The 56,166-nt window shown below is 66.3% G+C and carries 61 protein-coding genes and 2 pseudogenes (1 of these 63 only partly in view); 46 read left to right on the top strand and 17 right to left on the bottom strand.

Going from position 1 to position 56,166, the window contains the following annotated elements; genetic code table 11:
• Positions 1-24: 24 nt before the first annotated feature.
• Positions 25-387, bottom strand: coding sequence for an ArsR/SmtB family transcription factor (locus tag AMD30_RS13650; RefSeq protein WP_020173050.1), 363 nt, complete (start codon positions 385-387; stop codon positions 25-27).
• Positions 388-792: 405 nt separating this feature from the next.
• Between AMD30_RS13650 and AMD30_RS13655 the strand changes: the two genes are divergently transcribed.
• On the top strand, positions 793-1,719 hold the full coding sequence (locus AMD30_RS13655) for a DUF4192 family protein (protein ID WP_055475975.1): 927 nt from the start codon (positions 793-795) through the stop codon (positions 1,717-1,719).
• A 22-nt stretch (positions 1,720-1,741) separates the two neighbouring features.
• Here the strand turns inward: AMD30_RS13655 and AMD30_RS13660 are convergent, their stop codons facing one another.
• Complete coding sequence (locus tag AMD30_RS13660; protein ID WP_156354238.1) at positions 1,742-1,903, bottom strand: hypothetical protein; 162 nt, start codon at positions 1,901-1,903, stop codon at positions 1,742-1,744.
• A 334-nt stretch (positions 1,904-2,237) separates the two neighbouring features.
• Between AMD30_RS13660 and AMD30_RS25265 the strand changes: the two genes are divergently transcribed.
• The 11 genes from AMD30_RS25265 (at position 2,238) to AMD30_RS13710 (ending at position 10,837) form a co-directional block, all read left to right on the top strand.
• Positions 2,238-2,390, top strand: coding sequence for a hypothetical protein (locus tag AMD30_RS25265; RefSeq protein ID WP_197282780.1), 153 nt, complete (start codon positions 2,238-2,240; stop codon positions 2,388-2,390).
• Between the two features lie 34 nt (positions 2,391-2,424).
• Positions 2,425-2,616 carry a hypothetical protein gene (locus AMD30_RS25450; protein ID WP_231632718.1) on the top strand — a complete coding sequence of 64 codons (192 nt, stop codon included), beginning with the start codon at positions 2,425-2,427 and terminating at the stop codon, positions 2,614-2,616.
• Positions 2,613-2,858: a hypothetical protein gene (locus AMD30_RS25455; protein ID WP_231632719.1), complete on the top strand. Its 246-nt coding sequence runs from the start codon at positions 2,613-2,615 to the stop codon at positions 2,856-2,858. Before AMD30_RS25450 ends, AMD30_RS25455 begins: the two co-directional genes overlap by 4 nt.
• Positions 2,859-2,911: 53 nt before the next feature.
• Entirely contained in the window at positions 2,912-3,406 is a 495-nt protein-coding gene (locus AMD30_RS13675; protein ID WP_055475978.1) for a hypothetical protein, read from the top strand.
• A 43-nt stretch (positions 3,407-3,449) separates the two neighbouring features.
• Positions 3,450-4,460, top strand: coding sequence for a DUF3560 domain-containing protein (locus tag AMD30_RS13680; protein ID WP_055475979.1), 1,011 nt, complete (start codon positions 3,450-3,452; stop codon positions 4,458-4,460).
• Between the two features lie 506 nt (positions 4,461-4,966).
• The gene (locus AMD30_RS13685) at positions 4,967-5,239 is read left to right on the top strand and encodes a redoxin NrdH (RefSeq protein WP_055475980.1); all 273 of its coding nucleotides are present in this window, start codon (positions 4,967-4,969) and stop codon (positions 5,237-5,239) included.
• 148 nt (positions 5,240-5,387) lie between these two features.
• Positions 5,388-6,476 (top strand): tyrosine-type recombinase/integrase, encoded by a 1,089-nt coding sequence (locus tag AMD30_RS13690; RefSeq protein ID WP_197282784.1) that lies wholly within the window; start codon positions 5,388-5,390, stop codon positions 6,474-6,476.
• On the top strand, positions 6,473-6,799 hold the full coding sequence (locus tag AMD30_RS13695; protein WP_055475981.1) for a helix-turn-helix domain-containing protein: 327 nt from the start codon (positions 6,473-6,475) through the stop codon (positions 6,797-6,799). The genes AMD30_RS13690 and AMD30_RS13695 overlap by 4 nt, the downstream gene beginning before the upstream one ends.
• Before the next feature lie 701 nt (positions 6,800-7,500).
• Positions 7,501-8,667: a hypothetical protein gene (locus tag AMD30_RS25020; protein WP_156354240.1), complete on the top strand. Its 1,167-nt coding sequence runs from the start codon at positions 7,501-7,503 to the stop codon at positions 8,665-8,667.
• A 252-nt stretch (positions 8,668-8,919) separates the two neighbouring features.
• Positions 8,920-10,398, top strand: a complete 1,479-nt coding sequence (locus AMD30_RS13705; protein WP_156354242.1) for a SulP family inorganic anion transporter — start codon at positions 8,920-8,922, stop codon at positions 10,396-10,398.
• A gap of 25 nt (positions 10,399-10,423) precedes the next feature.
• On the top strand, positions 10,424-10,837 hold the full coding sequence (locus AMD30_RS13710; RefSeq protein WP_055475983.1) for a MerR family transcriptional regulator: 414 nt from the start codon (positions 10,424-10,426) through the stop codon (positions 10,835-10,837).
• A gap of 251 nt (positions 10,838-11,088) precedes the next feature.
• Here the strand turns inward: AMD30_RS13710 and AMD30_RS13715 are convergent, their stop codons facing one another.
• Complete coding sequence (locus tag AMD30_RS13715; protein ID WP_055475984.1) at positions 11,089-11,355, bottom strand: metal-sensitive transcriptional regulator; 267 nt, start codon at positions 11,353-11,355, stop codon at positions 11,089-11,091.
• Positions 11,356-11,517: 162 nt separating this feature from the next.
• Between AMD30_RS13715 and AMD30_RS13720 the strand changes: the two genes are divergently transcribed.
• The 10 genes from AMD30_RS13720 (at position 11,518) to AMD30_RS13760 (ending at position 19,354) form a co-directional block, all read left to right on the top strand.
• Positions 11,518-13,647: an MMPL family transporter gene (locus AMD30_RS13720; RefSeq protein WP_055475985.1), complete on the top strand. Its 2,130-nt coding sequence runs from the start codon at positions 11,518-11,520 to the stop codon at positions 13,645-13,647.
• A gap of 72 nt (positions 13,648-13,719) precedes the next feature.
• Positions 13,720-14,130, top strand: coding sequence for a DUF302 domain-containing protein (locus AMD30_RS13725; RefSeq protein ID WP_055475986.1), 411 nt, complete (start codon positions 13,720-13,722; stop codon positions 14,128-14,130).
• A 40-nt stretch (positions 14,131-14,170) separates the two neighbouring features.
• Positions 14,171-14,776 carry a DsbA family protein gene (locus AMD30_RS13730; RefSeq protein ID WP_055475987.1) on the top strand — a complete coding sequence of 202 codons (606 nt, stop codon included), beginning with the start codon at positions 14,171-14,173 and terminating at the stop codon, positions 14,774-14,776.
• A 115-nt stretch (positions 14,777-14,891) separates the two neighbouring features.
• Positions 14,892-15,455 (top strand): DUF2243 domain-containing protein, encoded by a 564-nt coding sequence (locus tag AMD30_RS13735; protein WP_055475988.1) that lies wholly within the window; start codon positions 14,892-14,894, stop codon positions 15,453-15,455.
• Positions 15,452-16,279 carry a cytochrome c oxidase assembly protein gene (locus tag AMD30_RS13740; protein ID WP_055475989.1) on the top strand — a complete coding sequence of 276 codons (828 nt, stop codon included), beginning with the start codon at positions 15,452-15,454 and terminating at the stop codon, positions 16,277-16,279. Before AMD30_RS13735 ends, AMD30_RS13740 begins: the two co-directional genes overlap by 4 nt.
• A gap of 769 nt (positions 16,280-17,048) precedes the next feature.
• Positions 17,049-17,216 carry a hypothetical protein gene (locus tag AMD30_RS25270; RefSeq protein ID WP_164905325.1) on the top strand — a complete coding sequence of 56 codons (168 nt, stop codon included), beginning with the start codon at positions 17,049-17,051 and terminating at the stop codon, positions 17,214-17,216.
• A gap of 28 nt (positions 17,217-17,244) precedes the next feature.
• Entirely contained in the window at positions 17,245-17,931 is a 687-nt protein-coding gene (locus AMD30_RS13745) for a hypothetical protein (protein WP_055475990.1), read from the top strand.
• A gap of 19 nt (positions 17,932-17,950) precedes the next feature.
• Positions 17,951-18,145, top strand: coding sequence for a hypothetical protein (locus tag AMD30_RS13750; protein ID WP_055475991.1), 195 nt, complete (start codon positions 17,951-17,953; stop codon positions 18,143-18,145).
• A gap of 98 nt (positions 18,146-18,243) precedes the next feature.
• Entirely contained in the window at positions 18,244-18,480 is a 237-nt protein-coding gene (locus AMD30_RS13755) for a hypothetical protein (protein ID WP_055475992.1), read from the top strand.
• Positions 18,481-18,562: 82 nt separating this feature from the next.
• On the top strand, positions 18,563-19,354 hold the full coding sequence (locus tag AMD30_RS13760) for a Fic/DOC family protein (RefSeq protein WP_084817259.1): 792 nt from the start codon (positions 18,563-18,565) through the stop codon (positions 19,352-19,354).
• Between the two features lie 14 nt (positions 19,355-19,368).
• Here the strand turns inward: AMD30_RS13760 and AMD30_RS13765 are convergent, their stop codons facing one another.
• Positions 19,369-21,363: an SIR2 family NAD-dependent protein deacylase gene (locus tag AMD30_RS13765; RefSeq protein WP_084817260.1), complete on the bottom strand. Its 1,995-nt coding sequence runs from the start codon at positions 21,361-21,363 to the stop codon at positions 19,369-19,371.
• Positions 21,364-22,015: 652 nt separating this feature from the next.
• Here AMD30_RS13765 and AMD30_RS13770 point away from each other — a divergent pair.
• On the top strand, positions 22,016-22,345 hold the full coding sequence (locus AMD30_RS13770) for a helix-turn-helix domain-containing protein (protein WP_231632720.1): 330 nt from the start codon (positions 22,016-22,018) through the stop codon (positions 22,343-22,345).
• Positions 22,346-22,637: 292 nt separating this feature from the next.
• A complete protein-coding gene (locus tag AMD30_RS13775; RefSeq protein ID WP_231632721.1) occupies positions 22,638-23,843 on the top strand; it encodes an amidase family protein in 1,206 nt (401 codons plus the stop codon).
• Positions 23,844-24,015: 172 nt separating this feature from the next.
• Here the strand turns inward: AMD30_RS13775 and AMD30_RS13780 are convergent, their stop codons facing one another.
• Positions 24,016-24,483 carry a hypothetical protein gene (locus tag AMD30_RS13780; protein ID WP_055475994.1) on the bottom strand — a complete coding sequence of 156 codons (468 nt, stop codon included), beginning with the start codon at positions 24,481-24,483 and terminating at the stop codon, positions 24,016-24,018.
• A 161-nt stretch (positions 24,484-24,644) separates the two neighbouring features.
• Here AMD30_RS13780 and AMD30_RS13785 point away from each other — a divergent pair, with 161 nt between their 5' ends.
• Positions 24,645-25,142 carry a hypothetical protein gene (locus AMD30_RS13785; RefSeq protein WP_055475995.1) on the top strand — a complete coding sequence of 166 codons (498 nt, stop codon included), beginning with the start codon at positions 24,645-24,647 and terminating at the stop codon, positions 25,140-25,142.
• 61 nt (positions 25,143-25,203) lie between these two features.
• Here AMD30_RS13785 and AMD30_RS13790 read toward each other — a convergent pair whose 3' ends face one another.
• Positions 25,204-26,148, bottom strand: a complete 945-nt coding sequence (locus tag AMD30_RS13790; RefSeq protein ID WP_055475996.1) for an NADP-dependent oxidoreductase — start codon at positions 26,146-26,148, stop codon at positions 25,204-25,206.
• Between the two features lie 237 nt (positions 26,149-26,385).
• Here AMD30_RS13790 and AMD30_RS13795 point away from each other — a divergent pair, with 237 nt between their 5' ends.
• A complete protein-coding gene (locus AMD30_RS13795; RefSeq protein ID WP_193748584.1) occupies positions 26,386-26,973 on the top strand; it encodes a hypothetical protein in 588 nt (195 codons plus the stop codon).
• Positions 26,974-27,001: 28 nt separating this feature from the next.
• On the opposite strand, the gene AMD30_RS13800 is transcribed toward AMD30_RS13795, so the two are convergent.
• Positions 27,002-27,370, bottom strand: coding sequence for a DUF1761 family protein (locus AMD30_RS13800; protein WP_055475998.1), 369 nt, complete (start codon positions 27,368-27,370; stop codon positions 27,002-27,004).
• 273 nt (positions 27,371-27,643) lie between these two features.
• Between AMD30_RS13800 and AMD30_RS13805 the strand changes: the two genes are divergently transcribed.
• Positions 27,644-29,443, top strand: a complete 1,800-nt coding sequence (locus AMD30_RS13805; protein WP_055475999.1) for an ABC transporter ATP-binding protein — start codon at positions 27,644-27,646, stop codon at positions 29,441-29,443.
• Between the two features lie 45 nt (positions 29,444-29,488).
• Here the strand turns inward: AMD30_RS13805 and AMD30_RS13810 are convergent, their stop codons facing one another.
• Together AMD30_RS13810 and AMD30_RS13815 are read right to left on the bottom strand one after the other, a co-directional pair.
• A complete protein-coding gene (locus tag AMD30_RS13810) occupies positions 29,489-30,013 on the bottom strand; it encodes a hypothetical protein (protein WP_044506721.1) in 525 nt (174 codons plus the stop codon).
• Positions 30,010-30,828 carry a class I SAM-dependent methyltransferase gene (locus AMD30_RS13815; RefSeq protein WP_055476000.1) on the bottom strand — a complete coding sequence of 273 codons (819 nt, stop codon included), beginning with the start codon at positions 30,826-30,828 and terminating at the stop codon, positions 30,010-30,012. The genes AMD30_RS13810 and AMD30_RS13815 overlap by 4 nt, the downstream gene beginning before the upstream one ends.
• 186 nt (positions 30,829-31,014) lie before the next feature.
• Between AMD30_RS13815 and AMD30_RS13820 the strand changes: the two genes are divergently transcribed.
• Positions 31,015-33,498 carry an ATP-binding protein gene (locus AMD30_RS13820; protein WP_231632722.1) on the top strand — a complete coding sequence of 828 codons (2,484 nt, stop codon included), beginning with the start codon at positions 31,015-31,017 and terminating at the stop codon, positions 33,496-33,498.
• A gap of 319 nt (positions 33,499-33,817) precedes the next feature.
• Positions 33,818-34,903, top strand: coding sequence for a ribosome small subunit-dependent GTPase A (gene rsgA / locus AMD30_RS13825; RefSeq protein WP_010842539.1), 1,086 nt, complete (start codon positions 33,818-33,820; stop codon positions 34,901-34,903).
• 21 nt (positions 34,904-34,924) lie between these two features.
• On the opposite strand, the gene AMD30_RS13830 is transcribed toward rsgA, so the two are convergent.
• Positions 34,925-35,674 carry a DUF6319 family protein gene (locus tag AMD30_RS13830; RefSeq protein WP_055476001.1) on the bottom strand — a complete coding sequence of 250 codons (750 nt, stop codon included), beginning with the start codon at positions 35,672-35,674 and terminating at the stop codon, positions 34,925-34,927.
• A 205-nt stretch (positions 35,675-35,879) separates the two neighbouring features.
• On the opposite strand from AMD30_RS13830, the gene AMD30_RS25030 reads away from it, so the two are divergent.
• Positions 35,880-36,020, top strand: a complete 141-nt coding sequence (locus AMD30_RS25030; protein ID WP_156354248.1) for a hypothetical protein — start codon at positions 35,880-35,882, stop codon at positions 36,018-36,020.
• Between the two features lie 131 nt (positions 36,021-36,151).
• Here the strand turns inward: AMD30_RS25030 and AMD30_RS13835 are convergent, their stop codons facing one another.
• Complete coding sequence (locus tag AMD30_RS13835) at positions 36,152-37,093, bottom strand: SDR family oxidoreductase (protein ID WP_055476002.1); 942 nt, start codon at positions 37,091-37,093, stop codon at positions 36,152-36,154.
• 120 nt (positions 37,094-37,213) lie between these two features.
• Between AMD30_RS13835 and AMD30_RS13845 the strand changes: the two genes are divergently transcribed.
• Positions 37,214-38,053 (top strand): helix-turn-helix transcriptional regulator, encoded by an 840-nt coding sequence (locus tag AMD30_RS13845; protein ID WP_084817261.1) that lies wholly within the window; start codon positions 37,214-37,216, stop codon positions 38,051-38,053.
• Between the two features lie 39 nt (positions 38,054-38,092).
• On the opposite strand, the gene AMD30_RS13850 is transcribed toward AMD30_RS13845, so the two are convergent.
• Complete coding sequence (locus tag AMD30_RS13850) at positions 38,093-38,884, bottom strand: hypothetical protein (protein WP_010842544.1); 792 nt, start codon at positions 38,882-38,884, stop codon at positions 38,093-38,095.
• On the opposite strand from AMD30_RS13850, the pseudogene AMD30_RS25035 reads away from it, so the two are divergent.
• From AMD30_RS25035 to AMD30_RS13885, 8 genes and pseudogenes are all read left to right on the top strand, one after another.
• Positions 38,883-39,410 (top strand): annotated as a pseudogene (locus AMD30_RS25035) (hypothetical protein); the annotation flags it as partial. The gene AMD30_RS13850 and the pseudogene AMD30_RS25035 sit on opposite strands and share 2 nt — an antisense overlap.
• Positions 39,411-39,514: 104 nt before the next feature.
• Positions 39,515-39,718, top strand: coding sequence for a zinc-ribbon domain-containing protein (locus AMD30_RS24570; protein ID WP_014926875.1), 204 nt, complete (start codon positions 39,515-39,517; stop codon positions 39,716-39,718).
• Between the two features lie 54 nt (positions 39,719-39,772).
• Positions 39,773-41,308: a protein adenylyltransferase SelO gene (locus AMD30_RS13860; RefSeq protein WP_055476006.1), complete on the top strand. Its 1,536-nt coding sequence runs from the start codon at positions 39,773-39,775 to the stop codon at positions 41,306-41,308.
• Positions 41,309-41,334: 26 nt separating this feature from the next.
• Complete coding sequence (locus AMD30_RS24575) at positions 41,335-41,706, top strand: TraR/DksA family transcriptional regulator (RefSeq protein WP_010842548.1); 372 nt, start codon at positions 41,335-41,337, stop codon at positions 41,704-41,706.
• Between the two features lie 115 nt (positions 41,707-41,821).
• Positions 41,822-42,865: an NAD(P)-dependent alcohol dehydrogenase gene (locus tag AMD30_RS13870; RefSeq protein WP_010842549.1), complete on the top strand. Its 1,044-nt coding sequence runs from the start codon at positions 41,822-41,824 to the stop codon at positions 42,863-42,865.
• 45 nt (positions 42,866-42,910) lie between these two features.
• Positions 42,911-43,636 carry a lysophospholipid acyltransferase family protein gene (locus AMD30_RS13875; RefSeq protein ID WP_055476008.1) on the top strand — a complete coding sequence of 242 codons (726 nt, stop codon included), beginning with the start codon at positions 42,911-42,913 and terminating at the stop codon, positions 43,634-43,636.
• Between the two features lie 72 nt (positions 43,637-43,708).
• Positions 43,709-44,800, top strand: a complete 1,092-nt coding sequence (locus AMD30_RS13880; RefSeq protein WP_035717335.1) for a YihY/virulence factor BrkB family protein — start codon at positions 43,709-43,711, stop codon at positions 44,798-44,800.
• A 79-nt stretch (positions 44,801-44,879) separates the two neighbouring features.
• On the top strand, positions 44,880-45,698 hold the full coding sequence (locus AMD30_RS13885) for a DUF1206 domain-containing protein (protein ID WP_014926870.1): 819 nt from the start codon (positions 44,880-44,882) through the stop codon (positions 45,696-45,698).
• A gap of 69 nt (positions 45,699-45,767) precedes the next feature.
• On the opposite strand, the pseudogene AMD30_RS13890 reads toward AMD30_RS13885, so the two are convergent.
• A pseudogene (locus AMD30_RS13890) lies at positions 45,768-46,079 on the bottom strand (isochorismatase family protein); the annotation flags it as partial.
• A gap of 5 nt (positions 46,080-46,084) precedes the next feature.
• Between AMD30_RS13890 and AMD30_RS13895 the strand changes: the two are divergent.
• Positions 46,085-47,026 (top strand): GlxA family transcriptional regulator, encoded by a 942-nt coding sequence (locus AMD30_RS13895; RefSeq protein ID WP_055476009.1) that lies wholly within the window; start codon positions 46,085-46,087, stop codon positions 47,024-47,026.
• Between the two features lie 16 nt (positions 47,027-47,042).
• On the opposite strand, the gene AMD30_RS13900 is transcribed toward AMD30_RS13895, so the two are convergent.
• From AMD30_RS13900 to AMD30_RS13915, 4 genes are all read right to left on the bottom strand, one after another.
• Positions 47,043-47,492: a DUF1622 domain-containing protein gene (locus tag AMD30_RS13900; RefSeq protein ID WP_055476010.1), complete on the bottom strand. Its 450-nt coding sequence runs from the start codon at positions 47,490-47,492 to the stop codon at positions 47,043-47,045.
• Positions 47,493-47,543: 51 nt separating this feature from the next.
• Positions 47,544-49,043, bottom strand: a complete 1,500-nt coding sequence (locus AMD30_RS13905; protein ID WP_055476011.1) for a flavin-containing monooxygenase — start codon at positions 49,041-49,043, stop codon at positions 47,544-47,546.
• A gap of 121 nt (positions 49,044-49,164) precedes the next feature.
• Positions 49,165-50,265 (bottom strand): NAD(P)/FAD-dependent oxidoreductase, encoded by a 1,101-nt coding sequence (locus tag AMD30_RS13910; protein ID WP_055476012.1) that lies wholly within the window; start codon positions 50,263-50,265, stop codon positions 49,165-49,167.
• A complete protein-coding gene (locus tag AMD30_RS13915; protein ID WP_055476047.1) occupies positions 50,265-51,059 on the bottom strand; it encodes a PfkB family carbohydrate kinase in 795 nt (264 codons plus the stop codon). The genes AMD30_RS13910 and AMD30_RS13915 overlap by 1 nt, the downstream gene beginning before the upstream one ends.
• A gap of 143 nt (positions 51,060-51,202) precedes the next feature.
• On the opposite strand from AMD30_RS13915, the gene AMD30_RS13920 reads away from it, so the two are divergent.
• The 6 genes from AMD30_RS13920 to AMD30_RS13945 form a co-directional block, all read left to right on the top strand.
• Positions 51,203-52,351 (top strand): zinc-dependent alcohol dehydrogenase, encoded by a 1,149-nt coding sequence (locus AMD30_RS13920; protein ID WP_010842559.1) that lies wholly within the window; start codon positions 51,203-51,205, stop codon positions 52,349-52,351.
• 9 nt (positions 52,352-52,360) lie between these two features.
• Positions 52,361-52,942, top strand: a complete 582-nt coding sequence (locus AMD30_RS13925; protein ID WP_010842560.1) for a hypothetical protein — start codon at positions 52,361-52,363, stop codon at positions 52,940-52,942.
• A gap of 18 nt (positions 52,943-52,960) precedes the next feature.
• On the top strand, positions 52,961-53,635 hold the full coding sequence (locus AMD30_RS13930; RefSeq protein WP_055476013.1) for a UdgX family uracil-DNA binding protein: 675 nt from the start codon (positions 52,961-52,963) through the stop codon (positions 53,633-53,635).
• Between the two features lie 122 nt (positions 53,636-53,757).
• The gene (locus tag AMD30_RS13935) at positions 53,758-54,222 is read left to right on the top strand and encodes a nuclear transport factor 2 family protein (RefSeq protein WP_055476014.1); all 465 of its coding nucleotides are present in this window, start codon (positions 53,758-53,760) and stop codon (positions 54,220-54,222) included.
• 145 nt (positions 54,223-54,367) lie between these two features.
• A complete protein-coding gene (locus tag AMD30_RS13940) occupies positions 54,368-55,702 on the top strand; it encodes an NAD(P)H-binding protein (protein WP_055476015.1) in 1,335 nt (444 codons plus the stop codon).
• A gap of 134 nt (positions 55,703-55,836) precedes the next feature.
• On the top strand, positions 55,837-56,166 hold the 5' end (the start) of the coding sequence (locus AMD30_RS13945) for a YihY/virulence factor BrkB family protein (protein ID WP_055476016.1). Its footprint extends 684 nt past the window's final position; only the first 330 of its 1,014 coding nucleotides appear in the window; the start codon lies at positions 55,837-55,839; its stop codon lies off the right edge, out of view.

The raw sequence follows: 56,166 nt of genomic DNA on the forward strand, positions 1-56,166 counted from the left end.
CCGCGACCGCGGTGTCGGTGGTGGTCACTGGTCGGCCTCGCACGAACGAGTTTCCCCCACAACCATGGCGAGATCGCCCAGCAGGACCGACAGTTGTTGCAGTGCTTCGGTGTTCACACGGTAGTACACCCAGGTCGCGCGGCGTTCGCTCGTCACCAGACCCGCCTGACGCAGCACCTTGAGATGATGCGAGATCGTCGGCTGCGACAGCTCGAACGGCCCGGAGATGTCGCACACGCACGCCTCACCTCCCGGATGCGCGGCGACCTCCGACAGCAACCGCAGCCGAACCGGATCCGCGAGCGCCTTCAGCAGCGGGGTAACCGCTCCGGTCTCGTCACCACTCAGGCCGCGGCCTGGCAAGAGAAGCAAGTTCTTATTCGACACCCGTCAATATTGACATACATCGATTCAACGGGACAAGGCCCTCCGATACCCGGGAGCGCACTTGCGTTCCCGCATTGAGATCCCCGACTGCGGGGTTGCGTCCGGTGTGGTTACGTCGAGCCTGACTGCTGGCAGTACGGCAGTACGGCACGAGACTGCCGGCTACGCCGACACCTGATCGGAAGCGGCTACGCCGCGCTGTGAAAAGCGTGGTCCCGGATCGCTTTGCACCTCCGAGCCTATGGCTTCCAGCCCCCGCCACCAAGGCGCGAGATTCTTTTCGCCGCAAGCGGTTCACAGGGCGCGAGCGCCCCGAAAACAATCACGCTTTCCTCCTTGGTGTCGGTGACCTCCAGCCAGAGTCCTCCGGTAGCAAAGCGATCCCGCACACTCAAAGGAGCGACCATGCACCGCACACTCACCACCGAAGCCCTCATCGCAGCGATCCCCGGCCTGCTCGGATTCGTCCCCGCCGAGTCGATCGTCGTCATCGGCGCCGAGCTGGCTGTCACCTGCCGCCACGACATTGCCGAGACCGCCGACGCTGCCGAAATCATCGCCGAAGCTCTGCGCACCAACAACATCCCCTCCGCCTCCGTCGTCGCGATCTCCGAAAACCTCGAGGTTGCAGACGCAGCGGCCGGCACGATGAGCGACACCCTCGTTCGCCACGGCATCGAGACCGACCACCGTATCCTCATCGCCCGCTGTGACCAGCCCGCCGTCTACCACGACCTGATCGCCGGGGAGTTCGGCGTCAGCGACGACTACCGCGACAGCTTCGCCAGCGCCGCCCGAGTGGCCGCAGGGGCACCCATCACCGCGACCCGCGACGCCGCGCGCGACACCCTGGCCACCACCGACCCCATCACCACCCACGGCGTCGAGCTGCAACCCGACCTTGCCGCCAAGGCCGTCGTCTCAGCCATGGTGCACTGGCCCACCGAGGTCCCGCGCGAATTGTCCGCCCAGGTCGCCGCCATGATCGGCAACCACCCGGTCTACCGAGACGCATTCCTGCGCACCGCCGCCTACAACCCGCGCTCCGCCGCCGCCGTATTCACCGAACTGTCCCGCCCGCTCCGAGGCCGCGACCGGGCGAACGTACTCACCCTCGCCGCCGCCTGCCACTACATCGGCGGAAACGGCGCAATGGCCGGAATCATCTTCGACCACATCGCCGAAACCGACGCCCTGCCGAACCTCGCGAAGCTGCTCAACCAGTCGCTACAGGCCGGGACGCACCCCCACCGCCTGGTCGGCATGATCCCCGCCGCCGAGACCGTCGACGAACTGTTCGGCGGACACTTCCCCACCCCCGACGACGTGTAGCGCGGTGGGTCGGAGGCTCAGGTCAGAGAATCTGAGCCTCCACCCCCGGCGGCATCGCCTCCCGCCACCACAGATCAGTGCGCGGCGCGTCAGGACCCGACACCGCCCGCCCCTCGGCGACCGCTGCCACCTCAGACACCAGCGGCACCCACAGATCAGCCAACGCGCGCTCCACAGAAGACATACCCACCACGGTAACGGCCACCACAGCGGAACGGCTACGCCGAACAGCCCTGTTGGCCGAGCTGCGCCCGGCGCACTAGATCGACCGGCCTGCCGGCCGGACTCGATACCTGTGCGCGGCTGCGCCGCACACGAACGGGGGTTTGTTGCCCCCTTCCATTCTCGTACCTCTGGTCGGCCCGGCGACAAGGGCCGCGAAAAACTAATCCGCCCTACGGGTTTGCAGGGCTGCGCCCCGGATGACTTTTTCGCTGTGAACACCCTTGCACCGACCTCCCGCCGGCAACGAGATGGCAGGTGTCACACAAACCACCCGGCCGCAGGAGGAACCCACGATGGCACGCCAGACCCGCAACGGCACCCAGCGCGACGTCTTTACCCGCGCCAGCCGCGCACACCAGAACCGCCACACCATCCGCGCCGCCAAGCGCCAGGCCAACCGCCAGGACCGCGCCGCCGCCAGCCGCGCCCTGCACACCCACCACTGATCAACCGATACCCCCAAACCCGAAGGAGCACAACATGACCACCAGCCGCGCCGCACTGAGCACCATCCCCGCAACCCTCAACGACGGCACCATTGCCCACGTCGTTGGCCGCGTCGACGCCTCCCCGGGCACCCCGACCCCGGCACCCCGGTCGAACCGCTCACCACCGGCACCGGCGAGCCGGTCACCGACCACGACGGCCCGCTGTTCGCGCTCGTGTCGGTGACGTGGGCAACCGAGCTGACCACCATCAACGCCGACACCGGCACCTCGCGCACTGAGTACGTGCCCGGCCTGCTCGGCAACCCATCCGGTACCAGCTGGTACCTCTCTCCCGTCACCCCAGGCCAGCACGGTTTCACCCTCACCGGCCGCCACGCCGCCGGACACCGCACCGCGACCCTGCCCGCCCTGGACGGCATCGACGCTCCCCGACAGGTGAAAGTCCACGACCACCTGCTGCGGTGAGCGCCCGCAGCTCCACAACCCGCCACACCCACCACCCGGGAAGGACCCGACCCATGACCGCCACCCTCACCACACCCGACACCTACAGCCCCGCCGTCGTGCCCGCCGACTACGCCGCCACCCGAGCCGGCTTCCTCTGGACCGCCGCGAACCTCGCCGCCGACACCCGCCGCCGCACCGGTCACCGCATGCTCCTCGACGTCGACCTACTCGCCTGGACCCTCGACACCCTCACCGAGCACTACCCGCGCCGGGAACGCACCCTCACCAGGACCTACCCCGAGGTGTGCGCCGCAGCACGACGCGCCGCCGCCACCAGCAACCGCCACCTCACCCCGGCGCTACACGGGCCCGCCGGCGCCTGGATGAGCTGGCAGCAGGCCGTCATCGCCCACGCCCGCGCCGACCACCACCACCCCGGCCCCCAGCTGTGGGAGATCTTCGCCCGCGCCGCCACCGCCGCCAGCCAACCCGGCGACCTCACCGAGGGACTGACCCCAGGCCGCTGGCCCGACATCGACCGACACCGCCCCAACCACGCCCACTAACCCACCCCTCACCCCTCCACCACACCGGCCGGGAAGGCACATCATGACCACGATCGACATCACCCACACCGCCGCCGACGGCACCCTCGCCGACGGCATGATCCGAGGCGATGGCACCTACGAAATACTGCGCGCGAACGGGTTTCGCTGGTTCCGCTCCCTGGGCATGATGGGGATCCAGTCCAGCCGAGACCGCCAACCCAACGAGTACAAGATCAACCGCGCCGCCCGCGCCCTCACCGAAGCCGGCCACACCGTCACCGTCGAGATCGACCGCACCCACCGCGACCCCGCCCAGGCCGAAACCGACCGCGCCAACCGCCAAGCCGACCGGGTCGCCGCACTCGAGAACAAAGCCGCCCGCCGCGCCGCCGACGCCGAGGCCGCATGGACCGCCGAACAACGGGCAACGGCCGCACTCCCCCCGGGCGGCGAGCCGATCAAGGTCGGACACCACAGCGAAGGCCGGCACCGCCGCGCGATCGACCGCGCCCACAACGCCCTCACCGAAGCCGTAGCCGCCGACCGAGAAGCCGACCACGCCGCCCAGCGCGCCGAATCCGCCGCCCGCACCACCGCACTACGCAACAGCCCGGTCACCGTCGCCAACCGGATCCAGAAACTCGAAACCGAGCAGCGCGCCGATCAACGCGCCCTCGATGGGCACACCCGAACCCTGTTCACCGACGCCCGAGGGATGAAGCACACCGAGGAAACCACGGCCGCAACCGGCGAGTACCGCGAACGCCTCATCGCCCGCATGGCCGAACGCGCCGCGAACATCACCTACTGGCAGGGCATCCGCGACGCCCAGATCGCCGACGGCACCGCCGGCGACTACAGCCCCGACACCATCACCGCCGGTGACCTGGTCAAGGTCCGTCACCAAGGATGGACGCCCGTGCTGCGCACTAACAAAAAGACCGTCAGCGTCGAAACGCCAGCACCGTTCGGCGGCCGCATGATCCGCCACACCGTGCCCTACCCCGAGATTCAGGGCCACCGCCCCCAGAGCGAGACCACCGACACCGCCGAAGACGCCGCCACGGCCTGACGAGCCAGCCCGGACCCACCCCGCGCAGGCGGGGCGAGTCCGGTGCTTCGGGCATCGAACCCGAAGCACCGCAGGGCGCTACGCGCCCACCGCCCACCAGTGCGCCCCGCAACCAGCCATCCGCGAGTCACGTCCGAAAACCTCACAGCATCAGCCATTTCCGGCGGGGGCCCGTCGCTCGTTCCACTCACCTTCCGGGGCTTTGCCTGGCCTGCCGAATTGTCATGGCGCCCAACCGGACCGCGTCAAATCCATTTCGGTAACAACTCGCCACGCGCTCTGCCTCGCTCCCGCTCGGCGCCGCTTATATCGCGGCGACTTCTTCCCTGCACTCCATTGACACCCCCCGGCCGGGCGTATGGGCGGCAGATATCAGGAAAAGCACCACCACCAGACACCCTGAAAACAGACTGTGAACAGCGTAAATCGTTGTGCAGCAACGTAATACGCGGTACAATAGACGCACAGACCAGCACTCGCGACGACACCAGAGAAGGGCCGACATCATGAACGAGAACACCACGATCACCGTCTACACCAAGCCCGCGTGCGTGCAGTGCAACGCCACCTACAAAGCCCTCGACAAGCAGGGCCTGACCTACCAGGTGGTCGACATCAGCACCGACGACACCGCGCGTGACTACGTGATGAGCCTGGGCTACCTGCAAGCCCCCGTCGTGGTCGCCGGCGACGACCACTGGTCAGGATTCCGTCCCGACCGCATCAAAGCACTCGCCCAACAGGATTTATTGTCATCGGATGCATCATTGGCGGGGTGACGGGATTGGCCTTCTAGCTGGCTTTCCCGCCGGATGTTAACGAATGTGTCCGTGAATGTGCCGGTAGAGCCGCCTACCTTGTGTGCATCAATGATGCATCTGATACAACGGTGGTGTGACGGGTGAAGATGTAGCCGGTGCGCGAAAGGTGCTGGCATCAAATGTTGTAGAGCTTGATCCTGAACGGTCGGTGTTCGAGGCGATGGTGCAGGGTTGGGCTCAGCAACAGCGGGCACGGTTCTTGCGCGAGGCGACGATCAGGCCGCGGGTCCGGTTGGTCCAGCGCTTTGCTGAGTATACCGGGTTGTATCCGTGGCAGTGGACTCCTGAGGAGGGCGAGGCGTGGGTCAGTGACTTGCGTTCGGGGGCTACTCCTCTGCGGTTTTCGACGGTCCGCGGCTACGAGGTCGAGATCGGTCTGTTCTGCTCCTATCTGATCGACCCTCGGTACGGATGGATCTCTGAGTGCACCAGCCGGTTTGGTCGGGCGCCGTTGCAGGTCTTCCATGAAGACAACTCCATCATTCACGTGGGTGAGTACGAGGGCGATGAGGGCCGGCGGCCGATGACCTACGACGAGACCCAGGCGTTGTTTGATGCTGCTGACGGTCGGGTGGCTCAGATCCGGGCCCGCCGCCGCAAGGGTGCGCTACCCGCGCTGCGGGACGCGGTTGCGCTGAAGTACTGCTACGCCTACGGAATGCGTCGCAATGAGGTTTCGCGGTCCGATGTTGTTGATCTGCGCCGAAACTCCAAGTTCCCCGCGTTCGGGCGGTTCGGTGCGGTGACCGTGCGGTCCGGCAAGGCCTCCCGTGGTGGGCCACCGAAGCGGCGAACTGTGCTCACGGTCCCGGAGATGAGCTGGATCGTCGAGATCCTGGATCACTACCTCACCGAGATCCGTTGCGAGTTCGACCACAACAAGCACCCGGCTCTGTTTCTGACCGAGCGCGGCAGCCGCCTGGGCGTACGCGCCATCAATGCCGCATTTGCTGCTGCCCGCGATGCCGCCGGCCTCGATCCCGCGCTGGACTTGCATTCGCTACGCCACTCTTATGTCACCCATCTCGTCGAGTTCGACTACCCCGAACGGTTCATCCAAGAGCAGGTCGGGCATGCATTCTCCTCGACCACCGCGGTGTACGTCGGAGTCAGCAACGAATACCGCAACGGCCTGCTCATGCAATCGATCCATGCCCGCTATGGGCACCACTTCGACGACAGGACCACTCCATGAAACAGATCGACTACCTCTGGCACTTGCGTACCAAGATGGCTGAGCAGGGGATGTTTTCCACGACCGACCTGCAACCACACCTGGCCGACCGCGGCATCACGTTGTCACGCGAACAGGTGTACCGGCTGGTGACCGGTCAGCCGCAGCGACTGAGCATGCACACCCTGGTAGCCCTGTGCGACATCCTCGACTGCACCCCTAACGATCTGATTGAACCCCGCATCATCGACGCCGCAGTGAAGAAGACTGCCGGTCGTGATGCAGGTGTCACCCCTATCGCGGCGCGTCGCACCACGATCCGGCGTCCCCATACCGAATCATGAGCGTCGCTGTACCTCCGAAATACCCATGCTCTGACTGCGGGCGGATAGCCGCCCGGGTCAAACGGACTCCCGAGGGCGGGCTGTGCCGCCGCTGCTACAACGCCCGCCGCCACGAGAAGTGCAGCAGCTGCGGCAAACAGAAGCTGCCGTCCACGCGGACCGCCGCGGGTGAGCCGTTGTGTGTGCATTGTTCACGGCCCAAACGGCGCTGTGCCGGATGCGGCCGCGCCGACCACATCAAAGCCACCAATGAGGTAGGTGAGCTGTGCCAACGCTGCTACACCGCCCCCTCGCGCCGGTGCGGACAGTGTGGGACCCCCGCACCGATCGCGATCCGGGCCCGCGCTGGCACCGTGGATCTGTGCCATCGCTGCGCGAGCACCCCGGCGAAGGTATGTGGAATCTGCGCGCAGTCGCGCCCAGTCCACACTCAGTGGCCGCTGGGCCCGGTCTGCCAGCGGTGCTACCGGACAACCCTGTACCACCCAGGGCGGTGCGCGCAATGCAGTGACGATCGTGCGCTGATCGGGAGAAATGCTGCCGGGCAGCCGATATGTGGCCCGTGCGCTGGGTCGGAGGTCGGCTACGTGTGTAGCGTCTGCGGTCATGCGGGACCGCACCATTTTGCCCAGACGTGTCACCGATGTTCGATCATCCGGCTCACCCGTGAACTGCTGACCGGTCCCCACGGATCGGTACCAGTGGGCCTTGAGCCGCTGCCCAACTATCTAGCGGATCGGGGCCAACCGCACTCGACGCTGCGGTGGCTGAGCAAACCCACCACCTCGGCACTGCTCACCCGTCTGGCGTTGATCGACGAACCCTTGAGCCACCGGACACTGGACCAGTGCCCTCCGTCGTGGGGACGGCACCACCTGCGTGAGTTGCTCGTCGATGCCCGACTCCTGCCGGTGCGCGATGAACCACTAGAACGGCTCGAGACGTGGATAACCGAAACCGCTGCTGCTCTGCCGCCCCATCAGAGCTCTCTGATCGGGCCCTATGGACACTGGGCCATCTTGCGCCGTGCCCGCCGCAGATCCCGTCGCCGACGATTTACCCACGCTGCCGCCGACAACGCGCGTAGCCGGATCCGCACCGCCGTCCTGCTGCTAGTACACCTCGATGAATCTGGTTGTACAATAGACGATCTCACGCAGCCGATGCTGGACGCCTGGACCGGCGGCCGGCACCAGCGCACCAACAACATTGCCGGTTTCATCGGTTGGCTCACCTACCGCGGGCTGGCTAACAACCTGTCGGTCAGCCGTTATATCAACCCGCCTCCGTCGCAGACCGGCGACGAAAACGATCACCAGCGAGCGATCGCGGCCCTACTGTCGGGGGACACGTCGGCTGATCTGTCCATTCGCGTGGCTGGGTTGCTTGTCCTGCTCTACGGCGCGCGATTATCCCAGCTACAGAATCTGACCACCTCGTCGCTGACGAGCCGAAAGGCCCGCCGCTACATCACCGTGGCGCGCCACCCTGTGGAACTGCCCGATCGCCTCGCCGACCTCATCGATCAGCTCGCCGAGACGGTGTCAGCCAACCCGAACGCCCTCACCAGAGACGGCCGCGGCCATTACCTCTTTCCCGGAAGCCGGGCGCACCATCCGCTGCATCTAGCCACTCTGAGCCGAAAGCTCACCGCCGCAGACGTTCCCAGCCGCATTAGCCGCAACCATGCCATGCTCGTCCTGGGCGCTGATCTACCGGCCGCCGTCATCGCCACCCAACTGGGGCTGAGCGCCACCACCACCACCGGTTGGGCCGCACTCGCCGGGCGCGACTACACCGCCTACCTCCACAGCCACGACACGGACCGCAGACCACATGTTCGCGAGCACGGGCGCCTAGAAACCTGAGCCAGGCACCAGGGCGCTCGATCACACTAGAACAGGCCGGTTGCAACTCTACCCTCCGGTAAGGGTAGAGTCATGAATCGAAGTCGGGCAGTGCGCACTGAGCGCTTGTCGCCAGAAGCGCATTCGGCTTTCTGACAGTCCTTTGCACGCAACGACGCGTGTGCCCAAGACATCTATCGCCGCCATTGCATACCGCGCGGCGTGAGAACGGAGCCGGTGGTGGTCTCTCTACCCACGTCCTTATCGAAGTCTGTGGCCGACGAGCACTCGGTGCTCGCCGCGCTGCGCTCGCCCCGCCGTCTGCGCACCGAGGTACTCGCCGGCCTCGTGGTGGCCTTGGCCTTGATCCCCGAAGCCATCTCGTTTTCTATCATCGCCGGGGTAGATCCACGGGTCGGCCTCTTTGCGTCCTTCACCATGGCCGTCACGATCGCCATCGTCGGCGGGCGCCGCGCCATGATCTCCGCAGCCACCGGCGCGGTCGCTCTGGTCGTCGCCCCGCTGGTCGAGAGCCACGGCCTGGATTACCTGATCGCTGCGGTGATTCTCGCCGGCATCTTCCAACTCCTCCTGGGCGGCCTGGGAGTCGCGCGACTGATGCGATTCATCCCCCGCAGCGTCATGGTCGGCTTCGTCAACGCCCTGGCCATCTTGATTTTCATCTCCCAGCTCACGCACCTCATCGACGTGCCCTGGCTGGTGTACCCGCTGGTCGCCATCGGTATCGCCATCATGGTGCTGCTCCCCAAACTCTCCACCATCGTCCCGGCCCCGCTCGTGGCGATCGTGCTATTGACGGCCGCCACACTGACGTTCGGGTTCACCGTGCCCAATGTGGGCGACGAGGGCGACCTGCCCTCGAGCCTGCCCACCTTCCTGATCCCGGATGTCCCGATGACCCTGGACACCCTGACCATCATCGCCCCGTACGCCTTCACCATGGCGATCGTCGGACTCCTCGAATCACTGATGACCGCCAAGTTCGTCGACGACATCACCGACACCCACTCCAACAAAACCCGCGAAGCCACCGGACAAGGGGTGGCCAACGTCGTCACCGGCTTCTTCGGCGGCCTAGGCGGCTGCGCCATGATCGGCCAGACCATGATCAACGTCAAGGTCTCCGGCGCACGCACCCGCATCTCCACGTTCCTCTCCGGCGTGTTCCTGCTGATTCTTGTTGTCGGACTGGGCGATATCGTCGCCAAGATCCCCATGGCCGCTCTGGTGGCCGTCATGATCATGGTGGCGGTCGGCACCATGGACTGGCACAGCATCACCCCACGCACGTTGCGGCACATGCCCAAGAGCGAGACCACGGTCATGGCCCTGACCGTCCTGGTCACCGTCCTTACCCACAACCTGGCCTACGGTGTGGCCGTCGGCGTCATCGCGGCTATGGTCCTGTTCGCCCGCCGCGTCGCACACCTGACCACCGTCACCGACATCGCCCACCCCGACGATCACACCCGCGTCTACGCCGTAGAAGGGGAGTTGTTCTTCGCCTCCAGCAACGACCTGGTCTACCAGTTCGACTACGCCGGCGACCCGGACAACATCGTCATCGACATGAGCCGCTCGCACATCTGGGATGCCTCGACCGTCGCCTCCCTCGACGCGATCACCACCAAGTACGCCGCCAAAGGCAAGACGGTCACCATCACTGGTATGAACGACAACAGCGCGCAGCGACACCAGCAGCTGAGCGGACAACTCACCGGCTCGCACTAGCGGTATCGGGAAAGGGCAGCACCACGTGAGCACCGACATCGACGATGGCCACCTGCAGATCGGGGAGGTCGCCACACGAACCGAGTTGTCGGTCAAAACCATTCGCCACTACGACGAAGTCGGTTTGGTGACCCCCTCAGCACGTTCGGCCGGGGGGTTTCGCCTCTACACCACCAGTGACATCGAGCGGCTCCTGGCGATCCGCCGGATGAAACCCCTAGGCTTCACCCTCGAGGAGATGCGCGAACTCCTTCAAGCGCTCGAGACCATCGCGGAACCCACCTCCACCAAGACGCAACAGACCGCCGCGGCGACCTATCTGGCGGACTGCCACACACGGGCCGAACAGGCATGCGCCAAACTCACCAAACAACTGGCCTACGCGCGCGAACTCACCACCCAGCTCGCCGAGTACGCACCGCCAGCACCGAAGAATTGATAAGAGACCGTCGTCCAGCAGATGGTCAGAGCCATCGGTCAGGGCCGCACTAACGGCATTGCCCGCTGTACTGGGTTTCTGCTCGCACCATTTCGTCTCTTAGGGCCGGTTTCGCGGACACTGGTAGAACGGCAAGGTGTCTCTCCGCTGCACCCCCCACATCGTGCGTAGCTTCTGATGGGCTAATTGTTCTACGTGCCGTCTTCTGGACCAAAGAGACACCCGGAACACCAGTCAAGGCGACAGCGAAGTTATGCCAGCGCCAAGAACAATTTTTCCAGTTCGGCCTCGGTGAGCGGGGCCTGCCCCTCGTCGGCGCCGTTGATGCACTGGCGCATTCCCGAGGCGACAATTTTGAACCCGGCACGATCGAGCGCTCGAGACACGGCGGCGAGCTGGGTCACGACATCTTTGCAGTCGCGGCCAGCCTCGATCATCGTGATCACGCCAGCTAATTGGCCTTGCGCCCGGCGCAGCCTGTTGAGCACCGCAGTCATCGCTTCTTCATCTCCGGCCACTGGATGCGCCCCTTCCTGTTTGAATCAATCTACCCGAGGGTACCCCCTGGGGTATCAAGCCACGAACGCTACACGGTTGACATAAATACCCTAGGGGGTATCGTCTCGAGACATAGATCGATACCCATGGGGGTATACCACAGTGAAAGGAGCGCTACTGCGATGACCGACACCAGATCGACCACGACCACTGTCGGAGTTCTGGGCCGCTGGGGTGCGTCGATGGCCGGCCGGTCGCGCGTGGTCTTCGGGGTCTGGCTGCTGGTGCTGATCGGTTTGGGGGCCATCGCGCCGTCGGTGTTTTCCTCGTTAGCCGGGGCCGGGTGGCAGGCGAATGGCTCGGAGTCGGTGCAGGTCCGTGAGCTGGCGCAGCAGCACTTCGGCGGGAACTCGTCGGCGGCGGTGCAGGTCGTCATCCATTCAGACCGCGACACCGTCGACGGCCCGGCGATGCAGGAAACGATTGCGGCCGCGGCGGCGGTGTTCGACGGTGACTCCCGGTTCGGTGAGGTGCTGGCCCCACAGCCGGGGATGACGATCAGCCCGGATCAGCACACAGCCATCCTGATCGCGGGTGCGAATGCGAACACCGACGACATGGTCCGGGCGGTCGACGATGTCAAGGGACAGCTCACCGGACTCTCGGGTGATGATGTGCAGGTGTATCCGACGGGTGCGTCGGCGCTGTGGAGCGATTTCAACAAGGCCAACCACGACGCGATGATCAAGGCTGAACTGTTCTCCTGGCCGGTCACCCTGGCCATCATGGTGCTGGCATTCGGTTCGCTGGTGGCCGCCGGGTTGCCCCTGTTGCTGACCATCGCAGGGTTGGTGGCCTCAGCCGGTGGCCTGGTCCTTCTCAATCAGGTCACTCCGATATCGGTGTGGGCGATGAATTTTGCGATGATGTTCGCCCTCGCCCTGGGGATCGACTACGCGCTGTTCATCGTCTCCCGTTTTCGTGACGCCCTGAACAACCACAGCACCAGGTCGGGTGCGGTCGCTGAGACCATGGACACCGCAGGCAAAGCGGTGGTTCTGTCCGGGATCACGGTGTTGGTGAGTTTGTCGGCGGTCTTGTTGGTGCCGGCACCTGCGGTGCGGACGATGGCGGTGGGCATCATGCTTGCGGTGACGTTCGTCCTGGCGGCCACGTTGACATTGCTTCCGGCCACCCTGGGCGCTCTGGGCCCGAAGGTCAACGCGGCATCGCTCCCGTATGCCAAACGCCAGCAGCATCGTTCGCCGCTGTTCGAACGGTGGGGAAAGGCCCTGCACGACCATCCGTGGCCGTTTGCGGTCGGCTCGCTGATCGTGCTGGTAGCGCTGGCCCTTCCAGTGATCGGACTCAAGGTAGCCATGCCCTCGATCTCGGTGGTGCCCGAAGATGCGCCGGTGCGGCAGGGCTATGAACTGGTCCAGCAGCAGATGGGTGAAGGTGCTCCCGGCATGCTGCAGATCATCGCGCCTGCTGCCCAGGCGCAACAGGCGGCCACCACAGCTGCGCAAACTCCCGGCATCAACATGGTCACCCCGCCGCAACCGGCCGGCGACGGCACCGATTATGTGATGGTGCAAGCACTGCCGTCGGTGGACCCCTCCGATGCCCGCATGGCCACCGTCGTTGATGACCTGCGTACCGCCTTGCCCGCAGATGTTCTGGTCGGCGGCGCTCCGACGGAGAACCTCGATCTGCAACAGGCCCTCAACGACTACTTCCCGCTGATCGTCGGCATCATCTTGGTCCTGGGGTTCGTGCTGCTGTTGCTTGCACTGCAAGCACCGCTGATAGCGGTGATCGGCACCCTGGTGAGCCTGTTGTCGACAGCAGCAGCATTCGGGGTGGCAAAGCTGATCTTCCAGGACGGCCACCTGTCGGGGGTCCTGGGATTTACCCCGCAAGGTTTCCTCGACGGCTGGGGGCCGGTGTTCTTCTTCGCCATGATCTTCGCCATCGCGATGGACTACACCGTCTTCCTGCTGGCCACCGCCAAAGAACACTACGAACGCACCGGTGACCCCGACCGCGCGCAGATCGACGGCATGGCCCATTCGGGACGAATTATCTTCGCCGCCGCAGCGGTGATGGTCGCAGTGTTCTTCACCTTCGCCCTTGCTGACCCGTTGCCACCCAAAGAGATGGGGATCATCCTGGGTGTGGCGGTGCTGCTGGATGCGGTTCTGATCCGATTGATGCTGCTACCGGCGTTGCTGCGCCTGACCGGCCGGGCCGCATGGTGGTCCCCGGCGTGGCTGCGCCGAGTTCTGCCCTCCATCAAGTTCTCGCACTGACCGACGATCGACCAGGCACCATAGACAATGGCTGCCCGCGAAGTACACCACCACTGAAAAGGAAAACTCGTTATGGCTCTCGCTATTTCGACCGTTCTGAATCTTCCCTTCGACCAAGCTGTCTCATCAGTTCGAGATGCTCTGGCCGACCAGGGATTTGGTGTCCTCACCGAAATCAACGTCACCGACACCCTCAAAGCGAAACTCGACGAAGACATGGAAAACTACCTGATCCTCGGCGCGTGCAATCCAGCGTTGGCCCACCGCGCACTCGGGGTGGATCGCCAGATCGGGTTGCTGCTGCCCTGCAACGTCGTCGTGCGCACCGACCCCGAAGATCCCTCGAACTCGATCGTCGAAGCGATGAACCCCAACCTCATGGTCGAGGTTTCCGGGGAGCCCGAGCTCACCCCGATCGCCGACGATGCCACCGTCAAACTCACCGCCGCAATCGCCTCACTCGAAGCCGCGGCCTCCAAGTAGCCAGCAAATAGCCCATCTTGTCCCATCCCTAGGAGGATCTATGACCGCCGTTCGGTTCTACTTCGACCCTGCCTGCCCTTTCGCGTGGGCTGCCTCCCGGTGGCTTGTCGGCGCCACCGCACACCGCGATGTCGACATCGAGTGGCGCCAAATGAGTTTGGCCGTGCTCAACGAAGGAACAGATGTCCCCGAGCCGCAGCGTCACCACATGGATGTCTCCCGCAAACTGGGACGCGTCCTGGCCTCCGCGCATGATCACGTCGGCGACGCAGCGTTGGGACCGCTCTACACAGCATTAGGTCAGCGCGTGCACCACCAGGATGAACCGGTGACCACCGTGATGGTTGCCGCCGCTCTCACCGACAGCGGCCTGGACCCGAGCATGGCGACCAGCATCGACGACCCCACCTACGACAGTTCTGTACGCGTGGCACACCAGGAGAGCCAAGACAACCTCGGCGACACAGGCGGCAGCCCGATCATCTGCATCGACGGACACTGCTTTCTAGGACCGGTACTGACCGCCATCCCCGCACCAGCCGAGGGCGACAAACTGTTCGACGCCCTGGTCACCGTGGCAGCCACCGACGCCTTCGCCCAACTTCAACGCCCGCACAGCGGACCACCGACCTTTCCTGCCCACTGAGCCACCCCAGCCGGATCAGCGCACGCACCGGTGGGCCCGCGCGGCCACCAGGGTTACCACACCGCGGGGCGGGGTAGGCGCTGTGTAAGTACCGACCAATGTGGGGGTTGATCTCATGAACACTCGTCTGAACAGGCAGGGCACGCACGACACAGCCCGATCGCTGGCAGTGCCGGGCATCGTGCTCGGGGTAGGTCTCGGCGGATTCGTCGACGGCATCTTGCTCCATCAGATCCTGCAGTGGCACCACATGCTGACCAGCACCAACGACGACCGCATCGGCGTGGACTACTACCCCAACAACACCGTCCACGGCCTCGAGATCAACACCCTGTGGGACGGGCTCTTTCACACCTTCACCTGGCTCGCCGTGCTCATCGGACTGGCGCTTTTGTACTCACGGGTCACCACGCACCGTCGCCGCCTCTGGACCTCGAGGGCCCTATGGGGATGGGTACTCGTCGGGTGGGGCCTGTTCAACCTGGTCGAAGGCATCATCGACCACCACATCCTCGGGATCCACCACGTGCGCAGCGGTGAACACCAAGCACTCTGGGACATCGGCTTCCTCATCTTCGGAGCGCTCCTCGTGCTCGGCGGGTGGGCGCTGCAACGCACAGCCCGCCCCTTGACCCCCGCCCTCAACGACCCAGACACCTCCACCGCACCACCACGATGACGACAGCGCACGGCGACTCCGCGGCGCACAGCGTGCCCCTGGAGACGATCATCGGATGGGTGCTCCTGGCCGGCGTCGCCGCCGCCTACCTGATAGCGGCCTACCTACGAGGACGCGAACCCGCAGGATGGAACCACTGGCGCACGACCAGCTTCGTCGCCGGTATCGCAGTGCTCGGCGCAGCACTGCAACCCTCCGACTCGCCGACCTTCAGCGATCACATGCTCGGGCACCTGCTCATCGGGATGTTCGCACCGCTGGCCATGATGCTCGGGGCACCGCTGACCCTCACCTTGCGCTCAACACCCCCGCACGTAGGGCGATCGCTGGTACACCTCATGCGCTCGAGACCAGCACGTCTGCTCACCTGGGCACCTCTTCTCCTCCTGGCGAACCTGGGAGGACTAGCGGCGCTGTACTTCACTCCGCTGTTCGCGCTCTCCGAGCGCCACGAGATCCTTCATACGGCAATCCACCTGCACTTCTTCGTTGCCGGATACCTGTTCGCGTGGATGATCGCCGGACCAGACCCCGGCCCGGACAGACCGACAGTGCGTGCCCGGCTCGTCATCCTCGGTATCGCCATCGCCGGCCACGCCGCCATAGCCCAACTTCTCTACGCCGGGCTGTTTGTTCACGTCGACGCCCCATCCGGCGAACTCCGGGCCGGCGGAACCCTCATGTACTACTGGGGCGACATCGCCGAAATACTCCTCGCACTGGCCCTGCTCCTGACATGGAAACCCGACTACCGGGCCACACGCTCATCACGACTCCCAACCACCAGTGCCCACACGGCCGCCGCCCGATCAACGACCCGGTAATACAGAAGATCTGGGCGCGCTGAATCGCCGCGCCACGAGGCCACGCCACGTCGACAACCGGCCACGCCCGAGAAACCGAACAATCGAGCCCAGCGACCACACCTGGGCCTTTCACAGCAAGCGGTCACCTGGAGACCGCTGCCGTCGCGCGGACTGGTCTGTCCACCCGCAACGAACCCGCCGATCGGATCCAAGCGATTATTGAAGGGACCTGCCCGTTTCGTTTCGTTTCGTTTCGAGCATTGACGACGCCGATTGCTCTGCTACCGCCTGTGCCGGCAAAGTACCTACATCCACGTGATCAGTTGTTCGGCAAATGATTTGCCCGCTGCCTTCGCACACCCGCGACATCGGTACGCAATCCCGCCGGGGCGTCACACGCAACCGACAGTTTGGGCAGTCGTTCCTGATGGGCCGATTGTTCTACGTGCCACCCGCAGGGCCAAGAGACGACCGTCACGAGGCCCCACGCGCTGCGCTTATTTCGCGGCACCTCGTGACGTCTGCTTCTTGGCCCTGCGGCCCGCACGCACATGCGGCCAGGTATCGGGAAATGACTCACTTTGAACCCCCCCCGGTTAGTGGCACCAATCCCCACGGGCAATATCGTTACAAGACAACGTAATTAGGAAATTGATACGTGAAAATGGTTGCATCCCAATATAATAACTACTAGAATGAAGTAAGGAGGTGGCGGGATAATGCACACAGGAATATCGACACTCCACCAGCCTCTACGGCCGCGTGACTGGGAAAGGGGCCGAGACTCATGCCTTCCATTGACTACGCGCAGCGTGCCGTGGCCTATTGGGCCAAGTCTGAACGGGCCTACGCCGAAGGTGACCCCCGCTACGGCGCCGACCTCGCCGAACTGGCCGCCCAATGCGAACAGTGGGCGTACGAAGACCTCACCGGCGTCCGCAGCGACGTCGCCTAAACCACCGACACGCACGAGGAGACAGCAGGTGATCGTCATGGCCGACAAACCCGAGGTCACACCCTGCGATGTGCCGCAGCCGCCGGCCACCGCGATCGAACCGCTGCCCGAACTGGAAACCGTCACCGCCGCAGACGACCTCACCCTCACCGGCACCATCGGGGACGACACCGCCGAGGTCGACAACACCCTCGCCCTGGAGCTGGACATGCTCACCGCACTGTTGTGGGCACCACCGACCCGAGCCCGCCACGTCGTCGAAGCGTTGATCGGGTCGCGCGCCGACCGCGACGCCGGCACCACCACCACGGTGCTTCCCGCCGGCAGTGTGATGTTCCTCAGTGCTGTGCACCAGGACGTGTTCGACACCGTCGTTGCGTTGCTCGACGAAGGTAGCCCCGCCACACCGGTGCTGGTCAATGCGCGGTTTGCCGATCGAGGACTGACTACCCGCACTCGCAGCGTCATGCTCGAGATCGCTTCCCCGCGGCACGGCCGCCCCGTCGCCGACAGCGCCGACCTACCCCACCTCGCCGCTGCCCTCATCGACGGCTGGTACCGCCGCGGCTACCGAGCCTTGCTGGCCCGCATGACCCACGTGACCGCCGAACGCCCCACCGCCGAACTCGCGGGCCACTGGACGGCCCTCACCGGACACCAGCAGGCCGCCGAAACCCGGTGGCTCGCCATCCGCGACACCCTCGCCCGCATCTGAACGGAAAGACCACGCCGTGATGACTGACGACGACCCCGACGCCCAGGACCGCGAAATCGGCGACCTCGCCGCCGACATGCGCGAGCACGGCCGCAGCTGGGCCGACATCGCCCACGACCTCGCCCTACCCGAGGCCACCGTCAAACGCGCCGCCGACCAAGCCCACCAGCGTGCCGCCGAACTCGCCGCCCGCGACCAAATCGCGCTGTTCTGATCACGCACCCCGAGGTCGGGAGAAGCGTCTCCACCGTGGGAGAGCCGATGATCGGTAAACTGAGTACGACGAGACATCCAGGAAAGGCAGGTGCGGCGATGATCGAGTCACGATGGATCACCCGCTGGCCGGAGTTGTTCGCCGGTCTCACCGACACCCAGGTCCGTGGTGTCGTGCAGGCAATCGACAACAACGTCCTTGAGGGGTGGGACCCGCAACGCGCCGACGTGGACCTGCTCACTCGGTCGGCGCGCGGCGAACTGACCGACGCCGAAGTGATCGCCGAAGCCGTCGCCATGGCGACAGGCTCACGAGCGGCACACGCCCTCGGCTGACCGCGCACAAACTGTGGAGTTGTTCACGACGGCACCGCCTCGTCGAGGTGGTGCCGTCGGCGTGTCTGGAAGGTGAGGTTGAGTGACCGCACAGGAGGACTGGGACGCCACGTTCATCCCTGGCACCACCGTGTTGGCCAACAAACTCGGCATCACCGATCCCGACGCGCTCGCCGCGGCCGAATACACGATCACTGCGCACCGCGAAGCGATGATCGTTGACGGGCAGATCCCGATCGCCCGCACCTACGACGCCGAGCATTTGCACGCCATCCACGCCGCGTTGTTCTCCCCGATCTATGAGTGGGCCGGCGTTCCGCGCACCTATCCGTTGAGCAAAGACGGCCTGCCGTTTGCTGAGCCGAACCAGATCGGCCGGTACCTCGACCACGCCCGCGACCACATCGCCGCCGTCGACTGGACCGACCTGGACCACGGTGGGTTCGCCGTCGAGGCCGCCACCGTCTACGCCTCGATCAACATGAGCCACCCCTACCGAGAAGGCAACGGCCGCGCGGCCAAGGTGTTCATGTCCCAACTCGCCGCCGATGCCGGCTACCGACTCGACTACGGCCGCGTCACACCGCAACAGTGGGTCAACGCCGCCATGCTCTCCCACCCCGACCGCGGCGCGTTCGAGCCCGTACCCGACACCATGGTCCCGGTGTTCGCGAGGATCGCCGAACCACTCACACCACCCCAAGCCGCCGCGGCCGAGCGTGAGACCGATGCGCAGCGCGCGGCCCGGATCGCTGGCCGCGGCATGTCTCGGCAGTCCCCGGCTGCGGGCGCTACCCCAACGACCTACCGCCGCCCGCCGTTCGGCGTTCCGAGCAGCCATGGCCGACGGCCCGGCGCTGGGTACGAACACTGATGCGTCACCTCGGTTTATAGGTGCATTGCGTCTGGCCTTGATCGGTCAATCCAAATTCTGCGCGGCAGCACAGTCGCTATGCCCGGCCAGACAATCTGTGTGTTCACCACTTGATTCGCGCAAAGGCCGAAGTACTTCTGCGCACCCGCGAGCGCGATCGTCAACGCCTGAGGTTTTCTATTCCCTGGGACGTCGATGCCGAGCGATTGCAGAGGGACGAGCCGGTCGGGGTTGTCGTTAAGTCGCTGCGCTACAGGAGAGACCCAACGGTCGCCTTCTGCGTTGCTCTCGTCAACCACTTCGATGTGCGGATAGCGATCGGAAGTGTCGCCCGCGAGCCGTGCGATGGCCGCCCGTTCCCGGTCTAGTTCCATGTGTGCTGCTGCCTTATCGTCGCTAGCTGGTTGGTCCGAGAGGTGTTCCCATTGCACCTCTGCCGTGCGCAGCGAAGCGATGTGGTCGTCAGTCAGGTGGGTGAGGATTTGCCCGGTAGCGCGAAGCGTTTCGAACTCCTGCCACAGGACGTCGAACCGGGTTTCGCTCACTGCGAGTGCTTCGCTCAGCAGTGTCGCGAACCGTTCCCGTGCGGCGTCGACAAATGCTGGCTCAAGCCTGGCGTGAACGGAGTTCCATCCGAGAGTCACGCAAGCCGGCACCCGCCGCCGATGCGTCGCGGTCGCGGTCGTCGGGAGCGCGAAGAGTTCGGCGAGGAGGGCGTAGCGTTTGGCTGCGGTCGCGGCGATGCCCGCTGCGTAGAACAACCGCACACCAGCGAGAAGGGGCGTGTCTAGGAGATCGTTGAAGCCGCCGCGGTCGATGCTGCGTGACCATTGTTCAACTGCGGGGAGCCACCACCCGTCGGTGGTTTCGTTCCCCCAATAGGTCAGCGTCGCGATTGCGGCCGCTGACACTCGGCAGCGTTCATCGACCTGTTCCACGATGGTCTGGTAGGTGCCTAGGATCAGCTCGGAATGGTAGTTGCTGATGTCCAGTGCCGGGGTGGTGTCGAGGGTCGCCAGTTCGGTCGTGAGGGTGTCGTGGGCGGTGATGGCCGGGTGCTGGTTGGTGAGGTCGCGTTTGATGCGATCGACGGCGACGGTCGGCGTGAGCGGATGACGAGCTTCGCGTCGGCGCATGGCGATCACCGCGTCAGACAGGCGTACGAATGCGCCGTCGGCGGTGTCATGCAACACGCGAGCACCGAGGAGCCGCGCGAGTTCGTCAGCCTTGGGGCCGAGTCGGCCGGGGTTGATCCACCCGGGTGTGTAGAAGCGGCGGTGCGCGCGACCCAGGATCGCCCGCAGTGCATGGTCGTGCTCCGCCGACCACCCCGCGATCAACAGCCCGTGCGAAGAGGCGATTTGAGCGAGCAGCTGTTGCATGTGCGGCTGGTAGCCGCTGAGTTCGGTGCCGGTGTTGAGCATCGAGGCGGGGTCGCGGTAGTCGCCGTGCAAATGCACAACAAGGTGATCGATGGTGTGCAGTGGCGCCAGCCCGGCGGCATCGCTGTCGGTGCGCACGATCACGGGGTCGATGTGCCGTTCGCTCAACGCGTCCTCGAAGAGGTGGTCGAAGTTCATCGTGACGACCACGCGGAGAGTTCCGGCCACCATCATGTCGGCGATCGCGTGGTGTGCCGCTGACGGTGCGTGGCGCTGCGCAGCGCCATCGGGGCCACTGTGTGGTTCGAAGAATCGCCGCAGCACCGCCTCTCGTTCGTGGGGAGTGTCGGCGACTTGTTCGAGGATGCCGCTGTAGGTGAGTGGTTTGTTGTAGGTCTCGACGTACCAGTCTTCGACGTTGGTGGGCGTCAGCAACTCGGCCCGGTCGGGGTCGTCTGGTCGGCAAAGTTGTTGTGCGAGATCGACAACGATGTCCCACGCGGTGGGGAGCTTCGCTCCCATCGACACACCGGCGCCGGCCAGTACCGCGTAGGCACCGGGTGTGGAGTACATCGAGAACGCTAGCGGCAGATACAGATCGTCAGTCGAGGTAGTCGGCGCAACCATGCATGCACCTTACGGACCGCCCCGACACCTTCCCGGTGCCGGGCGCGCTGCGCAACCAGGCCCCTAGGCCACCGCTGTCCCCAGCCGACGTTTCGCCACCAGCCGGCGAACGGTGGGCCGCCGTCTCCGCGGCGGAGAACGACCACGCTGCGCGTGGACTCGGTAGCCCCGCGCGCACGCGCGCTCGCACTTAAAAGCACCCGTGTCGCGGGAGCAAGCTATCGTTTAGGTGCCCTAAACCTTGCTCACCGTCCCTGTCGTCGGTACGGTGAGGGGCACAGACTCGGGTCTGTGCGGTAGTCCCCACTGGTGGGGTCGCTGCGCTGGGCTGACCGGCCAGGCCGGGAACGATGCAGGAGAAGGGAACGCGAGATGGCAGAGCCAGACAACGCTCATCGCGCGTTCGGCCGGCGTCGGCGCCGCAACCACCCGGGCGGGCGGGATGCACGCATCGTGGTGCGAGTCAACGCTGTTGAGGACCAGGAGCTGCGCAACCGAGGCCACGCTGGAGGCGATCTCCGGCGCTGCCTGGCGGCTGGCTCGCACGGCACCGGCACTACTGCCCGAACTAAATGTGCCCACGGTGGCCCTGATCCGCTCGCTGCTTCTGAATGCAGCAGCGACGGGAGGTTCCCCCTCAGAGAGCAATCTCGTGGCTGTGATCGAGAAGTACATCGATGACAACATCCGCGACTCGTCCATGTCGCCGGCCACGATCGCAGCGGCGCACCACATCTCGGTGCGGCAGTTGTACAAGATCTGGCCCGCCGACAACACGACGGTCTCGTCCTACATCACCCGTCGGCGTGTTGAGTCTGCCTGCGCCGCTTTGGTGTCCGAGCCCAACCTCTCGATAGCCGCTCTCGCTCACCGGCACGGCTTCGTCGACCCCACCCACTTCGCACGCCGGTTCCGCGAGGCGTACGGCACGACACCCAGTCGTTTCCGCGCGGACAACCGCCGGGCCCAGCTCCCCCGCTAGCGAACCGGTTGTCGAGGTCTTCCCCCGGGGCACTCAGCTCGCTGCGGCCGATCGGGTCGCGGGTGATCGTCGCCCCGCCGCCCGAACCTCTCGGTGCTCCGGTCGCCGACAGCCCTTAGATGGCCTAACATTCCTACGACTCGAGGGTACACAGCGCACGCCTGCATCATTGCGGGCGACGCCCCTCACATGACAACGCCGTTGGGACAAGGGGATCGAACTGATGCAGGATTTGACGAGGCGAGGGTTCCTCGGATTTGCCGGCGCTTCCGTGGCGGGAGCGGTGGGTCTCGTGACGGCCCAGACCGGCTCTGCGTCACCGCTTCCGGGAACCCGCTCGCCCCGCGTCGACCCGACCGTGTGGCGTGAATACGGCGAACCATTGGTACGCCCGACCGGCGTCGGGATCCTGCAGGGCAAGTCCGTTGCGGTGAAGGATCTCTACACGATCAAGGGACACCGGGTCGGTGCGGGCAACGAGCAATGGTTGCGAGAATCACAGCCCTCGAGGACGACGGCGCGCTCGGTGGCAGCGCTACTGGCGGCGGGTGCGTCTGTCGCAGGCATCAGTCGCACAGACGAGTACGCATACAGTTTGGCCGGTACCAACGGCCACTACGGAACTCCGCCCAATCCGAAAGCGTCGAACCGCATTCCGGGCGGCTCCTCGTCGGGTTCGGCGAGTGCGGTCGCGCTCGGCCAGGCGACCATCGGGTTGGGCACCGACACCGGCGGATCGATCCGAATCCCGTCGTCGTACCAGGGTCTGTATGGAATCCGCACGACCCACGGTGCGGTGTCCCGTGACGGTCTCCTGCCCCTCGCGCCATCGTTCGACACCGTGGGGTGGATGACCCGTTCGCGGGCCGACCTGGTCGCGACCACGAGCGTGCTCATGCCAGGACTCCCCTCACGCGTCGACTTCCCGATCACCTACTCCGACGACATCATCGACCTCGCGAGTCCCGACGTGGCCGCCGCCGTGCGAGCCGGGATCAAGCGGTTGGGCAGCCAGATGCCGCTGCGCGCGATCCGGTTCGATACGGCTGTGCTGCCTCTGTGGGTCAAGGCATTTCAGACCCGGCAAGGGTGGGAGGCATGGCGGGCTCACGGTGAATGGGTGTCGCGGCACTGGGATTCGCTCAACCCCGACGTCCGATCGAGGTTCGAGACTGCCTCGAAGGTCACCGCATCCGACCTGGCCGCAGCCGACCGGACACTTTCCACAGCGCGCAACCGGATCAACAGCGCGCTCGGTGAGACGATCCTGCTGCTGCCGTCTGCGTCGTCGACCGCTCCCACCCGCGCGAGTGCCGCGCTTGGCGGCTCGGTCATCGAGGACACTCGAGCACGCACGTTCCAGCTCACATGCCTTGCCGGAATCACCGGTCGTCCCGCGGTGAGCAATCCACTCCCTGTTGGTGGACCACCGGTGGGTCTCTGCGCGGTCGGACCCCGTGGCTCCGACCTCGCTTTGGCGACACTCCCGGTCGTCTGAGAACGGGCGACGCGATCCGACGCCGCCCCGCTGCAGCTTGAATGATGTTCATCAGAACGTTCGGGTAAATGTCGGTGGCGAATCCGCCATCCTTTACCCCGCCGACAGGATGACGAGCGGATCGAGGAGGGCGGATTCTGTAGGGGTCCGAGGAGGCCCCGCAATCTGCACGTCATCGAATTGTGTAGACCAGTCCCAGACCGTCGTCAGCGAGGGCGACCATGAAGTCTTGTGCCCGGCGGAGAAACGCATTGGCATAGTCGGCGCTCGAGTACGGCACTGCCTCGATGATGTCGGTCTTCGTGATCGGCTCGACCATGACAATGTCTTTCGCAACCTCTTCGACCACGTCGGGAGGTAACACGTGAACGAACCCGACGTGAGCACCGTATTGCCCCACCGGGGTCACGTTTCCTTTGACGAGCTCCAAGGAGATGCGCGGCTGTAGCCGGCCGTCAGTCACAGCGAAAATGTGTTGGAGCTCTCGCCACGCCTTGTCGAGATACAGCATCCGGGGGCGGTCTTCCTCCGGTCCCCATGCATCCATGAGCGGGTCAGCCGAGAGGAACGGATACGGATTCCGTCGAGCCGCGTCCACATCACTCGGCTGCAACGGGTAGGCGTAGTAGCGAATTCCCATGTGCGGAATACTGACAGGGGAACCGGCTCGTGAACGGAGGTCGGACCCCGGTGTGGAGAACTCCAAGTGTGGCCGACGCCTTGTGGAGTGCCACCGGGGTTGATCTTCGGCGTGGATTTCTGGGTTGGTGGCTGCCGGACACATGAGGGAGAGTGGTTCCTATGTCTCACAACGAGTCACGCTTCGACCGGTCGTCGATAGCAGACATGGTCGCGCAGACCACCGGCCGGGCGATCCGTGCTGCACGCGCCTACGACTCCGAGGCGTTCGATGCCACCACCGACCTGCTTGCGTTGCACCCCGAGTCGCGTGAGGTGCATGCGCTGATGCTGCGGGAACTACTCGAGACCGCCTTCCCAGATGGGCTCACCGGCGAGGATGTGTCCGAGGTGATGACCAACACGAGCCGGGCTGTCGCATCATGGAATCCCGCAGTCAGTCCCGCAGCTCTGGCGCTGGTGCTGACCGGCGCGTTGGGAGTCGGCGACACCGCTGACTCCCATGCGCTGTCGTCCGCCGGCCCGTTGGACACCGAGACCACCGCCGCTGCACTGGTGGTCATCGCCGACCTCGCCGCGCGTGCCGAGGTCGACCCGGCAGCGTACTTGACCCGGGCTGTGGAGGAGATCCGTCGCGCCCAGACGATGGAGATGCCTTGATCGGTGGTCACCCGCAGTTGTCAACCGGGTTTGCCCACCAGCCTGACTAGAGCCCGCGCTGTCATTCGCCGGCAACGCGGACCACGATCTTGCCCCGCACGTGACCGGACTGGCTGCTCTCGTGGGCACCGGCGGCGTCGGCCAGGTCGAACACCTCGGCGATCTCCGGATTGAGGTCGCCGGCGTCGCCGAGGCGGGCCAGCGCCGCGAGGTCGCCGGAGTCGGGCCGCACCCACACGTAGTGACCGCCGAAGTCGTCTCGTGCGCGTGCGTCGGTGATCGAGGCGACCGTCCCGCCGTCCCTCAGCACATCTGGCACCGAGTCGAGTGCGTCGCCACCGACGTAGTCGAGCACGACGTCGACGCCGCCGGGTGCGAGTGCGCGTACCCGGTCGGCCAGACCCTCCCCGTATGTGGTGGGCTCGGCCCCGAGGGTCCGGAGATAGTCGTGATTGGATTCTGAGGCGGTGCCGATCACTCGTGCGCCGAGAGCGCGAGCGACCTGGACCGCGAAGGATCCGACGCCGCCCGCGGCGGCATGGACCAACACTGTGTGGTCTGCCTGGACTCCCGCCCGGCGAATGGTCTGATACGCCGTGAGGCCGGCGAGGGGAACAGCGGCAGCCTCCTCGAACGACCAGCTCGACGGTTTGTGGGCGAGAGTGCGCACCGGTGCGGCGACCAGCTCGGCGAAGGTTCCGCCCGCCACTTCCCCTCCGACGACGTCTTTCCGGACATAACCGAACACCTCGTCCCCGACCTTGAACTCAGGCGTGTCCAGGCCGACCTGTTCAACCACACCCGCGACATCCCAGCCCGGGACCACTGGGAAAACGGTGTCCATGATCTCGGCGAGGTACCCCTCGCGGACCTTCCAGTCCACCGGATTGACACTCGAGGCCCGGACGCGGACCAGCACGGAGTCGGGGCCGACCTTGGGCGTGGGGAGGTCGGTCAGTTGCAGGACATCAGGACCGCCGAAGCGGTCGTAGGTGATAGCTCGCATGGTGGCACCAACGGGTGTCTCGACGGAATGATTCCAACAGCACTGTGACTTCTGCCGGCGTCAGATCGTGACGATCGTGATGCGCGCCCGCCATCCGGCGGGAGAGGGACGTGATCCGACGCGGCAACGACCAGTGCAAATCCAGGCACCAAGCTGCGGGACGGAGCCCGGTCGCAGGATGAAAGACATTGTCCCGTAGTGTATTCACCCGTGAATCTCGCCGCTACCGATGCCATCGTGACCGACTCCACTGCCCGCGCCTGCGTGTGGTGCTCATCCAGCGACGACATCGCAGAACTCCGCGGCGAACCGCGGTGCGGGCGCTGCCGAGGGGCAGAACAGATCATCGCGGCGGCCCGTGAGTTCGTCGGCTTCTATGGTCTACGACCCTTGGGCGCGTCATTGACGTCCGATGACGACGAAGAACGCGAACACCGGGTGGCGGCTCGTGAAGCCTGGGCAGTGCTGAACCGGACCCGCACACAGCCCCCGCTGCGCGCCCGGTCCGGGCAGCGCGGCATCGCACGATCCGCATCCACCACCACAAGGACAGGCGGACACACGACAGCCCCCAAGGCCAAGAACGCCGTGTCCGGAAACGCCCGGCCGGCGGATGTCTCCCGACCCGACCGCGAGGAACTCATGAGCCGCGCCCAGTCGTTGCTGGGGCAGCTGACAGAGATCGAGGAACGGCTGGCCGTCGCGCAGGCTGACCCCGGCCTGAGCGGCAAGGCGAAGGTGTCCGACTTGACCGCCAAGCGCGATTCGGTGCTGCGTACGCTGGCCGCATTGGAAAAGGCCAAGCGGGCCCTGGAGCCTGCCTGACATTTCGCGCGCCAGGACCGTTGTGTTCTCACCGCCACAGCGACACGATCAGGACGAGAATGAGCAGCTTCAGGGCCCAGTCCCCCAGGTGTACTGCTGCTGTTGATATCGCAGCTCCCTCGTGAAACACCGCGCCGGCGAGCAGCACGAGCGGAATGAGGAACAGCCCCGCAGCGAGCAACAGTGCGCCGGTGAAATCCGGATCGAGCTGCGCGACCAGGCCGGCGACGAGCACCACGAGCACAGCGTTTCGGGCCAGTTCGACGACCGGCGTCGCCCAGGTCGGCCGGTGAACCTGGGCCGTAGCCGGTGCGCCCAGAACGCTGTAGTACAGGGCGCTCGCCACGAATGCAGCGACGACCGCGACTACGCACGCCCATACGTTGACGTTGCTCATTCTTCATCCGATCGTGTGTGTGCGAAGTCTGACCACACCACCTGACGAAACTCATCGCCGGCCCCCTGGCGGCGGCGCCGCCGCGAACAGCCGGTGGGCCCCGACCAACCACGAGAATGGTGCTCGCCTCGACGAGAGCCGTGTCGACTAGGGACTGGCGGTCGGGGAAATGGCGGTGCAGGGTGCTGCGGCTGACGTCGGCACGCACGGCGATGTCGCCGAGGGCCTGTGTCAATCTAGAACTCGTATGTACCACTCCGGAGGGCTTGTCCGATGACGACTTCGATATCCACTGCCGATCCCGGGCAGACCCCGGACATGCCGAAGCGCGCCAAACTGGCGATCCTCTGGTCGTACATGCGCCCGAACCGCGGGCTCCTCGCGCTGGGTGTCTTCCTCGGATTGCTCGCTACCGCAGCCGAACTCGCAACCCCCCTGGTCACCAAGTGGGTACTCGACGGGCTGGCGGTCTCGGAATCGCTGGCGGCGCCGATCACCGTCCTGGCCGTTCTGCTCGTCGCCGGATCGGTGATCAGTCTGATCCAGACGATCATGCTGGGCACACTGGCCGAACGCATCATCCTGGCCACCCGGACCGGCCTGATCGGTCACCTCCTACGTGTCGAGATCCCCGAACTCGGCCGGAGACCGAGCGGCGAGATGGTAGCGCGCGTCACCTCCGACACCCTGCTGATCCGTGAAGCGACGACATCGAGCATCGTCAACGGTGTCAACGGCTCGGTCGGGATGGTCGGGGCGCTCGTTCTCATGGCGGTTCTGGACCTCCCGCTGTTCGCGACCACGATGGCCGTCGTCATCATGGTCGGTGCCGCCGCAGCAGTGCTGATGCCCGGACTGGCCAAGGCGCAGCAAGACGCGCAAGCCGAGATCGGTTTCCTCGGTGGCCGATTGGAGGGCGTCCTCCGCTCGATCCGCACGGTCAAGGCAAGTCGCGCCGAGGCGCGAGAATCCGCCCGGATCGGCGAATTCGCGCACCGCTCGGCGAGCAAGGGTATCCGGGCCGTCCGCATCGAGGCCTGGGCGTGGACGATCACCGGCGGCGGAATCAATCTGGCGGTGATGATCGTCCTGGCGTTCGGCGCCTGGCGTGTCGCGGACGGTTCGATGAGCGTCAGCACCCTGATCGCTTTCCTGCTCTACGCATTTCAGCTGATGATGCCGGTCTCGCTGCTGACCATGAGTGTCACTGCGCTGCAGTCGGGGCTGGCCGCCGCCGCGCGAATCTCCGAGATCTCCGACCTCCGAACGGAATCTGACGATGCGGTGATCGGATCCTCACCGGCGCACGTCGACCGGACCGCCGCCGCGCTCGAACTCCACGACGTGGTGTACCGCTACGCGCCCGACGCCCCAGCCGCGCTCAACGGCATCGATCTGGTGATTCCGCGCCGCGGGCATACCGCCATCGTCGGACCGTCGGGCGCCGGGAAGACGACCATCTTCTCCCTCTTCCTGAAGTTCCTACGGCCCGATCGGGGAGAGATCCTGCTCGACGGCCGGCCGCTGGACCAGTGGACACTCAACGACTTGCGCGCCCGTATCGCCTACGTCGAACAGGACACCCCGCTCGTTCCAGGGACGGTGCGCGACAATCTGGTCTACGCGGCACCCGAGGCCTCTGACGACGACGTGTGGCGTGCCCTGGCGGCCGTGCGGATGGATGACCGGGTCCGCTCCATGCCCGATGGTCTCCTGACCGATGTCACCGCATCCACGCTGTCCGGCGGGGAACGGCAACGAATCGCACTCGCCCGAGCACTGGTCGTCGACCCCGAACTCCTCCTTCTCGACGAGGTGACCGCCCAACTCGACGGGCTCACCGAGGCGTCGGTGGCCGACGGCATCCGACGACAAGCGGCCCGCGGAGCAGTCGTCACCATCGCCCATCGGCTCTCCACCATCATGGACGCCGACCAGATCGTGGTCCTCGAAGCCGGACGGGTGCGTGCGGTCGGCAACCATCGGAGCCTGCTCGCCACCGACGAGCTCTATCGGGAACTGGTGGCCGCCATGCGTATCGACACCGACGTCGACCCCGCCGAAGCCGGTTGAATCGACACTCGCCCACCCGGATGTGCCCGGGTGGGCGAGGTCGGCTCAGAACCTGCCGGCCACCACGTTGGTGGTCTGGACTCGCGCGCGGCAGTCGCCGTCGGTGAACCGGACCCGGACGAACACCTCGTCGGCGCCGTCCCGGTCCTCGTCGAGAACCGAACTGGGAACCACGAACTGGCGGAGGTATTCGAGTCCACGGTCGGACGCCCGCAAGAATCCGTCGGTACCCACTGATGTGCCCGGGAAGTTGCGATCGTAGAGGTACTGCTCCTTCCCGTCGTCTCCCAGCACGATGTAGTGCATGCCACCGCAGCCCCGATCGTTGATGTGCGTGACGAATCCGACTGCGTCCGCCCGGGTCATCGGGTACAGACCCTGGATGATGATGCGGTTCTTGCCGGCGCCGGTGATGTTCTGATCGACGATCGTCAGCGTCGCGCCCGGGGTGCGGGCGGGTGCTGCCGATGCAGTCGTCACGAGAGGTGCCGCCACACCGACGGCTGCGGCGATCGCTGTCACCGCACCGAGGCGCGTGATGACCGTGCTGCGTCTGCGAGGAGCGTTCACGACCGCACCGCCTCGACCACCCGGTACTTCCAGTCGATCGAGATCCCGCCGGGCACCGGCTGCTGGTGGGACTCGGCGAGCGTGATCAGGTCGGCTCGCAGTGCCTGACTGCCGTCCTCGTCGAGTTTCGACGCGGCGGCGAACGTCGGGCCGTAGTAGCCCAGGAACAGGTCCGCGAACGCGGCCGCGTCCACGAATCGAACGGTCAGCGCCTCGGTGTGCGAACCGACCGATTGCACGCGATCACCGAACAACGACGCGACGTAGTCCTGATCGCCCCATCGAGTGGCGGGACGTGCGCCGGGAGGCGGGGTCACGTGGCGGCCGACGGTGGCGAGCATTCCGCCGACGAAGCCGTCCGCAGTCCAGCTGGTGACCACGATCCTCCCTCCCGGTCGGACGACGCGGGTCAGTTCACGCGCGGCCAGTTCGTGATCGGCGGCGAACATGATGCCGATCGTCGAGATGCCGGTGTCGAATACCGCGTTGCCGAACGGCAAGACCTCCGCCGGGGCTTCGACGAACTCGACGTCGAGATGCTCTGCGTCGGCACGGCTGCGGGCGATGTCGAGAAGCGCCGGCACATAGTCGATCGCGGTGACGTCGCCGCCCTGCCGAGCCGCGGCGAGTGCGGAGTGACCGGTTCCGGTCGCGACGTCGAGGACCCGGTCACCGGGAATGACCGACGCCGCGGTCACGGTTGCTTCGTTGACCGGCACGGTCAGCGCGGCGATACGGTTGTAATCGCCGCTGCTCCAGACCTTCTGCTGCTTGTCGCGCAACGAGACGAGGTCCGGGGTGATGGATGTCGTCATTGGATTGTCCATTCTGTGTGTGGGACGACTTGACGTCGGTGACCGATTCGGTACCGGCGCACTGACAACAGTCGGTCACCGGGCGTAGGGGCGACATCGGTGAGGACCTCCCATCTTTCGTCGAGCGTCCTGTCCATGAATGGGTAGACCCACCTATTCGACCGTTCCGCGGCCTACACTCGGACGGTGCGTTTGTTGGAGAGAGCCGAGCAGTTGTCGCAGATCAGGGCGGCATTTGCCCGGTTTCCGACCGGCTCGGCATTCTCGGTCGCCGGCGAGAGCGGCGCGGGCAAGACGGCGCTGGTCACCCAGGTGTGTGCGACCGCCCGCGATGTGCGGGTTCTCCGAGTGGCTTGCGATCCGCTCGACACCCCGCGCCCCCTCGGACCCGTCAAAGATCTCGGTATCGGCCTCGAGCCGATGACGCTGGCAGAGGTCTGCGAAGCAACCTTCGCCCATCTCGGTGCCGAACCGTCACTGCTGGTGGTGGAAGATCTGCACTGGGTCGACGCGGCGTCGACCGATGTGCTGCGGTTCCTGTGCCGTCGTATCGAGTCGATGCCCTTGGTCCTGCTCCTGACACATCGAGACCTCGAACCGCAGGCATCGGCGCGTGCGCTCCTCGCCGAGGACGTGTGCCGCATCGAATTGCCGCCGCTCAGCGTCGCGGCGATCGCCGAGTTGGTCGAGGGTACGGGTCTCGATCCCACGCTGGTGCACGCCGCGACCGGCGGCGATCCGTACTTCGCGACCGAGGTCTCCCGCGAACCAGACCTGCCGATCCCCTCGTCGGTGCGTGACGCCGTGCTGGCGCGGACGACGAAGGTCAGCGCGACAGACTTCGAAGCACTCCAGCTGATAGCGGCGTCCCCGGAACGCGTCGCCGACACCGCGTTGCCCGTCCTGGGGATCGACTACCCCACGCTCCAGCGTCTCGCCGACACCGGACTCCTGGAGTGGCGATCCGATGGCATCGTCTTTCGACATGAGTTGGCGCGCCGGGCAATCGAATCCACCATCCCACCGGGTGGGGTCGCGCACCTGCATGCACAGCTGCTGGAGGCGCTCGAGCAGTTGGGCACCGTGCACCCGTCCGTGTTGACCCATCACGCGGTTGCCGCCCGAGACTCGGGCCGCGCCATCCGATATGCCGTCGCGGCGGCCGAGGACGCCATCCGCGGCGGCGCGCACACGGAAGCCGTGGCGTACTACGAAATCGCGAAGCGGCACCAGCGCAACGCTTCGGCGCGTGAGCGTGCGGAGTTGCTGCTGGCGCTGGCCAACGAGCAGTACATGGTCAGCCGACTCCGCGATGCGATAGCCACTGTCAACGAGACGTTCCCGCTGTGGACGGAACTGGGCGACGACACCGGTGTGGCGACAGCTCATGTCGCCGTCGGTGTCTATGAGTACTACAGTGCGCACCGGCAACGCGCCGAGTCACACCTGACCCGTGCGGCAGAGATCGCGTACGGCACCGGGGCGACCACGGTGTACAGCCAGGCCCAGATCCAGCGCGCCTTTCTGGCGTTCATGCGGGGCGACGTGTCGGGGACCGCGACCCTGTTGGCCGACACCACCTCCGCAACCGACGACGAACTGCGCCTGTGGAATCAGGTCGTCTCGGATTCGGCCGCCCTGTCCAGCGGCGAAGAACATTCGCGGACCAGGCTTCTCGCGCACATGGAAGCCGCTCGCACACTCGGTTTCGACGAACTCGCCTCGACCGTCTATTCGCAGGTGGCCAGCCTCGACGTCGAACAGGGCAGGTACCGTGCGGCCGACCGGATCCTCGACGCCGGTCTCCCGTTCACGGTCGAGCGCGACATCCAGATCTGTCGGCACTGGCAGACCGCGGTGCGGAGCCGACTGCAGCTGACGCGTGGCCACTGGAACGGTGCCCTCGAGGACGCCGGAGCTGTCATCGAAGCCGACGGGATGCCGATCGCCACGTTGTGGCCGCGCCTGGTCACGGCGCTGGTGCCGCTCCGGTGTGGCGCTCCGTTCGATGTCCACGAGATCGAGAAAGCGTGGACCCTGGCCGGTCAGATCGACGAACCTCTCCGGCGACTCGCGGTCCTGGCCGCTCTCGCGGAGATCAGCTGGATGACCGGTGCCGAGGATGCGCGGGTCGTCGCGGCGGACACTCTCGACGACGACGGAACCGAGTGGGCATCGGGAAGCGTCGCCGTCTGGCGGTCCCGACTGGGCATGTCGACCCAGACCGGTCCGATCGCGGAGCCGTATCAGTTGTCCATCGACGGCCGGCACGCCGACGCCGCCCGGTGGTGGACGGACGCCGGCGACCCGTTCTCGGCGGCGTTGTGCTGGATCGACTCCGACGATCCCGGACGCGGTGTGACGATGCTCGACGGTCTCGGCGCGGTGGGTACCGCAGATCGCGCGCGAGCGATGTTGCGCGAACGCGGCTGCGACACAGTCCCCCAGCGCCCCCGTTCGACAACCCGCGTGAACCCCGGTGGCCTGACGAACCGGCAACTGGAGGTCGCGCGTCTGGTGGCAGAGGGGTTGTCGAACACGGAGATCGCCCGGCGGTTGTACATCTCGTCGAAGACCGCGGACCATCACGTGTCGGCGGTGCTGTCCAAGCTGGGCATGACCTCGCGTCGCGAAATCCTCGCTCGGGGTGTGGAGTTGGGGCTGCGATAGTTCGAAGGCCCCGGTTGTTGCGAGAACTTGTATGACGTCGAACCCGGAATCCGGGCTCATCGTCATACGGATCGAGAAAAACAGTGGCGGCCCTCGTCGGACGGTGCTAGCGTCAGCCGCGCTGTCCGACAATGGACAGCTCGAGACCTGGAGGTGTGTCGATGGTTGCCGTCGAGATCGCTGTCGTCGACAGCAGCATCCGAGCCATCCCCAATTCTCCAGCCCGTCTCCGACCCTCGTAATCTGTTCCCTCACAGGCGACTCTGTCGCAGCACTGGGGAACTTCCGGGGTCGCGGGCTCATCCCGAAGGTCTCCACAGTGAATTCTCCAGATCATTCGTCCTCCCCTATCGAGCTCACCAGCATCGGCTGGGACGAGCATTTCTCGACTCTGTTCGCCGATCACGCTGCCGACGATGATGTGCCTGCTCGCGTCGTGCGAGTGGATCGCGGCGGGTGCGACACCCTGACAGCAGCGGGTCCGGTCCGGGCCGTCCGCAGCTCCCACCACATCGGCGACCGCGAACTGGCCGTGTGCACCGGTGACTGGGTCGTGCTGCGCCGTGACGATGAGCGGGCCCAGGTCGTGGGCGTCCTGCCGCGGCGGACGGCGATCGCGCGCGCGAGCTCGGACCGGACTTCGGAACGGCAGGTGCTCGCCGCCAACGTCGACACGGTGATCATCGCGGTGTCGGTGGCGCACCGGGTGAACGTCGGCCGGATCGAGCGCCTGCTGACGCTGGCCTACGACGCCGGCACTCGACCGGTCATCGCGCTGACCAAGTCCGACCTGGTCGACGACACCCTCGCCGGCGAAGCCGCGGTCACCGCGGTCGCCCCGGGCGCCGAGATCGTGACGACGAGCACGGTCAGCGGCGTCGGTATCGATCTGCTCGCCTCGGCCATCACCGGTACCGCCGTTCTCCTGGGTTCTTCCGGTGCCGGCAAGTCGAGCCTGGCCAACGCGCTGCTTGGACGAGAGCACATGGCGGCCAGGCAGATTCGCTCGGTCGACGGCAAGGGCAGGCACACCACGGCGCACCGTGAGCTGCTGCCTCTCCCGGGGAGCAAGGTGCTCATCGACACCCCCGGTCTGCGCGGGATCGGGGTGCAGGATGTTGCGGACGCGGCCGGCCGGACCTTCGCCGAGATCGAAGAGTTGTCCCGCGACTGCGGATTCCGCGACTGCGAGCACCGCAGCGAGCCCAGATGCGCGGTGCAGGAGGCAATTCGAGAAGGCCGGCTCGATGCCGGTCGATTGGAGCGCTACCGCAAACTGCTACGCGAAAGCGAGTGGTCGGCGGCTCGGGGCGATGCCCGTCGGTCGAGTAAGCGAAACAAGAGGGACAAGGCCATCACGCGAGACATCCGCGCGATGTACCGGTTTCGGGACCGGCAGGGCTGAGGCGACCCAGCCGGCCAGTCGTCAGTCGTCGTCGCCGGGACCGTCCAGGTGTGCGAGGGCGGCCCGCGCGGCTTCGAGTTCCTGACTGAGCTCCTCGATGCGACGCTGGGCGGCGGATCGTGCGGACTCGATCACGGCGTCGACTGCCGCGATCGCGGTCTCGTCGTCCAGCTCTCGCATCGCTCGTGCCACCCGATCCGCCGTGACCTCGGCAGGTTTCCCCTGCTTTCGGGTCCCGTGCGCAACTGACACCGTCCAGGTGCTCTCCCCCGACGCGGTGATCGTGACGGTCGTCGGCGCGGTCGACGCCTTCGACTTTCGCGGCGGTTTGCTCGTCGCGGGTGGGGGCGTCGGCTCCACCGCTTTCGGTTGTGTGTCCGACGCGGGCCGTGACTTCTTGGGTGCGTCAGCGGGAACTGTCGGGGTCACAGCAGGTTTGGCGACCGGGGCGGGATCGTCCTGGGCGGGTGCCCGCTTCGGTGTGCGCCCGCGAGCGGCCGTCGTCGTGCCCGGCGCCGGCCGGTTCCGCCGCAATTCGTCGGCCTCGAACGGTAACTGGTCGTCGATGCCTCTCGGGCTCACCGTCACTGTCGAACCGTCGATCGACACGACCCGCGCCGAGGCGCCGGCCTCCAGATTCAACGACGGCATCGCGTCGCGCAGATACACCGTGGCCCGTTTGCCGGAGGCGAGTGCGGCGGACAGCGACTCCAGATCTCCGGGCGTCAGTCCGGCTCTTGTCTGAGAACTCACCGAGACATTGTCGCACATGCGTGCGAACGGCTGCCGCGGGATCGGGGCGTTCAGACTGCGATCTCCGCAGCCTGAGTGGATTTCAAACCTACGGAGAGATGACCGTTACGAATTCGTTATCTTGTGCATCGGTGCGGCGTCGACCGGCGGCACCAGGGGAATCCCGAACGTTCGCGGCCCTAATGTTCTCAGGGACGGTATCGGGTCATCGGAGGGAAATCTTGTGACGAAGGCGAGTACCACAGCAGATGTCTCGACAGGCGCGCGCGAAGTCCCGATAGCCGATCATGCTCGTGCCGGCGTGACGATCGCCGCGCTGCTGTGTGTCACCTCGGCGGCGACCTTTCTCACCCTCTTCCCCTGACTCGTTCGTCCCCAAGACTCCGAGTGGAAAGCACCACAAGTGCTCCTTGCCGGTGTGTCACCTGCGTCGACTGCGGTCCGCAGGTGGCACACACCACTTAGCCGATCGAGAGTCATCGCGAGGTCTGATCGTCAGCTCGCCCTCACGCGGGTCAATTGTTCAGAGACCTCCCACAGCCGTGTCGCCGCCCCGTGATCACGGAACGGCCCCCAGAGTGGATGCGCGCCGGGTGGACCGCCCGCGTTCCCCGGCCACTGGGGTCCGTAGAACGCACCGTCGGGCACCTCGGGCGTTGTGGCGGCCATCAGCGCTGGGAGAGAAGCGGTTTCGACCGTTCCGACCCCCAGGCCATGTCGCGACAACCACTCGATGATCCGCCGGCCGCCGGTTGACGCCGTCCTGCCGACCTCCGGCCTGGCCGCGAGAAGACTGGTCGGAGCGACCCCGGGATGCGAGATCGTGCTCGTCACATCCCAACCCGCGGCGTGGCTGCGGCGTCCGAGTTCGAGGCCGAACAGCGCACACGCGATCTTGGACTGGCGGTATGCGCTCATCCCGTCGTAGTCGTGCTCCCAATTCAGGTCGTCCCACTGTATCGAGCCCCGCTTCGCGGCGATGCTCGTCTGCGAAGTAACCCGCGCCTTTCCGGCACGGAGTACCGGCAGCAGCGCGACGGTGAGCGCGAAATGCCCGAGGTGATTGGTGCCGAACTGGACTTCGAACCCATCGGACGTGGTCATCCGTTCCGGCGGAGTCATCACACCGGCGTTGTTGACCAGGATATTGATCGGTGTGCCGTCGGCGCGGAGCCGTGCGGCGAGCGACTCGACGGAGGCCAGCTCGGACAGGTCGACGTGCTCGAGGGTGAGGGTGGCCGCGGGGTGTCGGTCGCGAATGCGTGTGGCGGCCGCCGCACCCTTGCTCGGATTGCGTACCGGCATGACCACTTCCGCACCGGCTCCGGCGAGGGCCGCCGCGATCTCCCAGCCGATCCCGTCGCTGGCGCCGGTCACCACCGCTCGTCGACCGGTGAGATCCGGAATGGTCAGGGTGTATCTGCTGCCTGGTGACATCTGAGCTCCTCGTCGGGCCGGGTTCGTTCTCACGTCTCCGAGTGTCGCGGCCTACCGCACCGTTAACCACGGCCTGTCGATCCGTGGCTGAGCGGTACCCGTGCACGGAACAATGGCCACATGATCGATCGACCGGGCCTCGCAGACTTTCTCCGGGTGAGGCGCGCCGCGCTGCAACCCGAAGACGTGGGACTGCCGCGTGGACAACGGCGTCGCACAGGTGGCCTCCGTCGCGAGGAGGTCGCGGCGTTGAGTCACATGTCCACCGACTACTACTCGCGGCTCGAACGAGAGCGCGGCCCGCAGCCGTCGCCGCAGATGATCGCCGCCATCGCCCAGGGTTTGCACCTCTCGCGCGCGGAGCGAGACCATCTGTTCCTCCTCGCCGGCCACCAGCCGCCGATTGCGGGCTCCGACCGCGAGCACGTCGCCCCGGGCATGATGCGCATTTTCGACCGACTCGACGACACTCCGGCCGAGATCGTCACCGAACTCGGTGAAACGTTGCGCCAGAACCGTCTCGGGGTCGCCCTCGTCGGCGACCTCACGCGGTTCGACGGTCCCGCGCGAAGCATCGGCTATCGGTGGTTCACCGACGCCGGTTCTCGCCGGTTGCACCCTGCCGAGGACCATCAGTTCTACTCGCGGATGTACGTGTCGGGGCTCCGCGGAGTCATGGCGCTCCGTGGCCCCGATTCCTACGCGGCGTCACTGGCGGAACGACTCCGCGCCGAGAGCGAGGAGTTCCGCGACATCTGGGCACGGCACGAAGTGGGCATCGCACCTCGGGAGCTCAAGCGGTACGAGCACCCCGAGGTCGGGTTCCTGGAGCTGAGTTGCCAGATCCTCGTCGACCCGCGGTGTTCGCACTCACTCCTCGTCTACACCGCGACACCGGTTAGCGCGAGCGCGGAGAAGCTCCGGCTGCTCTCCGTCGTCGCCGCACCGACAGCGACCTGAGCGGTCCTCAGGGTAGCCGGGAGACCCCAGGGAGAGCGCTCAGAAGTCGAATCCACCGCCGAAGTCGCCGCCGCCGAAATCGCTTCCTCCACCGCCGAAGTCGCCGGAATCACCGCCTCCGGAATCGCCACCGCCGAAGTCGCCGGAGTCGCCGCCGCCCTCGAGCGCACCCGCTTCGGAACCGTCGCCGGCGCCGCTCTCGAATCCCTGCGCGTCGTAGGGCACGCCCGCCATCCCGGAGAACATCGCCGAGAACAAGAACATCGACCCGAGTCCCCAGGCGCCGGCCACCAGAGCCGGTTTCCACCACGGCTCCGAGTACCAACCGGCGGGAACCGGCCGACCCGCGACACGACCGCCGGGGTAGTAATTCGGGGTCTGCGCCGACGGATTCGGCGATGCCGCGACTTGTCGTCCCTCGAACTCCACGGTGCGATCCTCGGTGACCGCACCCGCACTCTTCTGACCGTCGAGTTCGGGGATGGCCGGTCCGGGGTCGAGATTCATCGCCGCGCGGGCGGCCCGGATGTAATAGAGACCCTCGATCGCGGTCTGCTTGGCCAGCCGGGCCTGCGTCGGCGAGTTGGCCTGCTCGATCTGGGACCCTGCCGCGGTGTAGCGCTCCCCCGCGTCGGCGAGCGCTTGCTTCGACGCCGGGCCGTCGCCGACCAGCATGAACACCTGTCCCCCGAGTCGTTCGATGGCTTGCCGCGCGTCGGCCTTCGCGTCGTCCAGTGTGCGGGCCGCGTTGGCGCCGGAACGCTGCTGTGCGAAGACCACCACCCCGACGACGATCACGACGATGACGGCAATCAGTATCAGTGCTTCCATGCTTCCCTCCGGTTTGCGTGTCCGCGGCCCGCCGTTGTCGTCATCAGACCGACAATTCGGTCACCATCGAGCCTACCGATTCCCGGCATCGCGACGGCCGCGTCGCCGAGTGGGCGACGCTACCTCCGACGGTGTCCATTCTCGTCGCGGAACCCGATCGACGCCGCGCCTTCACCGGAGTGAAACGCGCGTGGCCGGGCGAGAACGTGGCGTCGTCGTACGGCGGACGCGGAACATCGGTCACCCTTGGGGGGTGACCGATCGGGACGGAGTGGGAATACACCGCTGTCGAAGCGCGGAACAAGTGGCCGAACTTCGGTGGGAGTGGGCGCGCGAGACCGATGCCACAGTCGGACCATGGCAGGGCGACGTGGACTTCGTCGCCGCGGTCGCGACCTGGCTCGGCGACGACCGGCGAACGGTCTGGACCGCCGGCACACATGAACTCGCAATCGGAATGGTGTGCTTGACCGAGCACATCCGGATGCCCAGTCCGCGCCGGGCCGCCGGCGGCCGATGGGGCTACCTCGGCCACCTGTATGTCCGGCCGACGTTCCGCGGGTCCGGGATCGGAGAGGAACTGGTGCTGCGCACACGTCCAGTCGCCGCCGGGATCTCTACCATGGCGGTGTGTTCTTCTTGTTCGGATATGGCCGTAGGCAAAAGCATCTCGGCGCGGGCCAGACCCGTGCGTGTCCCCGCTGCCACAACACCACCCAGTGGGCGAGGATGCGTGAGTACTCACAGTTCAGTGTCTTCTTCATTCCGATCGCCCGGTGGAATCGACGCAACTTCGAGGCGTGCGGCATCTGTGGCGCGGCACTGGCTGTCTGACGGCCGTCCGAGGCCGGCGAACCGGACGGTTCCGATCGCGCACCCGGTTTGCCGATGGCGAAACTGGTTACCCTCGGTAGGGTGTCCGCCTCTCCTGATTCCCCCGCACGCACGAGTGCCGCGATCGCCGGCTTCGAGCGCACTTTCGTCGATGCGCTGACGCCACTCACCGTGCCGTGGCAGGGCGCCGATGCACCCGCACCGCGCCTGCTGGTCGTCAACGAGGCACTCGCTGCCGACCTCGAGCTCGACACCGACGCCCTCCGAACCGACGACGGCATCGCGCTCCTGGCGGGTGCGGCCGCCCCTGTCGACGCCGTCCCCGTCGCGACGGCTTACTCCGGGCACCAGTTCGGCGGTTACACCCCACTTCTCGGCGACGGTCGGGCCTTGCTGTTGGGAGAGCTCGTCGATCGCCACGGTCGACGAGTGGACCTGCAGCTCAAGGGTTCTGGGCGCACTCCGTTCTCTCGAGGCGGCGACGGGTTCGCCGTGGTGGGGCCGATGCTGCGCGAGTACCTCGTCAGTGAGGCGATGCATGCGCTGGGCATCCCGACGACGCGCTCGCTGTCGGTCGTGGCCACCGGGCGCGACATCCAGCGCACCGGTGCCGAACCCGGCGCGGTGCTGGCCCGGATCGCCGCCAGCCATCTCCGCGTGGGAACCTTCGAATACGCCGCGCGTAACACCGACCTGACGCAGCAACTGGCCGATTACGCGATCGGCCGTCACTATCCGGAACTCGCCGCGGCATCGGAACCCGGCGACCACAGCCGCTACGTCGTGTTCTTCGAAGCCGTTCTCGAACGTCAGGCGGCCCTGGTGGCCCAGTGGATGCTCGTCGGCTTCGTCCACGGGGTGATGAACACCGACAACACCACGATCTCCGGAGAGACCATCGACTACGGCCCCTGCGCCTTCCTCGATGCGTTCGATCCGTCAGCGGTGTTCAGCTCGATCGACCATGCCGGTCGATACGCATACGGGAATCAGCCCGCCGTCCTGAAGTGGAACCTGGCCCGATTCGCCGAAACGCTGCTCAGGTCTATGGCGCCGACGCCCGACGACGCGATCACTGCGGCGACCGAGGTGCTGACCACCTACGAGGCGCGCTACGAACGACATTTCATCACCGGCATGGCGTCGAAGATCGGACTGGACGATGTGTCTGCCGAACCCGACCTGATCGCCGACCTTCTGACCCTGATGCGCGACCAGCGCGCCGACTGGACGGGCACCTTCCGGGCGCTGGCCGACGAGCTCCGCGGCGACCAGGTCCCGATCACCAGCCTCATTCCCCGCGAGCACATCGGTCCATGGCTCGAACGGTGGCGACGTGCACTGGCCGGTGCCGGTCGCGAGCCCGAGGCGGTCGCCGCGGCGATGGACCGTGTCAACCCGGTCTACATCCCACGGAATCACCAGGTCGATGCTGCCCTGCGTGCCGCGACCGAGGGGGATCTGGAACCGTTCGCCCGGTTGCTGACCGCGGTCACGCATCCGTTCGAACGTCGCATGGACTGGGCTCACTACGCGGCACCGGCCCCGCCGGCGTTCAGCGACACCTTCCAGACCTTCTGCGGTACCTGAGCGAGACGCCGTCGGATGGGCGCACTGTGAACCCGAGTGAGGACGTCGACTCCCGCGATGCACTGGTCGCCGAGAGGGAACGTACCGCCGCACTGATCGAGTCGTTGTCGACCCGCCTTGCTGCCGTCCTCGAGGCGACGAGCGACGCGGCAGCCGACGACGAGCACGATCCGGAGGGTTCTACGCTGGCGGTCGAACGCGGACACCTGGTTGCCCAGTTGGAACGATCGCGGGTTCGGCTCGACGAGATCGGTGCCGCGCTGGATCGTGTCGGCTCCGGTGCGTACGGGCATTGCGAGACATGCGGCGCACCGATCGGTGCGGAGCGCCTGGAGGTGCTGCCGGCCGCCCGGCAGTGCGTACGCTGTGCGGCTCGGAGCCCGTCGCGGCGATGGTGAGGTCCGACCAGGAATTCATGTCCGGTTCGCCGTAGACCTATGCGCGTATGGCCATACGCGGGTAGACCGGAGGGCGGGAGAGCACGCGAACGACTCGAACCGAAAGGTGTCCGGCATGAAAGCCATCCAGATCATCAAGCCAGGAAGTCCGCCAGAGCTCCGTGAGGTCGACAAGCCGACACCCGGTCCCGGACAGGTGCTCCTGAAGGTGACCGCTGCGGGTGCGTGCCACTCCGACGATTTCGTGCTCAACATGCCCGCAGAGGGTTTCCCTTATCCGTTGCCGATGACGCTCGGGCATGAGGGCGCAGGCGTGGTCGCCGAAATCGGTAGTGGCGTCACGACACTGAGCGAGGGGACGGCGGTCGCGGTCTACGGCCCGTGGGGTTGCGGTGTCTGCCATTTCTGTTCGCGTGGGCTCGAGAACTACTGCACTCGCGCCGCCGAACTCGGCATCGCCCCACCCGGACTCGGCAACGAGGGCGCGATGGCGGAGTACATGATCGTCGACGACGCTCGTCATCTCGTCCCGCTCGGTGATCTCGACCCGATCGCGGCGGTCCCGCTCACGGATGCCGGGCTCACCCCCTACCACGCGATCAAACCATCGCTGCCGAAGCTCGTCGGCGGCACAACGGCGGTCGTGATCGGTGCCGGCGGTCTGGGACACATCGGGATTCAGCTGCTGAGGCACCTGACCCCGGCGCGGATCATCGCCCTCGACGTCAGCGAGGACAAGCTCGCGTTCGCGCGCGAAGTGGGCGCCCATGAGACAGTCCTCAGCGATGCCGATGCCGTGGCGAATGTCCGGTCGATCACCGGAAACGACGGGGCCACAGCCGTATTCGACTTCGTCGGACTCCAACCGACGCTCGACACCGCGATGGGGGTCGTCGGCACGATGGGTGACGTCGTGATCGTGGGCATCGGTGACGGCGTCGCCGCTGCCAAGGTGGGATTCTTCTCGCAGCCGTATGAGGTGTCGGTGCGCGCCCCCTACTGGGGGGCTCGGGATGAGCTGATCGAGGTCCTCGACCTCGCTCGCGACGGAGTGCTGGAGGTCGCCGTCGAGAAGTTCTCTCTCGACGACGGGCTCGAGGCGTACCGACGACTCGCCGCGAATGAGTTGCGCGGACGGGCGGTCGTCGTCCCGGACTGACCGGAACCGCATCGCGCCGTCACAACCTACGGTACCGTAACTTAGGTGAGAGTCGAGCTGTCCGAGTCGCAGGCTGTGTACGAGCACTACCTCGTCCATCAGCAGGACCGAGCCCGGGCGCGGATGATGTACGGCGTGCTCGCCGCCCGGATTCGGCCGGTCGTTCGCTTTCGCTCGCGGGACCGGCTCAACCGCACCGTTCGCACCGGGGTGCCGATGCTCATCGCGGCAAATCACGTCTCCGAGCGGGACCCGTTGGTCCTCGCCGCAGCCGGGTTCCGCTCACCGTTGCGACGGCGGATCGGCAGTCTGCGGGTCCTCGCGAAGGACGAATTGTTCGAGGATCCGGAGCAGCGTAGGAAGATCGACACCCTGGGCGGGATCCCGGTCTTCCGCAGCAAGGACCACGGGGTGCGGGCGGCCGCGGATGCGGGGCGTCGGATGATCGGCGTCTGCGTCGAACGGATGGCCCGCGGTGACAGCATCGCGGTGTTCCCGGAGGGAACCTGCAACGAGGGTGACCCCACCCAGGTTCAGCGACTCGGTACCGGGATCGGGCACATCGCCCATCGCGCCCTGCGGAACGACGTCGAGGTGTGGATGGTGTCCGCGGGTATCGCCTATCCGAGCGGAGGCGGACGCCCCGTCGTCGCGTTGGGCGATCCGGTGGACCTCCGCGCTCGACGCGACGAGACGCCGGCTGCGGTGACGCGGTGGATCCAGCGTGATCTGCAACGTGCGGTCGATGACGCGTGCGCCCTCGCGCGCTGACCCCGAACGCCCGGTGGGGGTTGACGACGTCGATCGGGTTTGGCTTGCGTGCCCGAGGGATATGCGCAGGAGATGCAACGAGATGACGCCGCCGACCCAGCTGAGCGAGATCCGGTCGCGGGCGACCGGGACGTTCGCGACGACCCCGATTCGGCCGATCCCGACGACCCGCGTAAGCCGGACTCGCCGACCGACCTGACCAAGCCGTCGATGCTCTTCGTACTGAAGAAGACCGCTCGCGAGTTCTCTCGCGACCAGTGCACCGACCTCGCCGCGGCGTTGACGTACTACTCGGTGCTGTCGCTGTTCCCGGCGCTGCTCGCGCTGGTCTCGCTGCTCGGCGTGTTCGGCCAGGGCGAGAAGACGACCGACGCAGTCCTGCAGATGGTCGACGACATCGGCCCGTCGTCGGCGGTGGACACGTTGCGAGGGCCCGTCGAACAACTCGTGGCCGCGCCCAGCGCCGGTTTCGCACTCGTGCTCGGTCTGCTCGGCGCGCTGTGGTCCGCATCGGGATACGTGGGAGCCTTCGGCCGCGCCATGAACCGCATGTACGAGATCGACGAGGGCCGCCCCATCTGGAAGTTGCGGCCCATCATGCTGCTGGTGACACTCGTGGCGCTTGTTCTCGCGGCCGCGGTGGCACTGATGCTCGCGATCAGCGGGCCGATCGCGAAGTCGATCGGTGACGCCGTCGGGCTCGGCGACACCGCGCTCACCGTGTGGAACATCGTTCGGTGGCCCATCCTGCTGCTGTTCGTCATCCTGATCGTCGCGATCCTGTACTGGGCGACGCCGAACGTGCAGCAGCCGAAGTTCCGTTGGATCAGTGCCGGTGCGGTGCTCGCCATCGTCACGTGGATCGTCGCGTCGGCCGCGTTTGCGCTGTATGTGTCGAACTTCGGCAGTTACAACAAGACCTACGGGGCACTCGCCGGGGTCATCGTGTTCCTGCTGTGGTTGTGGCTGACGAACCTCGCCCTGCTGTTCGGCGCCGAGTTCGACTCGGAACTCGAGCGCGGCCGGCAGCTCCAGGCGGGTATGCCTGCCGAGGAGCATCTGCAGCTGCCGCCGCGGGACACCACGGCCTCGGACAAGAACGATGAGAAGGATCAGAAGTTCATCGAACAGGCGCGGGCGCTTCGCAACTCGCAGGGGAACTGAGCCGTCGGGTGGCACCCCGTAACGTCAATGGGACCGGCCGGGCACGAGCTCGGTCGATCGGCGGAAGGGACGTGGCACGATGAGCCGCAATCAAGTGACCGGCGCGGTGGACCGCGCCACCGACAGCCCGTGGTTCGAGCGCCTCGCCCGCGCCGGGCACGCGGTCAGCGGGCTGCTCCATCTGCTGATCGCCTACATCGTCCTTCGCCTCGCCTTCGGCGGGGGTGGAAACGCCGACCAGTCAGGGGCCCTGGGCATCTTCGCCGACTCGTCGGGTGGGCGAATCGTGCTGTGGGTCGCCGCGGTCGCGTTCGCCGCCCTCGCCCTGTGGCGACTCGCCGAGGCCATTGTGGGGCCACACGCGACCGAACCGGGTGAGGACAGCGACGGTGCCGAGCAGTGGTTCGACCGCGGAAAGGCGCTGTCGCTGGCCGTCGTCTACGTCGGTTTCGCTTGGTCGGCAATCCGTTTCGCGACAGGTCAGGGGAAGTCGAGCGGTCAGGAGAACGCCGGTCTGACAGCTCGGCTCCTGCAGTCGGGCGGAGGCAAGTTCGTTCTCGTCGCAGCCGGCCTGATCATCATCGGGGTCGGGATCTACCACGTGTACAAGGGAGCCAGCCGATCGTTCCTCGACGATCTCACGATCTCCGGCGACAAGGCTGCGACGGTTGCCGGCGTGGTCGGCTACTGCGGCAAAGGTGTCGTCCTCGCCGGTACCGGCATCCTGGTGATCGTCGCGGTCGCGACCGCAGATCCCTCGAAGGCCACGGGGATCGACGGTGCGGTCAAATCTCTCGCGGGCCTGCCGGCGGGCCAGGTCTTGATGGTGTTGGCAGCGGTGGGTATCGCCGCGTACGGCGTGTACTGCTACTGGCTGGCGCGGTACGCACGGATGTGATCCACACGGATGTGATCCACCTGAACCGCGAGGAGGGGGTCAGGCACCGAAGACGTTCTGCCCCTCCAGCGCCGACGCGAGGTCGCAATTGTTGGTCATGTAGCCGACGAGGGTGATCGTGTCCACGCCCTCGGCCCGCAGCCACTCGGCGAGGTCGGTGCCGCCGAACACGCTTCCGACGTTCATGTGCACCGACTTCCAACTCGGATCGACCCGTCGGGCGACCTCGGGATGCAATTGCCAGGCATCGCTCCCCTCGGCGAACACCGGAGCCTCTGACGGCAGCGTGTGGCGGACGACGACGACCGGGACGGCGTTCGCGACCGCATGGTCGATGATTCGCGCGATGTTGCGCACGCTCGTCTCGCGCGGCGGGTACTGGGTACATCGCCATCTACGCCTTCGACGGCGTATCGAGCTTCCATCTGGCCGCACCCCAGCTGGTGTTCGGCGAAGTGCGCCGGGTGTCGCCACGTACGCCGTGGACGACCACGCTGTGGAGTTTCACCGAGAATGCGGTCACCCTCGCCGAGGGCTACCGCCTGAGTGGACTGTCCGGTCCCGACGCCGCCGCCACGGCGGACATCGTCGTGGTGCCGTCCTGGCCGGAGGATCTGCCGGAGCTCGACGCCCGTCTCGACGAACTGCTGACCGCGGCGCACGCCCGCGGCGCCACCATCGTGGGCTTGTGCCTCGGGGCCGTGGCCGTTGCGGACTCGGGTCTCCTGGCCGGCCGGACCGCGGTGACCCACTGGGCTGCGATGGAGGCGCTCAAGTCCCGGCACTCCGACATTGACCTCGACTCGTTGGTCCTGTACGTCGATCACGGCGACGTGATGACTTCTGCGGGAACGGTTTCCGCGGTGGACGCATGCCTGCACCTGGTGCGGGAGCGGCTCGGCGCCGACGTCGCCAACGACGTGGCGCGCAGTCTCGTGGTGGCCCCACATCGTGACGGTGGGCAGGCCCAGTACACCCGGCGTCCCGTGCCCACGACCCCTGCGGACAACCCGATCGGTGATGTGATCGCCTGGGCGCTGGGGCATCTCGACGAATCGCTGACCGTCGAGCGATTGGCCGCACACGCATGCATGAGTACGCGGAGCTTCGTTCGCAACTTCAAGATCGCGACCGGCGCCACCCCCGCACAGTGGGTCCTCACCCAGCGACTCGACGCGGCGCGCGTGCTGCTGGAGACCACGGACCTGGCCGTCGACACCATCGCCCGTCGCTGCGGATTCGGGAGCAGCGTCACGATGCGGCAGAACTTCGCGACCGCGTTCGCGACGTCACCAGCGAGGTACCGGCAACAGTTCCGACGGACATAGCCGTCGGACGTGGCCGTCAGCCCGATGTCCGCCGCGCGTCGGCCGCGGAGTTCTCACGCGCGGCCGCGGAAGCCGCGGAATCGCGAGCGACCGCCTGGCCCAGGAGTTGTCCGCCGCTGGTGAGGAGCGCTCGGCGCCACGGAAGTACCCCTTCGATCTCGATCTGGATGGACATCGACAGCACGGTCCGGATCACGACGATGATCCCCAGGATCAGCGCGTCCTCGATGGAGGGTTTGGAGGTGATGGTGCGGATGAGGTCGGCGGCGACCAATACCTCGAGTCCGAGCAGGATGGCTGCGCCCAGGGTGTTGCGGAGTACGGAGAACGCCACCCCTCCGCCTTCGTGACGGAGCAGGGATCGCGCTCCCAGGACGATCGCGACGACGAACCCGATGATCATCGCGAGCGCACCGACCGCCTCGAACACCACGGCCACCACGGTGAAGGTCTCCTCGAACTCCATGCGGTCAGCGTACGGTCCCGAACTCGCCGGCACCGTTCTTCCGACACGGGGTCAGGACGACGGCGCAGCCGTGGTCGCCGAAACGGTTCGGTCCCCCGCCACAGCGAATCGCAGATTGTCGTCGGCCACGTGGCCGCGGAGCAGGCGACGGTCGGTGTAGTAGCTCATGGACATGACCCACGGCGCTTCCGGACCCTGCTTGGGCAGGGTGTCGAGCGCTCGTTGCACGTAGCCCGCGCCGAAGTCGAGGAGTGGCCGGGTCGGCATGTCCGGGTCGGCCACCGCCCAGACCGTGTCGTACCCCGCGGCGTCCATGTGCGCGAGGAGCTTGCAGAAGTACTCGCAGATGAGGCCGATCTTGAGCGTCCACGACGAGTTCGTGTACCCGATGGCGAGTGCGAAGTTGGGCACCCCGGACAGCATCATTCCCCGATAGACGACGGTGTCGGGCAGTGACACCCGCTCGCCGTCGACGCTGAGGTCGATTCCGCCGATGATCTTGATGTTGAGACCGGTTGCGGTGACGATGATGTCGGCGGCGAGCTCCTCGCCGCTCTCGAGCCTGATCCCGGTCTCGGTGAACGTCTCGACGCGGTCGGTGACTATGGAGGCCTTGCCCGACCGGATCGTCCGGAACAGGTCGGCATCGGGGACGACGCACAACCGCTGATCCCAGGGGTTGTACGGCGGGTTGAAATGGGTGTCCACCGGATAGTCGTCCGGTAGCTGGGATTGATTGATCTTCCGGATGATCCGGCGGGCGGTTTTCGGGAACCGTTGGCACAGTTCGAACAGCACCCGCTGCTGGGCGACGTTCTTCTGCCGCGTCAACGCGTAACCGCGTTCGTCGCCCAACACCTTCTTCAGGGTGTTCGCGATCGCGTCCTCGCGTGGCAACGGGATGATGTAGGTGGGTGTCCGTTGCAGCATCGTCACGTGCGCGGCACGCTCAGCCATCGCCGGCAGCAGTGTCACAGCAGTGGCACCGCTGCCGATCACCACGACCCGCTTGTCCGTGTAGTCGAGGTCCTCCGGCCAGTGCTGAGGATGCACGATCTGTCCCTGGAACCGCTCGCGCGCGGTGAAGTCCGGGCTGAACCCTTCGTCGTAGTCGTAATAACCGGACCCGCAGAAGATCCACCGCGCACTGATCTGGATGTGTTCACCGGTGTCGGTGCGTTCGACGGTGACCGACCAGCGTGCGTCGGCGGACGACCACGACGCCGCGATCACCCGATGGCCGTAGCGGATGTGCGGCGCGAGGTCGTTCTCCTCGATCGTCTCGTGCAGGTAGTCGAGTATCCGGGGTGCGTCGGCGATGGCCTGCTTGTCGGTCCACGGCTTGAACGCGTAGCCGAAGGTGTGGAGGTCGGAGTCCGACCGTATTCCCGGGTACCGGAACAGATCCCACGTGCCGCCCGCCGACTCTCGGGCCTCGACGATGGCGATCGTCCTGCCCGGGTGCTCGGTGCGTAGGTACCGGGCGGCCCCGATGCCCGATATGCCTGCGCCGATGATGAGGACATCGACATTCTCCGGCGTCGTCGTCACCCGGTACTCCTCTGGTCGACTACGGTGTGCAGTCTCCAGGATGCACCACGGACGTCAGGCCGAGGTCTCGACCTCACGTCCGGCCTGCTGACCAGGACTCACGTGGCGGTGTCGACCAGGCTCATGCCATGTCCGCGACGCCGCCGAGTCTGTCCTCGGGCGCAAACCCGGACGGAACACGCCCTGCGACAACGGCCTCGGCGAGCGCTTCACCGATCACGGGCGCGTGTTTGAACATGTTGTGGCCCGCCACCGCGACGACATGCCCGGTACGCCAGAGCGCGACACCGTCGTCACCCCACGGGAGAGTGGTCACCCAGCAGTGCACGATGTCGCGAGGAGTGGGATCGAGGCCCGGCAGTGCAGTCGCCACATAGCGGCCGGCTGCTTCCGCGAGCTCACCCAACCGAGTCGCGTCGTCGAGGGTTCCGTCGTCGTGTGCGTCGATGTCGTCGGCGATGCCCAGCCCATACGCCGACCGGTCCGGATACCCCGCGGCGTAGACAGCGTCCGCGCCGAAGTGTCCACTGCCGTCCTGAAGCGTCGGAAGCCGAAGGTTGCTGTCCCGCACCGCGAACGAGACCCGAACGTGCGCGCCCAATCGGACCGGGATCGCCACACCGAGGCCCCGGGCCAGCGGTGCGGTTCCGCGTCCCGCGCACACCACCGCCGCACCATGCTCCCCCACCGTCGTCGGTGTCCTGATGGTGACGGTGTCACCGTCGGAATGCGCCGCGAGAACCTCCTCGTGGACGAAGGTCCCGGACAACCGGCCGCTCAGTCCCGCGATCGCGGAGCGCGTGTCGATGGAACCCCCGTCGACATCGAGCATCGCCTCGCCCTGATAGTCCGCCAGCACGGGCATCACCTCCCGAAGCCCCTGGGCGTCGAGCGGAACGACCGTCACTCCGGCCCGTTCGAGCAGACCGCGACGGCGAGGGACCGCATCGCCGAGCATCACGGCTCCGTCGGGCGAGATCAGCGGGATCCCGAACTCATCGGACCAGACGTCCCAGTGGTGCCGGGCCCGGACGGCCAGATCGACCAGGCGCCGGTCGTCGTGCGCGTGCCGGAAGATCCGCGACTGCCCCGCCGACTGGCCTTGACCCGGCCGGCCCACGTCGTACACGGTGACCGAAAGACCCTGCCGAACAAGGCGATAAGCGGCCGACAGGCCGATGATCCCGGCACCGACGACTGCGACGTCGGAGACCCTGGGCACTACTTCCCTCCGTGCCAGACCGCGTCGAAGGGGGCCTGCGAGGCCAAACGGCCGACGATGCCGTCGTGCGTGAACTGCTTGGCGGTCCGGATCGCTTCCAGTACGTCGACCCCCTTGGTGAGCTCGGCGGTCATGGCCGCGGCGAACACACACCCGGCCCCGGAGACACGCTCGTCACCGACCTTCGGGGCGCGCAACACGGTGACGTCCGTACCGTCGAAGACGACATCGATCGCCTCGTCGCCGGGGAGTCCGACCCCACCCTTCACGACGACGACCTTCGGCCCCAGGTCGTGGATGCGGCGAGCCGCCTCGCCGAGATCGTCGATCGACGTCAGCTCGTCCATGCCGGCCAGAGTCGCGGCCTCGAACAGATTCGGGGTCACCACGGTGGCCAGCGGCAGGATCTCCGAACGCAGAGCATTGTCGGTGTCGAGCGCGGCCCCCGGCTCCTGACCTTTACAGATGAGCACAGGGTCGACGACGACCTCGCGCCACGGTCGCGAGGCCAGTGCCGCCGCGACGGTGGAGATCGTGGCCGGGGTGCCCAGCATTCCGATCTTCACGACATCGGGCTCGTGCGCAGCGGTTGCCACCTCGATCTGATCGGCGATCACCGCGGACTCGACGGGTACGAAGCGATGCGCCCAGTCGTTGTTCGGGTCGAAGGACACGATGCAGGTGATGGTCCCCACCCCGTAGGTACCGAGCTGCGCGAAAGTGCGCAGGTCGGCCTGGATGCCCGCTCCCCCGCTGGCCTCCGATCCGGCGATCACATATGACACCACTGACATCGACATCTCCTCCTGCAGCCTGTCCTGGGCTCGGGTTCCTTTTGTACACCCCTGCCCGTGACACCGGTCTTCTCGCGCGGTGTCTCCAGCGCGATTAGTCCCGCGGACGCCGGGGTACCCGGCAGCGCATGAGCCCAGACACAATGCGAGCGATGGTCTACCGCGGGCCCTACAAGGTCCGCGTCGAGGAGAAGCCTGTACCGCAGATCGAACATCCCAACGACGCCATCGTCCGGGTGACCCATGCCGCGATCTGCGGCTCGGACCTGCACCTGTATCACGGGATGATGCCCGACACCCGCCCGGGGATGACCTTCGGACACGAGTTCGTCGGGGTCGTCGAGGCGGTCGGCGGCTCGGTCCAGAACGTGGGTGTCGGCGACCGGGTCATGGTCCCCTTCAACATCTACTGCGGAACGTGCTACTTCTGCGCGCGGGGCCTGTACTCCAACTGCCACAACGTGAATCCGAACGCCACGGCCGTGGGTGGGATCTACGGCTATTCACACACCTGCGGCGGATACGACGGCGGACAGGCCGAGTTCGTGCGTGTTCCGTTCGCCGATGTCGGACCCAGCGTCATACCGGACTGGATGGACCCGGAGGATGCGCTCATGCTGACCGACGCCCTCCCCACCGGGTACTTCGGAGCCCAGCTCGCCGACATCCGGCAGGGCGAGACCGTCATCGTGTTCGGCGCCGGACCGGTCGGACTGTACGCCGCGCGGTCGGCCTGGTTCATGGGCGCGGGACGGGTCATCGTCATCGATCACCTGCAGTATCGCCTGGACCAGGCCGCGCAGTTCGCCCACGCCGAGACCTACAACTTCGCCGAGTACGACGACATCATCGTCCACCTCAAGGAGATCACCGACAACATCGGCGCGGACCGCGTCATCGACGCCGTCGGCGCCGAGGCCGACGGCAATTTCCTCCAGCACGTGACAGCGGCCAAATTCAAACTCCAGGGCGGATCCCCGATAGCCCTCAACTGGGCCATCGACTCGGTCCGCAAAGGCGGGACCGTCTCGGTCATGGGCGCCTACGGCCCGATGTTCAGTGCGGTGAAGTTCGGCGACGCCATGAACAAAGGACTCACTCTCAACATGAACCAATGTCCGGTGAAACGTCAGTGGCCCAGATTGTTCGACCACATACGCAACGGCTACTTCAAGCCGAATGACATTGTCACCCATCGCATACCACTCGAGCACATCGCAGAGGGTTATCACATCTTCTCGGCGAAGCTCGATGACTGCATCAAGCCCATCATCGTCGCCGACGCCGGCTGAGGAGGAACCGTGCCCGCATATCCCGCAGACCGCCCCAACGATCCCGACACCTCCGCCCTCGTCGACCGGATCCCGGGCTGGGGCGTCGATCTGGACACCGCGAACCGTCCCGCGGTTCCCCGCGAACTGCCCGTCGAACCGGCGCCCGGCGTCCACTGGACCGTCCCGGACGACCAGCCCGAGCGTCGACCTCGCGAACGGTCCAACGAACACGCCTTCCTCACACCGGTTTTCGGTACATCGACGCCGCCGCGCGGGCTGTCCGGCGCGATCCGGCGATCCGCCTACCGCTACAGCGAAGGTCGCGCGGCGCACTGGTTGATCCTCCTCGGCGCCGACCGTGTGGCGTCGATCGAAGCGCACCTCGCGTCCCTGGCGACCGCCCGACCGGACAACCCACTGACCGAGACCGGCATCGCGTCCGAGTTCACCCACCACGGCTGGTCATCGCGCCATGGCCGCACCCGCGTCGACGGCAGTCATGCCTGGATCGATCCGCTGCTCGTGGGCGGGCCGTGGGTGGTCACCGGCGCGGTCGCCGGCGTCGCGGTTCGCCGACTGGTCCGCTCTGCTCGACGGTCTCGTCGATGACCACGGTTGGCAGGCATCGTGAATCCCGGAGCAAAGACGACGCATGTCGGCGCGGCTGAGTTCGTCCCCGACTCGCACGACCTCGACGACCTCGCATCGGCGGCGCGCGCCTGTCGTGGGTGCGACCTCGACCGCGACGCCGACCAGACCGTGTTCGGCGCGGGCGATCCCGGATCGACGATCATGTTCGTCGGCGAGCAGCCCGGTGACCAGGAGGATCGTGCCGGTGAACCGTTCGTCGGTCCGGCCGGCCGCGTGTTCGACCGCGCACTCGAGGCCGCCGGCATCGACCGCGAGATCACCTATGTCACGAACGCGGTGAAACACTTCAAGTTCACCCGGGCAGCGGGTCAGAAGCGACGAATTCACGAGAAGCCGAACCGCGGTGAGGTCGTCGCGTGCCGGCCCTGGCTGTTGGCCGAACTCGACGCGGTCTCGCCCCGCATCGTCGTGTGTCTGGGCGCTACGGCCGCACAGGCGTTGCTGGGCACCGGTTTTCGACTCACCAAGCACCGTGGCGAACGCTTCGACCTCGGAGCCGACGGAGATGTCGGTCCCGACCATTCCGAGTCCGTGGTGGCAACCATTCATCCCTCGTCCATTCTCCGCGGACCCGCAGAACAGCGCGATCAGGCGTTCGACGCCTTCGTCGCCGATCTCCGCGTCGTCCGGGATCTCGCGAGCACCAGCTGACCGATCACGCAGCACAGCGGAAATCGCTGACAGGCGTCTGGACTGGTGTCTATAGTCGTCGACGAGGAAGCCGGCGACCGCGGGACACCTCGGCACAGCGGAGATCGACCGACTGGAGAACGATGGATCTGCAAGAGATCAGCGACCGGTTCGGCATCGCGGACACGCTGTACAGGTACTCACGCGCCGTCGACACCAGGGACTGGGAACTGTGGCGTTCGGTGTTCACCCCGGAAGCGGTGGTCGACTACTCGTCGACGCCATTCGGTCAGGCGGGCACCCGGGACGAGATCGCGGCGTGGCTCGAGGAGAGTTTCGCGTTCGTGTCGGTGAGTCAGCACTTCATCACCAACATCGAGTACACCTTCCCCCACCCCGGCGAGGGTGATCGTGCCGACGTGCGTGCGATGTTCTACAACCCGATGCGTTTCGTCGGCATGCCCGAACTGAGCACGTGCGGCGGGAACTATCACCATTCGATGGTCCGGACCGCCGACGGATGGAAGAGCGCCGGGCTCGTGGAAGAGTGCCTGTGGTTCGAGAACTCGCCGGCGGGAGCGGATGACGGCTCACCGGCCGACGGCTGATGCGGGTTGGTCACGTGCCCTGTGCATCGCGTCGTTACCGAACCGTGGCCGCAGAGAACGATCCGGCACCGACCCTGCCGATCGGGCGGCACGACGCGAACACTCTCCATAGCCTGGGAAGCACATCCCAGAGCAGAGGAGTCAGGTGGACGAGTCGCGAACCTGTCTGGTCACCGGAGCGACCGGCTATGTCGGCGGCCGGTTGGCACCGCGGTTGCTGGCACGCGGGCACAGCGTGCGCGCGCTGGCGCGGACGCCGGACAAGCTGTCCGGCGCACCGTGGTTGTCCGAACCGGGAGCCGAGGTGGTCGAAGGCGATCTCTCCGATCGCGATTCGCTGGTGAAGGCTTTCGCGGGCGTCGACGTCGTCTACCACCTGGTGCATTCGATGAGCACCGACGCCGACTTCGCTGCCGAGGAACGACGTGCCGCGGAGAACGTCGTCGCCGCGGCACAGCAGAACGGGGTCTCCCGGATCGTCTATCTGGGCGGCCTGCACCCGTCCGGCACCGAGCTCTCCGAACACCTCGCATCCCGTGCCGAGGTCGGAGACATCCTGATCGACTCGCCGATCGAAACCGTCGCGTTGCAGGCAGGCACCTTGATCGGATCGGGGTCGGCCTCGTTCGAACTGATCCGGCACCTCACCGAGCGTCTACCGGCGATGACCACACCTCGGTGGGTGCACAACAAGATCCAGCCGATCGCCGTCGACGATGCGCTGCACTATCTCGTCGAGGCGGCCACCGCGACCGTCCCGTCGTCCAGAACCTGGGACATCGGCGGGCCCGACGTCCTGGAATACGGCGACATGATGCAGGTGTATGCAGAGGTCGCGGGCCTGCGTCCGCGGATCATGGTGGTCCTGCCGTACCTCACCCCGGCCCTGGCCAGCCGGTGGGTACGGTTCGTCACGCCGATTCGTGGCAAGATCGCACGACCGCTGATCGAATCGCTCGAATGCGACGCGGTGTGCCGCGACCGAGCGGTCGACGCGATCATCGATCGTCCGGACGGCGGGCTGACCCCCTACTCGCGGGCGGTGGCACTCACCCTCGAACGGTCCGCGCGCGGCGACGGGCCGGCCTCCTGGGCCAACGCCTCCGCCGATGTGTCCCCTGCCGAGCCCCTGCCCACCGACCCGGAGTGGGCCGGCGAGGAGATGTTCGAAACCGTCACCCGTAGCAGCGAGCAGGCGAGCCGCACGACGGTCTGGGACCGGCTCGAGCGGGACGCGCGGCACCGCGGCGAGATCGCTCGTGCGCGACGGCCAGACTTCCTCCGAGTACGCCTGCGCGACAACAGATTCGGTAGGTCGTATCGCGAACAGCAGATCCAGGACGTCGGCGGTTCGCGTGGCGTGGTGGAGATCACGACCACGGAACGCTTCTTCCCGCGTGGTCTGGCCGGTCTGGCCTATTGGCGTCTAGGGCTCCCGTTCCGGGCACTCGGCATCCCCGGCGCTGATCCATTTCGGTGAATCGCCGATCCGATGGCGTGTCGGATGAACAGGCCGCGCGCGGGTTACAGTCGGCACCACCGTGGTAACTCGCGGTGAATGACTCGTTCGACTGAGCGAGCAAAGCGGGCGATCCGTCGAGGAGGAATGAACGGGTGTCGTTGACCGAGCGGGTCGACCGGTTCCAGCGGGACCATCCGGCGACGGGTTTCCCACTCGCCGTCATCTACAAGTTCGTCGACGATCAGGGCGCGTACCTGGCGGCACTGTGCGCCTATTACGCCTTCATCTCGCTGTTCCCGCTGTTGCTGCTCTTCGCGACCGTGCTGGGGATCGTCTTGGCCGACAACCCCGACCTCCAGGAACGGATTCTGGACTCGGCGATGAGCCAGATCCCGGTCATCGGCGGACAACTCGAGGAGCCCGAGAAACTCAGTGGCGGTGTCACTGCGATCGTCATCGGGGTCGTGGTGTCGCTGTACGGC

Origin of the sequence: Gordonia sp. HS-NH1 (assembly GCF_001418765.1) — a bacterium.
Taxonomy (GTDB): Bacteria; Actinomycetota; Actinomycetes; order Mycobacteriales; family Mycobacteriaceae; genus Gordonia.

What these genes read in the sequence shown, in the direction of transcription:
- AMD30_RS13685 (WP_055475980.1), top strand. Translation starts at nt 4,967, where the DNA reads ATGAACGAGAACACCACGATCACCGTCTACACCAAGCCCGCGTGCGTG.
- AMD30_RS13815 (WP_055476000.1), bottom strand. Translation starts at nt 30,828, where the DNA reads ATGACGACATCCATCACCCCGGACCTCGTCTCGTTGCGCGACAAGCAG.
- AMD30_RS13755 (WP_055475992.1), top strand. Translation starts at nt 18,244, where the DNA reads ATGATCGAGTCACGATGGATCACCCGCTGGCCGGAGTTGTTCGCCGGT.
- AMD30_RS13915 (WP_055476047.1), bottom strand. Translation starts at nt 51,059, where the DNA reads ATGTCAGTGGTGTCATATGTGATCGCCGGATCGGAGGCCAGCGGGGGA.
- AMD30_RS13800 (WP_055475998.1), bottom strand. Translation starts at nt 27,370, where the DNA reads ATGAGCAACGTCAACGTATGGGCGTGCGTAGTCGCGGTCGTCGCTGCA.
- AMD30_RS13860 (WP_055476006.1), top strand. Translation starts at nt 39,773, where the DNA reads ATGGCGAAACTGGTTACCCTCGGTAGGGTGTCCGCCTCTCCTGATTCC.
- AMD30_RS13805 (WP_055475999.1), top strand. Translation starts at nt 27,644, where the DNA reads ATGACGACTTCGATATCCACTGCCGATCCCGGGCAGACCCCGGACATG.
- AMD30_RS13785 (WP_055475995.1), top strand. Translation starts at nt 24,645, where the DNA reads ATGTCTCACAACGAGTCACGCTTCGACCGGTCGTCGATAGCAGACATG.
- AMD30_RS25450 (WP_231632718.1), top strand. Translation starts at nt 2,425, where the DNA reads ATGACCACCAGCCGCGCCGCACTGAGCACCATCCCCGCAACCCTCAAC.
- AMD30_RS13830 (WP_055476001.1), bottom strand. Translation starts at nt 35,674, where the DNA reads ATGTGCGACAATGTCTCGGTGAGTTCTCAGACAAGAGCCGGACTGACG.
- AMD30_RS13880 (WP_035717335.1), top strand. Translation starts at nt 43,709, where the DNA reads ATGCAACGAGATGACGCCGCCGACCCAGCTGAGCGAGATCCGGTCGCG.
- AMD30_RS13750 (WP_055475991.1), top strand. Translation starts at nt 17,951, where the DNA reads ATGACTGACGACGACCCCGACGCCCAGGACCGCGAAATCGGCGACCTC.
- AMD30_RS13725 (WP_055475986.1), top strand. Translation starts at nt 13,720, where the DNA reads ATGGCTCTCGCTATTTCGACCGTTCTGAATCTTCCCTTCGACCAAGCT.
- AMD30_RS13845 (WP_084817261.1), top strand. Translation starts at nt 37,214, where the DNA reads ATGATCGATCGACCGGGCCTCGCAGACTTTCTCCGGGTGAGGCGCGCC.
- AMD30_RS13850 (WP_010842544.1), bottom strand. Translation starts at nt 38,884, where the DNA reads ATGGAAGCACTGATACTGATTGCCGTCATCGTCGTGATCGTCGTCGGG.
- AMD30_RS13780 (WP_055475994.1), bottom strand. Translation starts at nt 24,483, where the DNA reads ATGGGAATTCGCTACTACGCCTACCCGTTGCAGCCGAGTGATGTGGAC.
- AMD30_RS13920 (WP_010842559.1), top strand. Translation starts at nt 51,203, where the DNA reads ATGCGAGCGATGGTCTACCGCGGGCCCTACAAGGTCCGCGTCGAGGAG.
- AMD30_RS13655 (WP_055475975.1), top strand. Translation starts at nt 793, where the DNA reads ATGCACCGCACACTCACCACCGAAGCCCTCATCGCAGCGATCCCCGGC.
- AMD30_RS13660 (WP_156354238.1), bottom strand. Translation starts at nt 1,903, where the DNA reads ATGTCTTCTGTGGAGCGCGCGTTGGCTGATCTGTGGGTGCCGCTGGTG.
- AMD30_RS13835 (WP_055476002.1), bottom strand. Translation starts at nt 37,093, where the DNA reads ATGTCACCAGGCAGCAGATACACCCTGACCATTCCGGATCTCACCGGT.
- AMD30_RS13730 (WP_055475987.1), top strand. Translation starts at nt 14,171, where the DNA reads ATGACCGCCGTTCGGTTCTACTTCGACCCTGCCTGCCCTTTCGCGTGG.
- AMD30_RS13885 (WP_014926870.1), top strand. Translation starts at nt 44,880, where the DNA reads ATGAGCCGCAATCAAGTGACCGGCGCGGTGGACCGCGCCACCGACAGC.
- AMD30_RS13720 (WP_055475985.1), top strand. Translation starts at nt 11,518, where the DNA reads ATGACCGACACCAGATCGACCACGACCACTGTCGGAGTTCTGGGCCGC.
- AMD30_RS13735 (WP_055475988.1), top strand. Translation starts at nt 14,892, where the DNA reads ATGAACACTCGTCTGAACAGGCAGGGCACGCACGACACAGCCCGATCG.
- AMD30_RS25265 (WP_197282780.1), top strand. Translation starts at nt 2,238, where the DNA reads ATGGCACGCCAGACCCGCAACGGCACCCAGCGCGACGTCTTTACCCGC.
- AMD30_RS13740 (WP_055475989.1), top strand. Translation starts at nt 15,452, where the DNA reads ATGACGACAGCGCACGGCGACTCCGCGGCGCACAGCGTGCCCCTGGAG.
- AMD30_RS25270 (WP_164905325.1), top strand. Translation starts at nt 17,049, where the DNA reads ATGCCTTCCATTGACTACGCGCAGCGTGCCGTGGCCTATTGGGCCAAG.
- AMD30_RS13790 (WP_055475996.1), bottom strand. Translation starts at nt 26,148, where the DNA reads ATGCGAGCTATCACCTACGACCGCTTCGGCGGTCCTGATGTCCTGCAA.
- AMD30_RS13675 (WP_055475978.1), top strand. Translation starts at nt 2,912, where the DNA reads ATGACCGCCACCCTCACCACACCCGACACCTACAGCCCCGCCGTCGTG.
- AMD30_RS13765 (WP_084817260.1), bottom strand. Translation starts at nt 21,363, where the DNA reads ATGGTTGCGCCGACTACCTCGACTGACGATCTGTATCTGCCGCTAGCG.
- AMD30_RS13680 (WP_055475979.1), top strand. Translation starts at nt 3,450, where the DNA reads ATGACCACGATCGACATCACCCACACCGCCGCCGACGGCACCCTCGCC.
- AMD30_RS13900 (WP_055476010.1), bottom strand. Translation starts at nt 47,492, where the DNA reads ATGGAGTTCGAGGAGACCTTCACCGTGGTGGCCGTGGTGTTCGAGGCG.
- AMD30_RS13695 (WP_055475981.1), top strand. Translation starts at nt 6,473, where the DNA reads ATGAAACAGATCGACTACCTCTGGCACTTGCGTACCAAGATGGCTGAG.
- AMD30_RS13870 (WP_010842549.1), top strand. Translation starts at nt 41,822, where the DNA reads ATGAAAGCCATCCAGATCATCAAGCCAGGAAGTCCGCCAGAGCTCCGT.
- AMD30_RS13935 (WP_055476014.1), top strand. Translation starts at nt 53,758, where the DNA reads ATGGATCTGCAAGAGATCAGCGACCGGTTCGGCATCGCGGACACGCTG.